Annotated in this window: 47 protein-coding genes, 1 tRNA gene and 1 other RNA gene (1 of these 49 cut by a window edge); 35 read left to right on the forward strand and 14 right to left on the reverse strand. The window is 32.5% G+C overall.

Annotated features, from left to right (window positions below; all coding sequences use genetic code 11):
- The 6 genes from OIU80_RS14280 to OIU80_RS14310 form a co-directional block, all read right to left on the reverse strand.
- Nucleotides 1–713 carry the 5' portion of a LytR/AlgR family response regulator transcription factor gene (locus OIU80_RS14280; RefSeq protein ID WP_264287668.1) on the reverse strand. Its footprint begins 55 nt before the window's first position, so 713 of the gene's 768 nt are visible here — the first part of the coding sequence; the start codon lies at nt 711–713; its stop codon lies beyond the left edge, outside the window.
- 97 nt (nt 714–810) lie between these two features.
- Nucleotides 811–1,170: a 2TM domain-containing protein gene (locus tag OIU80_RS14285; protein ID WP_264287669.1), complete on the reverse strand. Its 360-nt coding sequence runs from the start codon at nt 1,168–1,170 to the stop codon at nt 811–813.
- 18 nt (nt 1,171–1,188) lie between these two features.
- Complete coding sequence (locus OIU80_RS20885; protein ID WP_319004970.1) at nt 1,189–1,824, reverse strand: 2TM domain-containing protein; 636 nt, start codon at nt 1,822–1,824, stop codon at nt 1,189–1,191.
- Nucleotides 1,825–1,826: 2 nt separating this feature from the next.
- Complete coding sequence (locus tag OIU80_RS14300; protein WP_264287670.1) at nt 1,827–3,158, reverse strand: 2TM domain-containing protein; 1,332 nt, start codon at nt 3,156–3,158, stop codon at nt 1,827–1,829.
- A 35-nt stretch (nt 3,159–3,193) separates the two neighbouring features.
- On the reverse strand, nt 3,194–3,814 hold the full coding sequence (locus OIU80_RS14305; protein WP_264287671.1) for a hypothetical protein: 621 nt from the start codon (nt 3,812–3,814) through the stop codon (nt 3,194–3,196).
- Nucleotides 3,815–4,548: 734 nt separating this feature from the next.
- On the reverse strand, nt 4,549–6,756 hold the full coding sequence (locus OIU80_RS14310; RefSeq protein WP_264287672.1) for a TonB-dependent receptor: 2,208 nt from the start codon (nt 6,754–6,756) through the stop codon (nt 4,549–4,551).
- Between the two features lie 140 nt (nt 6,757–6,896).
- On the opposite strand from OIU80_RS14310, the gene OIU80_RS14315 reads away from it, so the two are divergent.
- The 13 genes from OIU80_RS14315 (at nt 6,897) to OIU80_RS14375 (ending at nt 19,921) form a co-directional block, all read left to right on the forward strand.
- Nucleotides 6,897–7,358, forward strand: coding sequence for a DinB family protein (locus tag OIU80_RS14315; RefSeq protein ID WP_264287673.1), 462 nt, complete (start codon nt 6,897–6,899; stop codon nt 7,356–7,358).
- A gap of 16 nt (nt 7,359–7,374) precedes the next feature.
- Complete coding sequence (locus OIU80_RS14320) at nt 7,375–7,833, forward strand: YciI family protein (protein WP_264287674.1); 459 nt, start codon at nt 7,375–7,377, stop codon at nt 7,831–7,833.
- Nucleotides 7,834–7,841: 8 nt separating this feature from the next.
- Complete coding sequence (locus OIU80_RS14325; protein ID WP_264287675.1) at nt 7,842–8,417, forward strand: sugar O-acetyltransferase; 576 nt, start codon at nt 7,842–7,844, stop codon at nt 8,415–8,417.
- The gene (gene gloA2 / locus OIU80_RS14330; protein WP_264287676.1) at nt 8,417–8,806 is read left to right on the forward strand and encodes an SMU1112c/YaeR family gloxylase I-like metalloprotein; all 390 of its coding nucleotides are present in this window, start codon (nt 8,417–8,419) and stop codon (nt 8,804–8,806) included. The genes OIU80_RS14325 and gloA2 overlap by 1 nt, the downstream gene beginning before the upstream one ends.
- Before the next feature lie 117 nt (nt 8,807–8,923).
- The gene (locus OIU80_RS14335; RefSeq protein WP_264287677.1) at nt 8,924–10,201 is read left to right on the forward strand and encodes a chloride channel protein; all 1,278 of its coding nucleotides are present in this window, start codon (nt 8,924–8,926) and stop codon (nt 10,199–10,201) included.
- Between the two features lie 8 nt (nt 10,202–10,209).
- Complete coding sequence (locus tag OIU80_RS14340) at nt 10,210–10,827, forward strand: HPP family protein (protein ID WP_264287678.1); 618 nt, start codon at nt 10,210–10,212, stop codon at nt 10,825–10,827.
- Between the two features lie 75 nt (nt 10,828–10,902).
- On the forward strand, nt 10,903–11,355 hold the full coding sequence (locus tag OIU80_RS14345; protein ID WP_264287679.1) for a LexA family protein: 453 nt from the start codon (nt 10,903–10,905) through the stop codon (nt 11,353–11,355).
- A 117-nt stretch (nt 11,356–11,472) separates the two neighbouring features.
- Nucleotides 11,473–12,732: a Y-family DNA polymerase gene (locus OIU80_RS14350; RefSeq protein WP_264287680.1), complete on the forward strand. Its 1,260-nt coding sequence runs from the start codon at nt 11,473–11,475 to the stop codon at nt 12,730–12,732.
- 185 nt (nt 12,733–12,917) lie between these two features.
- Entirely contained in the window at nt 12,918–13,286 is a 369-nt protein-coding gene (locus OIU80_RS14355) for a hypothetical protein (RefSeq protein WP_264287681.1), read from the forward strand.
- 122 nt (nt 13,287–13,408) lie between these two features.
- Nucleotides 13,409–14,269, forward strand: coding sequence for a DUF3347 domain-containing protein (locus tag OIU80_RS14360; RefSeq protein ID WP_264287682.1), 861 nt, complete (start codon nt 13,409–13,411; stop codon nt 14,267–14,269).
- Nucleotides 14,269–14,829, forward strand: a complete 561-nt coding sequence (locus OIU80_RS14365; RefSeq protein WP_264287683.1) for an AraC family transcriptional regulator — start codon at nt 14,269–14,271, stop codon at nt 14,827–14,829. Before OIU80_RS14360 ends, OIU80_RS14365 begins: the two co-directional genes overlap by 1 nt.
- An 88-nt stretch (nt 14,830–14,917) precedes the next feature.
- Nucleotides 14,918–17,656, forward strand: a complete 2,739-nt coding sequence (locus OIU80_RS14370; protein WP_264287684.1) for a heavy metal translocating P-type ATPase — start codon at nt 14,918–14,920, stop codon at nt 17,654–17,656.
- Nucleotides 17,657–17,665: 9 nt separating this feature from the next.
- A complete protein-coding gene (locus tag OIU80_RS14375; protein WP_264287685.1) occupies nt 17,666–19,921 on the forward strand; it encodes a multicopper oxidase domain-containing protein in 2,256 nt (751 codons plus the stop codon).
- Nucleotides 19,922–20,115: 194 nt separating this feature from the next.
- On the opposite strand, the gene OIU80_RS14380 is transcribed toward OIU80_RS14375, so the two are convergent.
- Nucleotides 20,116–21,165, reverse strand: a complete 1,050-nt coding sequence (locus OIU80_RS14380; RefSeq protein ID WP_264287686.1) for an AMP-binding protein — start codon at nt 21,163–21,165, stop codon at nt 20,116–20,118.
- A gap of 32 nt (nt 21,166–21,197) precedes the next feature.
- Nucleotides 21,198–22,121: a CPBP family intramembrane glutamic endopeptidase gene (locus OIU80_RS14385; RefSeq protein WP_264287687.1), complete on the reverse strand. Its 924-nt coding sequence runs from the start codon at nt 22,119–22,121 to the stop codon at nt 21,198–21,200.
- 109 nt (nt 22,122–22,230) lie between these two features.
- Between OIU80_RS14385 and arsC the strand changes: the two genes are divergently transcribed.
- Nucleotides 22,231–22,581, forward strand: coding sequence for an arsenate reductase (glutaredoxin) (arsC, locus tag OIU80_RS14390; protein ID WP_264287688.1), 351 nt, complete (start codon nt 22,231–22,233; stop codon nt 22,579–22,581).
- Nucleotides 22,582–22,670: 89 nt separating this feature from the next.
- Nucleotides 22,671–25,118, forward strand: a complete 2,448-nt coding sequence (locus OIU80_RS14395; protein ID WP_264287689.1) for an outer membrane beta-barrel family protein — start codon at nt 22,671–22,673, stop codon at nt 25,116–25,118.
- A gap of 69 nt (nt 25,119–25,187) precedes the next feature.
- Here OIU80_RS14395 and OIU80_RS14400 read toward each other — a convergent pair whose 3' ends face one another.
- Nucleotides 25,188–25,352, reverse strand: a complete 165-nt coding sequence (locus OIU80_RS14400) for a hypothetical protein (RefSeq protein WP_035621077.1) — start codon at nt 25,350–25,352, stop codon at nt 25,188–25,190.
- Between the two features lie 281 nt (nt 25,353–25,633).
- Between OIU80_RS14400 and fumC the strand changes: the two genes are divergently transcribed.
- Nucleotides 25,634–27,031, forward strand: coding sequence for a class II fumarate hydratase (gene fumC, locus OIU80_RS14405; protein WP_264287690.1), 1,398 nt, complete (start codon nt 25,634–25,636; stop codon nt 27,029–27,031).
- 176 nt (nt 27,032–27,207) lie between these two features.
- Here the strand turns inward: fumC and OIU80_RS14410 are convergent, their stop codons facing one another.
- A complete protein-coding gene (locus tag OIU80_RS14410; protein ID WP_264287691.1) occupies nt 27,208–28,410 on the reverse strand; it encodes an NAD(P)-dependent oxidoreductase in 1,203 nt (400 codons plus the stop codon).
- Between the two features lie 245 nt (nt 28,411–28,655).
- Here OIU80_RS14410 and OIU80_RS14415 point away from each other — a divergent pair, with 245 nt between their 5' ends.
- On the forward strand, nt 28,656–29,852 hold the full coding sequence (locus tag OIU80_RS14415) for a serine hydrolase domain-containing protein (protein ID WP_264287692.1): 1,197 nt from the start codon (nt 28,656–28,658) through the stop codon (nt 29,850–29,852).
- A gap of 115 nt (nt 29,853–29,967) precedes the next feature.
- Nucleotides 29,968–30,365, forward strand: a transfer-messenger RNA (tmRNA) gene (gene ssrA / locus OIU80_RS14420).
- 100 nt (nt 30,366–30,465) lie between these two features.
- Here ssrA and OIU80_RS14425 read toward each other — a convergent pair.
- The 4 genes from OIU80_RS14425 to OIU80_RS14440 form a co-directional block, all read right to left on the reverse strand.
- Nucleotides 30,466–31,569, reverse strand: a complete 1,104-nt coding sequence (locus tag OIU80_RS14425) for a DUF5700 domain-containing putative Zn-dependent protease (RefSeq protein ID WP_264287693.1) — start codon at nt 31,567–31,569, stop codon at nt 30,466–30,468.
- A 606-nt stretch (nt 31,570–32,175) separates the two neighbouring features.
- Nucleotides 32,176–32,367: a cold-shock protein gene (locus OIU80_RS14430; protein ID WP_195735747.1), complete on the reverse strand. Its 192-nt coding sequence runs from the start codon at nt 32,365–32,367 to the stop codon at nt 32,176–32,178.
- A gap of 379 nt (nt 32,368–32,746) precedes the next feature.
- Nucleotides 32,747–33,079: a YegP family protein gene (locus OIU80_RS14435; protein WP_264287694.1), complete on the reverse strand. Its 333-nt coding sequence runs from the start codon at nt 33,077–33,079 to the stop codon at nt 32,747–32,749.
- 181 nt (nt 33,080–33,260) lie between these two features.
- Complete coding sequence (locus OIU80_RS14440; protein WP_264287695.1) at nt 33,261–33,821, reverse strand: porin family protein; 561 nt, start codon at nt 33,819–33,821, stop codon at nt 33,261–33,263.
- Nucleotides 33,822–34,133: 312 nt separating this feature from the next.
- On the opposite strand from OIU80_RS14440, the gene OIU80_RS14445 reads away from it, so the two are divergent.
- The 17 genes from OIU80_RS14445 (at nt 34,134) to OIU80_RS14525 (ending at nt 49,813) form a co-directional block, all read left to right on the forward strand.
- Nucleotides 34,134–34,538, forward strand: a complete 405-nt coding sequence (locus tag OIU80_RS14445; RefSeq protein WP_264287696.1) for a GNAT family N-acetyltransferase — start codon at nt 34,134–34,136, stop codon at nt 34,536–34,538.
- A 183-nt stretch (nt 34,539–34,721) separates the two neighbouring features.
- Complete coding sequence (locus tag OIU80_RS14450; RefSeq protein ID WP_264287697.1) at nt 34,722–36,296, forward strand: glycoside hydrolase family 10 protein; 1,575 nt, start codon at nt 34,722–34,724, stop codon at nt 36,294–36,296.
- Complete coding sequence (locus OIU80_RS14455; protein WP_264287698.1) at nt 36,280–37,815, forward strand: MFS transporter; 1,536 nt, start codon at nt 36,280–36,282, stop codon at nt 37,813–37,815. Before OIU80_RS14450 ends, OIU80_RS14455 begins: the two co-directional genes overlap by 17 nt.
- Before the next feature lie 23 nt (nt 37,816–37,838).
- Nucleotides 37,839–38,180 (forward strand): hypothetical protein, encoded by a 342-nt coding sequence (locus OIU80_RS14460; RefSeq protein WP_264287699.1) that lies wholly within the window; start codon nt 37,839–37,841, stop codon nt 38,178–38,180.
- 26 nt (nt 38,181–38,206) lie between these two features.
- Nucleotides 38,207–38,656 carry a GNAT family N-acetyltransferase gene (locus tag OIU80_RS14465; RefSeq protein ID WP_264287700.1) on the forward strand — a complete coding sequence of 150 codons (450 nt, stop codon included), beginning with the start codon at nt 38,207–38,209 and terminating at the stop codon, nt 38,654–38,656.
- 3 nt (nt 38,657–38,659) lie between these two features.
- Complete coding sequence (locus OIU80_RS14470; protein ID WP_264287701.1) at nt 38,660–40,273, forward strand: glycoside hydrolase family 3 protein; 1,614 nt, start codon at nt 38,660–38,662, stop codon at nt 40,271–40,273.
- 135 nt (nt 40,274–40,408) lie between these two features.
- Nucleotides 40,409–41,047 carry a peroxiredoxin gene (locus OIU80_RS14475; protein WP_264204532.1) on the forward strand — a complete coding sequence of 213 codons (639 nt, stop codon included), beginning with the start codon at nt 40,409–40,411 and terminating at the stop codon, nt 41,045–41,047.
- Between the two features lie 217 nt (nt 41,048–41,264).
- A complete protein-coding gene (locus OIU80_RS14480) occupies nt 41,265–41,573 on the forward strand; it encodes a thioredoxin family protein (protein ID WP_264287702.1) in 309 nt (102 codons plus the stop codon).
- Nucleotides 41,574–41,677: 104 nt separating this feature from the next.
- On the forward strand, nt 41,678–41,935 hold the full coding sequence (locus OIU80_RS14485; protein ID WP_035621165.1) for a DUF6952 family protein: 258 nt from the start codon (nt 41,678–41,680) through the stop codon (nt 41,933–41,935).
- A 589-nt stretch (nt 41,936–42,524) separates the two neighbouring features.
- Entirely contained in the window at nt 42,525–43,022 is a 498-nt protein-coding gene (tpx, locus tag OIU80_RS14490; protein WP_264287703.1) for a thiol peroxidase, read from the forward strand.
- 9 nt (nt 43,023–43,031) lie between these two features.
- On the forward strand, nt 43,032–43,412 hold the full coding sequence (locus OIU80_RS14495; RefSeq protein WP_264287704.1) for a diacylglycerol kinase: 381 nt from the start codon (nt 43,032–43,034) through the stop codon (nt 43,410–43,412).
- A gap of 22 nt (nt 43,413–43,434) precedes the next feature.
- Nucleotides 43,435–45,882 (forward strand): DNA translocase FtsK, encoded by a 2,448-nt coding sequence (locus OIU80_RS14500; RefSeq protein WP_264287705.1) that lies wholly within the window; start codon nt 43,435–43,437, stop codon nt 45,880–45,882.
- A 3-nt stretch (nt 45,883–45,885) separates the two neighbouring features.
- Nucleotides 45,886–46,575, forward strand: a complete 690-nt coding sequence (locus OIU80_RS14505) for a LolA family protein (protein WP_264287706.1) — start codon at nt 45,886–45,888, stop codon at nt 46,573–46,575.
- 7 nt (nt 46,576–46,582) lie between these two features.
- Nucleotides 46,583–48,034: an LptF/LptG family permease gene (locus tag OIU80_RS14510; RefSeq protein ID WP_264287707.1), complete on the forward strand. Its 1,452-nt coding sequence runs from the start codon at nt 46,583–46,585 to the stop codon at nt 48,032–48,034.
- 2 nt (nt 48,035–48,036) lie between these two features.
- Nucleotides 48,037–49,170 carry a 3,4-dihydroxy-2-butanone-4-phosphate synthase gene (gene ribB, locus OIU80_RS14515; protein WP_264287708.1) on the forward strand — a complete coding sequence of 378 codons (1,134 nt, stop codon included), beginning with the start codon at nt 48,037–48,039 and terminating at the stop codon, nt 49,168–49,170.
- A gap of 5 nt (nt 49,171–49,175) precedes the next feature.
- Nucleotides 49,176–49,574 (forward strand): acyl-CoA thioesterase, encoded by a 399-nt coding sequence (locus OIU80_RS14520; RefSeq protein ID WP_264287709.1) that lies wholly within the window; start codon nt 49,176–49,178, stop codon nt 49,572–49,574.
- A gap of 151 nt (nt 49,575–49,725) precedes the next feature.
- Nucleotides 49,726–49,813 (forward strand) — tRNA-Ser (locus OIU80_RS14525).
- The last annotated feature ends 127 nt before the right edge of the window (nt 49,814–49,940 follow it).

Raw genomic sequence — 49,940 nt, forward strand, 5'->3', positions numbered from 1 at the left:
TCCTCTTTATAAGTTGGTAAGATTATTTTTAAGCGAGAATTACTGTATAATACAATTTCTTTAATAGCAGGAAGTGGAACGATAAATTTGCGGCTTACACGATAGAAATCTTTTGGATCAAGTTCTTGTTCTAAAATTTCTAAAGTAGAATCGATTAAATAATTTCGATTATCTGTAGTATGTAAATAAGTGCCTTTGTTCTCACTATAAAAACATTCTATTTGATCAGTTCCAATAACTTTTAAATGTTGCCCAACTTTAATTGTGAATCTTTTTTTGTACACTTTCTCAAAAGGATTTGAAAGCATTTTTTTAATTTGCTCAAAATTGATTTCAAGGTTTTGTGTAGCGTTTTCTGTTTTTGGTAAACGAGATTTAAATTTAGTAACTGCTACATCTAGATCATCCTCGTCTATTGGTTTTAATAAATAATCGATGCTGTTGAGCTTAAATGCTTTTAATGCATACTCATCATAAGCAGTTGTAAAAATTACAGCGCTTTTAATATCTATTTTTTCAAAAATTTCAAACGATAATCCATCAGATAATTGAATATCAAGAAATATTAAATCTGGATGTTCATTTTGAGAAAACCAATCAATTGCTTCTGCAACAGAGTGAAGCATTACGACAACAGGAACGTTTATTTTATCGAGTTTGCGTTGTAATAACCGAGCGGCTGGTTTTTCGTCTTCTATAATTATTGTTCTCATTTTTGGTTTGGCAAAAGTTTTGGTTGGTTAAAAGTAGCAGTTAAAATTTAATCGGAAATGATTTTTAATATTTTTATTTAGTTGAGAATGTAATAAATTATTCCCATTTTTGATTGGCTTCTTTTTTCATGTATTCTTTTATTTTTCTTTCTTCCCAATTCAAACTAAAAAAAATATCTTTTCCAAATACTGATAATCCGTGTATTGCTAAACCAATTCCCCAAAACAAAGTTGTTGAGAAGTTTTCCCATCTCCAGAATTCTTCATTTCCGAAGATTACTTGGTTAGTATCAGGAATAAGAATAAATATGTTTACTATAATATATATCATTAAGTGAGAGTAGAAACCTTTTATTCTTCGTACTCTTTTATAGGCTAGGTTATACCGTTCGTCATTGGTTGTGTTTTCACTATAACTAGTATAATTTTCAAACATCTGTCTTCTAAATCGTCCCATTTTGATTTAATTTAAAAATTATTGCCATTTTTCGTTTCTGGATTTTTCCTTATCCATTAATTCTTTTATCTTTTTTTCCTGCCAGCCTTTTGCAAAAACAGGAAAAGCATCAAATACTTTCAATCCATGAATAACTACTCCCAATCCCCACCAGATTAAAGACCAGAAAAACCATAAATGTTCTGGAGAATAAATTATGTTGATGATGAACAAAAAGATATTGACTACTATAAATGAGATGAAATTGCCGTAAAATCCTTTAATATTTTCTACTTTCTTTTTTGCATCAAAATAACGATCATTATATTTATTATCGTATGTTTCTGTTGTTTCCGTTTTTTTTAAACCTTGTTTTTTCTCTAGAATCTTGTTTAGTTTTTGTTCTTCCCATTTTCTTCCAAACATTCTATATGACAGGAATAAATCAACAGTCATTGATAAAAAAATAATTGTCCATATTGTCATCACAAAACCATTGAAGTATTTTAAAGGGAAAAAATCAAATTTTATTCCTACGTATTCTTTTAGTATATAAAATATAACACCAATAGAGTAAATGAATAAATGCTCATAGAATCCTTTTATTTTAGTTACTTTTTTATGTGCCAGTTCCCGTAACTCACTTTTGTCTAGTTTATTTTGATTGGTTTCCATAGCTATTTCCAGTTTTGTTTACTCTCTTCTTTTCTTAGAATTTCCTGAATTTTTCTTTCCTCCCAATTTGAGCTATATCCAAATACTTTAAAAGCATGCATTGCTAGTCCGAATCCCCATCCTAGCGCTGAGAACCAAAACCATTGGAACCCAGGAGAAAATTTTAAGTTGATAAAAATTAAAAATGGTATTACACAACAATAAGAAATTAAATTTCCATAAAAACCTTTAAGTTCTTCAACTCTTTTTTTAGCTCTATAATAAGCATCATTTTCATTATAATCATTTGTTTCCATGACAGTAATCTGTTTTGTTAAAATAGGTATTTTGACAGTAAAGGTTGTTGCATTTTGCTCAATCAACACTTTTCGGTTGGTAATAATACCGTAACGATTTACTATATTTTGCAATCCTACACCTTGACGGTCTTGCAAAACTTCTTTTTTTTGAAAATCATTTTGAATGACTAAATAATCCTTTTCGATAAATATTCGAATATGTAATGGTTTTTGCTCACTTACTACATTATGTTTTACAGTGTTTTCTAGTAAAAGCTGTAATGATAAGGGAACTACTTTTGCATCTGGATTAATGCCTTCAGTTGGTAATTCGTAGAACAAACTATTTTCGAAACGCATTTTTAGTAAATTCATATACGTTTTTGCAAAGGTTAATTCATCTTCTACCGATACAAGTTCTTTGTCTTTTTGTTCTAAAACGTAACGATAAATTTTCGATAGTGAGGTGGTAAAACGTTGTGCATTATCTGGATTTTCCTCTATTAATGAACTTAGTACATTTAAACTATTAAAAAGGAAATGTGGATCAATTTGATTCTTTAAGCTTTCGAATTTTGCAGAAGCAGTTCCTGCGATAATTTTTTGTTCTTTAACCCGATTCTCATTATATACTTTATAAAAATGCAATGCATGAAAAGCTAATAATACAATAAATGTTATAATTGAAGATTCTATATAATTTGTAGGGTTTTCATTTGCTAAAAAAGCAGTAATAGATTTTCCTTCTAAAACAACTTTAAGAAAAACACGAAGTATAAATATGGTGATTAAAGAGAAGAAAAATGAACTTGTAAAACCAATGATGATGCGTTTTAATGAATATGGATTGGTTTTAAAAACTTTGTCTAAAAAAGCAAATAACGAAGCATTAACAGCATATAAAGTAACGCTATACAGCATACAGCATAAAAAATAAATATATAACTCAGGAGAAAAAACTTCGGTTCCAGATGAAATAAATTCAAGTAAAAGGGACACTAAAAAAATTACTGTCCCGATGAATAAAGCTTTAATTATATGCGGTTTTAAATGCATTATGTTTCTTTTTTAAAGAGTGATTTTAATAAAATTTATTTACAAGTTTTTTGAACCTCAAGCGCTCTTTCTAAGCCCCATTTTGGTGAAAACGGAGTTTCAGGTTTAAAAGTAGTAAAAAGACCTATAGCTTTATCAACTTGTGCGCACAAAGGTTTGGTGTCAACTCCAGTCCATTTTGCACCTCCCAATTGAAAATCGGCTTTGCCAAAAACAACTCTAGGGTTTTCAGGAGCCAATGCTTCGGCTTTATCATACATTTCCATAGTCTTTGCCGAATATTTCATCCCGTTAGTCATAGGATCTGCTACAACCCAAGCAGTATAAATTAAAGCTTGCATTACATAAAGCTCAGCATTATTTGAGTCTTTTGCTAGTTCAATATTCAATGCATTTTGTGCTTTAGTAAGTAACAAATCTATTTGTGTTTTGTCTTGAGTTTTAAATGCTGTTGTTGTATTTACTAAGGCTACATAATAATTTGGTAACCAGCTTGTTTTTTCGGCACCAGCAATTCTTTCGAATAAATCAGATGCTTCGGTGTTTTTTCCTTCTTTCCAAAGAGAGAATGCTTTACCCATTCCTTGTTCAAATTGTGTTTGAGCAGATAAAAGACTGCAAATGAATAATGTGATCGCTGTAATTAATTTTGTCATGATTTCTTGTTTTAAGGATTAGTTATTTTCTGATGATTGAAACACTTGTTAGTTTATAGTTTAAAAGTATTATAGATTTTATTCTCTTTAAATTTAATAGTACTGAGTTGTTGAATTTTAGGGATGAGTTGTTTCTTTTTTAAGGTTCAAAGGTTTTTTAAAAGAGGTTCAAAGGGACAAAGGTTTTGAGGTTTTTTATATTTCGTAAAACTTGGTAACTCAGTACCTTCTCTACATAATATTGGGAAAACCTTTGTCCCTTTGCTACTTAAAACCTCAGCACCTTCTTTTCTGATGGTTGAAACACTTGTTAGTTTATAGTTCAAAAGTATTATAGATTTTATTCTCTTTAAATTTAATAGTACTGAGTTGTTTTTTTAAGGCTCAAAGGTTTTTTTAAAAGAGGTTCAAAGGTTCAAAGGTTCTGAGGTTTTTTATATTTCGTGAAACTTGGTAACTCAGTACCTTCTCTACATAATATTGGGAAAACCTTTGTCCCTTTGTGACTTAGAACCTCAGCACCTTTTCTACACAATATTAGAAAAACCTTTGAACCTTTGTGGCTTAGAACTTCAGTACCTTCTCTCAGTACAATACTAGGAAAACCTCAGCACCTCTTCTACACAATATTAGAAAAACCTTTGTCCCTTTGCAACTCAGAACCTCAGTACCTTCTCTACATAATATTGGGAAAACCTTTGTCCCTTTGCTACTTAGAACCTCAGCACCTTCCCCTAAAGATTCTTCAACTGATTTTCATTTTTATTTTGGCTAATAGTCCAGAAGAAGCCAATAAAGAAAAAACGATCAGCAGTAGGTGTAATGGCTTGTCGGTTGTACACTCCGGTTGCATCGGGAGATTTGGCATAATCATAACCAAATACATTTTGAGTGCCTAAAATATTCGAAACAGAGAAGTATAAAATCTTTTGAGTGGTTAATAAATAAGCCCAGCTAAGACTTAAACTATTATATGATTTTGTTTTTCCGTTCATGAATTTTGTTTCATTTGGATTGTTGTATGGTCTTCCTGTACTGAAACTATTTGTTAGTCCAATTTGAGATTTCCAATCTGTGATGAAATATTTGGTTACAATAGACAAGTTTTGGTCGGCAACAAAATCTGGGGTTACACTTGTTGGGAAATTTTTATAATCTCTTTTAGTATCGATATAAGAGTAGGAAATCCAATATTCCAGATTTTTATATAATTTGCTATCTCTCCAAAATATATCCAATCCTTTGGCATAACCAGTACCATTATTGCTAAAAACGGAGTTGTATTGAATGTTTTGTGTGTTGTATTTTACTAGATTACTATAATCTTTGTAATAGGCTTCGGCTCTAAAAGTGCGTCCTGTTTTATTGTATTGAAAATTTAAGATATAATGTGCTGCTTTTTCGCTTTCAAATTGATGGTATTTTGAATATTTGATATAATCAACAACAGGAGTTTGTGTGAAGTCACCATAAGCAAGTGAAAACTGACTGTTTTTTGCTATTTTGTATCCCAATGAAATTCTTGGAGCTAATGCTGTTTCATCAAGTAAACTATTATTAGAAGCTCTAAGACCAACTTTTGCCGCTAGTTTGCTAGAAAAAGAAACCTCTGTTTCGGCATAAATGGCTGCAATGTTTGAGTCGTAACCATTAGTAATTGTTGGAGCTAAATTATCCTGAAAATCTTCACTGAATTTAGTAATAAAATAATCGGCACCAAATGATAGTTTCACACTGTTTGAAAGGCTCTTTTTTAATTTTAATTTAAGATGCGCAGCATTTTCATCATCGTTTAAATGATCAATATCAATATCCTTTTTATTGTTGCTATATCCATAACTCAATCCCGAAGTAATTTGCCAGTTGCTACCAAATGTTCCATTATAAACTGTGTTTAAGTAAAAGTTGTTATTTACTAAATTGACTCTTATTTTATCTTCAAAATTTATATTTTTCTGGTTAAGGTCGATTTTTTCGGTATCAAAAGCAGCATATAGTTTTAAGATTCCATTGTTAAAATGATAGCGATACACACTTTCTCCAGATATAGATTGATAGGGTTGATTCCAATCGACATCTTGCTTTACAACTGCTTGATAAGGTGCCAGATTAATGTAGCTTACATTTACGCTCAAAGAACTTTTATCCCATTTTTTTGTGTGTCCAATTCCTAATCCTACAGTCATCATAGCGATGTCTGTTTTATTTTGGTCAGGATCATCCTGAGTATTCAATAATAACACACTTGATAAAGCTTCACCATATTCTGCTGAATAACCTCCTGTAGAAAAAGCAATCCCGCTAAATAGAAAAGGAGAGAAACGACCACGGGTAGGTAAGTTCTGAACCGTTGCACCATAAGGCTGAGAAACTCTAATGCCATCAACAAATGTTTGCGTTTCGTTGGCTTCTCCACCACGAACAAATAAACGTCCATCTTCTCCCACACTTTGAGTTCCAGGCAAGGTTTGTAAAGCTGCAATAATATTTCCGGCAGATCCAGCAGTAGTAACAATATCCAAAGGCTTTAAGACCGAAACCCTTGCTTTATCGCCAGATTCCATAGTCCCGGCAGTAATAATAACTGCATCTAATGAATTTATACTTTCCTTTAACTTTATAGTTTGATTTTTAAAATTGGCAGGGTCTATAGATGTGGTTGACGTTTCGTAAATTAAAAAACTTACTATTAATATTTGATTTCCTGAAGTTTCGGTTGTAAAGGAGAATTCTCCATTTTCTGAACTTGTAGCCCCATCGTAAGTGCCATCAATATATATGTTTGCTCCAGCGATTGGCTTTCCTTTTGTATCAACTACTTTTCCTGAAAGTGTGTTTTGAGAAAAAATAGCCGAACTTATTAATAAAAATAAGATAGTAAAAACGGATTTGGTTTTTAGTCCTATTTCTTTTTTTTCTAATTCTAGAAACTTGGTTTTCATGGTTTTTGATTTTGATGAGACAAATATATTTTGTTAATTTTAACATTAAAATAGTATGTGACCCAATTGTAGAATTTTGAGGATGAGTTGTAAATTACTTATTTGTATCTTAGCTTCTGCATTTCAAAAAACGATTTATTATGTCAGAAAATAAAAGAATTTCGAACCTATATCAGTCAATTTATAATGGAAATCCTTGGCTAGAAGTCACTTTAGCAAATACTTTAAAAGATGTAAATGCAGAACAGGCTTACAGGAAAATAAATCCTAATTTAAACACGATTTGGGAAATTGTCAATCATCTTATTCAATGGAGAAGAAACATTTTAAAACGTGTTCAGGGAGAAGTAATAACAACTCCTGACCATAATTACTTTGTGCCAATTTTAGATCCATCCGAAGCTGCTTGGGAGCAATCACTTCAAAGTCTGGAAAAATCACAAGAATTATGGAATTCATTTTTAGAGGAGTTCGATGATGCCGATTTAAATAAAATATATGTCAATAATAATCATACCTATTATGAACATATTCATGGAATCATTCAGCATGACGTTTATCACTTAGGTCAAATCGTTATTCTTAAAAAAATGCTTAATTAAGCTATAAAACAACTATATGAAAAAATCAATAGTATTGCTCGTATTTTTATTTATGAATGTTATCGTATTTTCGCAGGAAACTGATGTTAAGTTTGATGAAAATTTAGCAAAATCGCTAAATGCAGACGATTACGGAATGAAGAAATACGTTTTCTGTCTTCTGAAATCGGGAACAAATACAACGGCTACAAAAGAAGAAACCAAAAAATTATTTGAAAGACATATGGCTAATATTGGCAAATTAGCCAAAGAAGGCAAATTAGTTGTTGCTGGGCCTTTTATGAAGAACGATAAAAATTATAGAGGAATTTATGTTTTTAATGTAGCAACTATTGATGAGGCAAAAGTACTTGTAGCAACAGATCCGGCAATAAGTGCCAATTTGCTTGAAGCCGAATTAATACCTTGGTACGCAAGTGCAGCTTTGCAGGAAACATTAAAAATTCATGAAAAAATCGCCAAGAAAAAAATGTAATACTATTTATGAAAACTGAAAAAGAAAAAATGATTGCTGGAGATTACTATTTAGCAGGTGATCCAATTTTAGTAAAAGAACGTAGAAAAGCTAAAAATTTATTGCATCGTTTAAATGTAACCGAATACCGCGTAACTAAAAAAGCCAAACTAATCTTAGAAGAATTAATCCCCAATACAGGAAAGAGTTTTTATATAGAACCGCCATTTCATTGTGATTACGGATATAATATAACTTGTGGTGATAATGTTTATTTTAATGTAAACTGCGTTGTTTTAGATTGTGCTCCAGTAAATATTGGGTCGAATGTGTTTTTTGCTCCTAATGTTCAAATTTATACGGCTACACATCCGCTTGACGCTGAATTAAGAAAAACACTCGAAAATGCGTTGCCAATTTCTATAGGAGATGATTGTTGGATTGGAGGAAACTCAGTAATATGTCCAGGAGTAACTATTGGTAAAGGTTGCGTAATAGGAGCAGGGTCGGTTGTAACAAAAGACATTCCTGATAATTCGCTTGCAGTTGGAAATCCAGCTAAAGTGATTAGAAAATTAAATCAAGAACCAGAAAATAATAACTAATGCTTTCATTAAATAAAGTTCATCATATTGCTATTATTTGCAGTGATTACGACAAGTCTAAATTATTTTACACAGAGATTTTAGGTTTAACTATAATTAGAGAAATTTACCGCGAAGAGCGTCAGTCATACAAACTTGATTTGGCTTTAAACGGAGAGTATATTGTCGAGTTGTTTTCGTTTCCAAATCCACCAGCACGAACTTCCAGACCAGAAGCAGCTGGTATGCGTCATTTGGCTTTTGAGGTGTCAAATTTAGATGAGGTAGTGTCATTTCTGATGTCAAAAAAAATCGATTGTGAAGCAATTCGAGTGGATGAATTTACAGGCAAACAATTTACTTTTATAGCAGATCCAGATGATTTACCAATAGAATTTTACGAAAGGTAATTTTCTTACTTTACTGTTAAAAAAATGCAATATTGCTATAATTTAAAATGATTATGGTTCTATTTCTCTAAATTTGCAAACCACTTATAAAAAGTGAGTTTAAACTTCAACCTTCTGATGAACAAAACGGCGAAAATCAAAAAGAATCATCAATTTATTAAACTTCGAAAATTAGTTATTGTCTCTGTTTTAATTGGTTTTCTCTCGGCATTTTTAGGGATTTCTCTCAAGAAAATAACAGAGTATTACGAAGAAATATTTTTTCATCAAGCTACAGTAAATCCAATTTTTTATGTTGTTTTCCCCGTTTTTGGGCTTTCGATAATTTATTTTCTGCGTCAGTATTTATTCAAGAAAAAAGAAAATAAAGGAATCAAAGAAGTTTTTGAAAGTACACAATCGAAGTCTAAAAATTTACCTAATTATAAAATTCCATCGCACTTTATTAATGGTTTATTAACGGTTATTTTTGGAGGATCAACAGGAATCGAAGTTTCTACAGTTGTAGCAACAGCAACTATTGGTTCAGTAGCACAACAAAAAGAAAATGTTTTTCGTCAGTACAAAACCGAATTAATTTGCGCAGGAGTTGCAGCGGGAGTTACAGCATTATTTAGTAGTCCGATTGCGGGAATTTTATTTGCAATCGAAGTAATTTCAAGAAAAGTAACACGTGCATTTATAATTTCAAATTTAATTGCAGTTTCTATAGCTTTCGGATTAATTACGATTTTAAATGAAGGACCATTATTTGCAGTAACAATTACAACTTGGCATTTAAAAGCGATTCCGTATTTTATACTTTTAGGTATTTTGGCAGGAATCAACTCGGTTTATTTAACCCGTTGCGTATTGTTTTTTAAAGGTCAGTTCTCAAAGATAGAAACACATTATTATAAAATCATTTTGGGTTCGATAGTATTGAGCGTTTCTCTATTTGTATTTCCGCAACTTTATGGAGAAGGATATCATGCTATAAATGGAATTTTTAGCAATTCGGCTATTCCGTTAACGCTTACATTAACTTTTACATTTATCGGAATTTTACTTTTAAAACCTATTGTAACCTCTATAACATTAGCTTCTGGTGGCGATGGCGGTGTTTTTGCACCAAGTCTTTTTATAGGAGCTTTTTTAGGATTACTGTTAGCATCAGTTTTAAATACCTTTTTTAATGCACAGGTAATTCCATTAAATTTTATGGTAATTGGTATGGCAGCCGTTTTAAGTGCTAGTATTCATGCGCCATTTACAGCAATTTTTCTGGTTTGTGGACTAACGAATGATTATACATTATTTTTACCAATATTAGTCGTTTGCTTGATTTCTAAGTACACGGCAAAAATGATTTATCCACATACTGTTTATACATTTTTACCAAGCATATCAAAATAAAATAATTTATGGGGGGTGTTACCAAAATAAAAAGAGGCTACCGCAAAACAAGATACATACTTTATAAAGAAACTTTAGTCAATTCCAAAGAGATATTTTGGTCTTTCTTAGGTTCGTTTGTGGGGATCGGAATAATCGCTTATACACAAACCCAACATTTTACAGGATCCGATTTAGTGTACTTAATTGGTTCGTTTGGAGCTTCGAGTGTTTTGGTTTATGGAGAAGTTCGAAGTCCGTTTTCACAACCCCGTAACCTTGTAGGAGGTCATGTTATTTCAGCATTTATAGGTGTTACAGTGCAACTATTAGCACCAGATATTGTCTGGATTACAGCACCATTAGCGGTATCACTTTCTATTGTTTGTATGCAAGTAACCAAAACATTGCATCCGCCAGGAGGAGCAACGGCACTTATTGCAGTTACAGGTTCTAGCCAGCTAAAAGACTTAGGATATTGGTACGTTATATCGCCAGTATTAACAGGAGTCTTAATATTGCTTATAGTAGCTTTGGTATTTAATAATCTTACCTCATACCGTAAATACCCAAGTCATAATAAATACCATAATACGTATCATAAATTCAGAAGAAGATTAAGCAAGAAAATATCTCCAAATAATTAAAGAACGTACCCGTTGATAACTATTTAGTGTTAAATAGTAACAGCGAAAATATAACTTCCGTAATTTTGTAAAACTATGAAATTACGAAGTTTAAATAACGACGATACACCCCTAGAATTTTACATTCCGGATTACTCATCAAAATTAGAAATTCCTTTTTTTGATGTAGGAATTAGCGCGGGATTTCCATCTCCTGCCGATGATTTTATCGAGTTAACAATAGATCTCAACAAAGAATTTATTAAAAATAAAGACACTACTTTTTTTGCCAAAGTAAAAGGGCATTCTATGAAAGATGTTGGAATAAATGATGGCGATTTGTTGATTATAGATAAAAGTCTGGAACCTCAAAATAACAAAATTGCAGTTTGTCAAGTCGATGGTAAATTTACAGTGAAACGTATTAAAATAGAAAAAGATACTGTTTGGCTTATTGCCGAAAACGAAGATTATGAACCTATAAAAGTTACATCAGAAAATGAACTTTTAATTTGGGGGATTGTGGTTCATTCGATAAAATCTTTTTAATTAGAGCTAAAAAAAAGAAATCTCAGCAATCTAGGAATCGTAGAGGTGCACCGCAGTGCGTCTCAACACAAGGAAAAACACAAGTTTATAGATAAACATAATCTCAAATAATATAAGATGTTTGCTTTAGTCGATTGTAATAATTTTTATGCCTCTTGCCAAAGGGTATTTGAGCCACATTTGATAGGAAAACCTGTTGTTATCCTTTCTAATAATGATGGTTGTGTTATTGCGCGTTCTGATGAAGCTAAATTGGCAGGAGTTCCGATGGGAGCACCAGCATTTAAATTTGAAGCACTGTTTAAAGAAAAGAATATTTATGTGTATTCTTCTAATTATGCTCTGTACGGAGATATGAGTAATCGGGTAATGAATATGCTTAGAACCTATACTCCCGATATCGAATTATATAGTATTGATGAAGCTTTCTTGAAATTTACAGGTTTTGAATTATTTGATTTGAATGAATTAGGACTCGACATACGAAAAAAGATTACAAAAGGTACTGGAATTCCTGTGAGTATTGGATTTGCTCCAACGAAAGCTTTGGCAAAAGTGGCCAATAAAATCGCCAGAAAATTTTCTGAACGAACTCAAAATGTTTACACGATAGATACGGACGAGAAAAGAATCAAAGCCTTAAAGTGGACAAAAATTGAAGATGTTTGGGGAATAGGTAGAAAGCATGCCAAACGTCTGAAACAAAAAAATATCTTGACAGCATATCAATTTACGCAATTATCAGATGCTTGGGTACGCAAAGAAATGGCAGTGGTTGGACTTCGACTAAAACATGATTTAGAAGGAAAACCAACACTTGATTTAGAAGGGCCTCGAAGTAAAAAAATGATTGCAACCACCCGTTCATTCGAAACTAAATATGCAACTTACGATGAAATTTCAGAACGAGTAAGCACTTTTACAGCTTCGTGTGCTGAGAAATTGAGAAGACAGAACTGTCATTGTAATATGGTAACTGTTTTTATCCAGACGAATTATTTGGCAAACGATCAATCACAATATTCCCGTAGTATTACTATAAATACAGATTTTCCAACGAACTCAACAATCGAGTTAAATCAAGCAGCTCAAAAAGGATTAAAGGAGATTTATAAAGCTGGATATTCATATAAAAGAGCAGGAGTTGTTGTTATGGGCTTAACGCCAAATGATGAAACGCAACTTAATTTGTTTAATACTTCCAATCCAAAGCATCAGCCATTGATGAGTGTTATCGATAAAATGAATTTGAGTTATGGAGATAACAAAATTAAATTTGGAGTACAATCATTAGGGCGACAATGGAAAATGAAACAGGATAGATTATCTCCAAAATTCTCTACAAAGCTTAAAGATGTTATCACGATTGAAGTGTGATTTTTGTTAGTTACTAATTGCACTAATCTTTACTAATTGTTTTGTGTTTATCTTGTATTGTCTAAAAAAATGGAACGCGGATGACGCGGATTCGCGTTCCATTCATTTAAGTTCCATTTTCACAGCAACCACATAATTTTACCATTAAAAAAAATATGTTGTATCTTTGAATTTCAAAATTTTAGATGATTTCAAAAACGCACATATTCTTCTTTGTTTTCTTGTTAGGTCTCTTTTTGATACCAATGCAGGCGGGAGCGTGTAGTATGAAATCTGAAAAAAAGAAACATGCAACCGAAAAATCACAAACAAAATCAACTGATGATTGTTGTGGTTCAAATTCAAATAAAAAGGGTAAAGATGGTTGTGGTGATAAATGCAATCATTCCAATTGCCGTTGTGTTACAGTTATTTCAATGCTTACTTCCGAAAAATGGAATGAAATCACATTAAAATGTTTTAATTTTTCGAATAAAGAAGAATCTTTTTATCTTCATACAGCCAATTTATCTTCAGGCTTTTATACGATTTGGTCTCCACCAAAGATAAGCTAAAAGTTTTCTGTGATAGCCATAAGTGCGTCTACTAGAAAATGTTAACTTTAGATATTCAAAAAAAATCAATATTAAATAACGTATAAGAGTTTACGAATTCTGGATACATAAATCATATAAAAATGAAATCAATAAAAACTTTATTGGTAGCAGTCGTTGCATTGCTATCATTCACAGCATGTGATGCAAAAATAAAAAATGCAAAAACCGAAACAGTAAAAATATTTGGTAACTGCGAGATGTGTAAAAAAACAATTGAGAAAGCAGGAAATTTAAAAAACATTGCCGAAGTAGATTGGAGTGAAAACACTAAAATGGCAACGCTTACTTATGATGCAGTCAAAACAAATAAAGAGGAGATCTTAAAGCGTATCGCGCTAGCAGGATATGACAGCAATGAATTTTTAGCGCCAAATGATGCTTATGCAAAACTACCTGAATGTTGCCAATATGAGCGAAATAACAAAAAAACGGCAATGGTTCCTGCTGAGAAAATGAATCATGAGATGCATTCAAACCACAATATGACTTCTTCGGATGTTGATCTAAAAGAGAATGCTTTAAACCCAGTTTTTGAGGTTTATTTCGGAATCAAAGATGCATTGGTTAAAACCGATGGGGCTACAGCTTCGGCAAAAGCCAAAACATTAGTAACTGCTATTAATGGAGTGAAAATGGAAAGTTTACCAACGGATGTTCATATGGTTTGGATGAAAGTTTTAAAAAGCTTAAAAGATGATGCAGAACATATTGCTGGTAGTAAAGATGCAACACACCAAAGAGACTATTTTGGGACATTATCTAAAAACGTATATGCATTATTAAAAGTTTCAAAAGAAGAAACACCAACATATTATCAGTTTTGCCCAATGGCAAATAATGGCAAAGGAGCCAACTGGTTGAGTAAAGAAAGCGCAATAAAAAATCCATATTATGGATCGAAAATGCTGAGCTGTGGTAGTACTGTAGAAACTATCAAATAATGAAGTTATACATTAAAAACATGGTTTGCAGCCGCTGCAAAATGGTCGTGAAATCAGAGTTGGAAAAACTCGGACTTCATCCTGTTGCAGTTGAACTAGGAGAAGTAGAAATTCAAGAAGCAACAATTGATTCTTTAAAAGAAGATTTGGTAGAAGTCTTGAATTCTTTGGGTTTTGAACTTATAGATGATAAAAAAAGCAAAATTATCGAGAAAGCAAAAACCTTGATTATCGAGTTGGTTCATTATAAAAACAATGACCTCAGTACCAATTTATCTCATTATTTATCGACAAATTTACAACACGACTACAATTCGTTAAGTAATCTTTTTACGGAAGTAGAAGGGACAACTATTGAAAAATATTTTATCTCCCAGAAAATAGAAAAGGTAAAAGAACTGCTTATATACGACGAGTTAAGCTTAAGCGAAATTGCATTTCAGCTCCAATATAGTAGTGTGGCACATTTGAGTAATCAATTTAAAAAAGTAACAGGGTTTTCTCCAAGTTATTATAAACAGTTGAAAGACAAGAAGCGAAAACAAATAGAGGATTTGTAAATCTTATAAATCATAACCAAAATTGTACAAGCCTATAGAGGCATTATTTTAGAACTTTGTTAAAATAATTTTTTAAAAATATATAGCAATGACTCATACTTATACAATCACGGGAATGACTTGCGATGGATGTCGTACTAAAGTAGAAAAAACATTAAATAGCCTTGAAGGAATTCAGGCAAGTGTTACTTTGGATCCTCCATTAGCAACGATTACGATGGAAAAACATATTCCGACGGAGCAACTGCAAGCAGCATTAACTGCGGTTGGAAAGTACACTATTGAAATGGCTATGAATCATGGACACGAAAAACCAACAGAGAAATCATGTTGTAGTACCGATGGACATAATCATGAAGATAAAAAAGAAACGGAACTGCATAATCATACAGGAGGTAAATATTATTGCCCGATGCATTGTGAGGGCGATAAAATGTATGATAAAGCAGGAGATTGTCCTGTATGTGGGATGCATTTGGTACAAGAGCCAATAGCTGCAGCAGTTCAGGTTCCATCGCACGAAAAACCAGTGGAAAAATCTTGCTGTAGTACAGATGGACATAAACATGATCATAAAAAAGTAGCCGTGCCACATAATCATGCAGGAGGTAAATACTATTGTCCGATGCATTGTGAGGGTGATAAAATGTATGATAAAGCAGGAGATTGCCCTGTATGCGGAATGGACTTAATACAAGAACCAGCAGCTATCCAAGTACAGCAATATACTTGCCCGATGCACTCAGAAGTTATAACCAATGGACCAGGTTCATGCCCAATTTGTGGAATGGATCTAGTGCCAATGGAACCAACCGATACAGAAGAGAACAAGGTGTATAAAGAGTTATTGCGAAAAATGAAAATTGCAATACTCTTTACGGTTCCTATCTTCTTTATTGCGATGATAGAAATGGTACATGATAATCCCTTACTAAAAATAATGGATGTTGGGAAATGGAATTGGGTGCAATTGCTTTTTTCGCTTCCGGTAATTTTTTATGCAGGTTGGATGTTTTTTGTTCGCGGATGGAAATCTATCGTAACTTGGAATTTAAATATGTTTACCCTCATCGCGATTGGTACAGGGATGGCATTTTTGTTTAGTATAGTAGGAATGTTTTTCCCAGATATATTTCCAGAAGAATTTAAATCAGGACACGGAACAATTCACCTTTATTTTGAAGCAGCAACAGTAATTATTACATTGGTTTTATTAGGGCAATTGCTAGAAGCAAGAGCACATAGTCAGACTAGCGGAGCAATAAAAGAATTACTAAAATTAGCTCCAACAGAAGCCACGCTGGTAATTGACGGGGTAGATAAAGTAATTGCTATTCATGATATTAAAAAAGGAGATTTATTACGAGTAAAACCCGGAGATAAAATTCCTGTAGATGGAAAAATTACCGATGGCGAAAGTACGATAGACGAGTCTATGATTACTGGGGAGCCAATTCCTGTAGATAAAAAAGTAGGCGATGTAGTGTCTTCAGGAACTATAAACGGAAATAAATCATTTGTTATGATTGCCGAGAAAGTAGGTTCGGAAACCTTGCTTTCGCAAATTATACAAATGGTAAATAATGCAAGTCGCTCCAGAGCACCAATCCAGAAATTAGCCGATAGTATTGCTAAATATTTTGTACCAATTGTTGTTGTTATTTCGATATTTACTTTCTTCATTTGGGCAAAATTTGGACCAGAGCCAGCAATGGTTTACGGATTTATTAATGCGATTGCAGTATTAATAATTGCTTGTCCGTGTGCATTAGGTTTGGCCACGCCAATGTCGGTAATGGTAGGAGTTGGAAAAGGCGCACAATCCGGGATTCTGATAAAAAATGCAGAAGCTTTAGAGAACATGAATAAAGTAAATGTTCTGATTACTGATAAAACGGGAACAATTACTGAAGGCAAACCTTCGGTGGAGAAAATTGTTGCACTACAATACTCAGAGGACGAATTGTTACAATATATAGCATCTTTAAATCAATATAGCGAACACCCTTTGGCAGAAGCCGTAGTGAAATTTGCAAAAGCTAAAAATGTTTCTTTGATAAAAGTCGATGATTTTGAGAACATCGCTGGGAAAGGAGTTATTGGAACTGCTATTGATAAAAAAGTTGCATTAGGGAATAAAAAATTAATGGACCAAGTAGGAGCAATTGTTTCTGGAGCAATTGAAGAAAAAATTATTACCGAACAAAAACTAGGGAAAACAGTTTCGTACATCGCAGTAAATAAAAATGTAGTAGGATTTGTAACGATAACCGATGCTATAAAAGCGACGAGTGCAGCAGCTATAAAAGAATTAATGCGTCAAGGAGTTGAAGTAATAATGCTTACGGGAGATAATATAAATACAGCAAAAGCGGTTGCCGACGAATTGCATTTAACCTCTTTTCAAGCAGGTTGTTTACCAGAAGACAAATTAAAAGTAATTGAGAAATTACAAGCCGAAGGAAAAATTGTTGCTATGGCGGGCGATGGAATAAACGATGCGCCAGCTCTGGCACAATCGGATATCGGGATTGCAATGGGAACAGGAACAGATGTTGCGATAGAAAGCGCCAAGATAACTTTGGTAAAAGGAGATTTGCAAGGCATCGTAAAAGCAAAAAATCTGAGTCACGCAGTAATGAGCAACATCAAACAAAATTTATTCTTTGCTTTTATATATAATGTCTTAGGCGTGCCTGTTGCTGCGGGAGTTTTATATCCGTTCTTCGGAATATTGCTTTCTCCTATGATTGCTGCTTTGGCAATGAGTTTTAGTTCTGTATCCGTTATTGTGAATGCATTGCGATTAAGAAGTTTAAAACTTTAAAACTAAAAGATGAAAATTTATCCGATACTTATACTATTGCTTTTTGCGATAAGCACAACCGCACAAAAAATTGTGAGGTATGATTTATATGTAAAAGATACGTTGGTAAATTTTACAGGAAAACCCAAAAGAGCTATTGCTGTTAATGGACAAATCCCGATGCCAACACTCACTTTTACTGAAGGAGATATTGCAGAAATCCATGTGCATAATCAGTTAAAAGAAGGTACATCTTTGCATTGGCACGGAATCTTTTTGCCTAATCAGGAAGATGGCGTTCCTTTCCTTACACAAATGCCAATAAAACCAGGAGAAACACATGTGTATAAATTTCCAGTTATCCAAAACGGAACACATTGGTATCATAGCCATAGCGGAATGCAAGAGCAAATCGGAATGTATGGCTCTTTGATAATGAAGAAGAAAACGGATGACCCTGAGTTTAGAAAAGGAATTGATGATTTGCCTACAATTCCTGTTATGCTAAGCGAATGGACAGATTATAATCCGGATAATGTGCATAGAATGTTGCATAATGCTTCGGATTGGTTTGCGATTAAAAAAGGAACAACCCAAAGTTATACCGAAGCCATAAAAGCAGGTCATTTTAAAACCAAAGTCAACAACGAATGGAAACGTATGATGGCAATGGATGTAAGTGATGTGTATTATGATGCATTTTTAATTAACGGAAAAAAAGAAAATGAATTTTCCCAACTATTTAAGGCGGGAGATAAAGTACGGTTGAGAATTTCTAACGGAGGAGCTTCGTCTTATTTCTGGTTAACTTACGCAGGAGGAAAAATTACGGTTGTAGCCAATGATGGAAATGACGTAGTTCCTGTTGAGGTAGACCGACTTATTATTGGCGTATCCGAAACCTATGACGTTGTGGTAACAATTCCTGCTGATGATACTGCATTTGAGTTTTTGGCAACACCAGAAGATCGAACCAAATCGACTTCGATTTATTTAGGAAAAGGAATAAAACAATTGACAAGTCCTTTGCCAAAACTCGATTATTTCGAAGGAATGAAAATGATGAACGGCATGATGAATATGGACGGAACCATGAACGAAATGGGAATGGGGATGAGTTTACAAAAGATGGACATGAATGCCGTAATGTATCCCGAGATAACAGGAAGTGGATCTAAAGAAATGAAACATACTCCCGAAGAACCAATGAAAATGGTCGATGGAGAAAAAATGGATCATTCAAATCATAAGACGGAAGCTAGTTCTACAGATATTGTAACACTAAATTACAGCATGCTTAAATCTCCAACGGTAACAACATTGCCGAAAGATGCACCAGTTAGAGAATTACGCTTTGAGTTAACAGGAAACATGAATCGGTATTTGTGGAGTATGGATAATAAAGTATTATCGGAGTCGGATAAGATTTTGATTAAAAAAGGAGAAACGTTACGAATCGTATTGTACAATAATTCGATGATGCGCCACCCGATGCATTTACACGGGCATGACTTTAGAGTATTAAACGGACAAGGTGAATATTCGCCATTAAAAAATGTATTGGATATTATGCCAATGGAAACTGATACAATAGAGTTTAGTGCAAATGCCGATGGAGATTGGTTTTTTCATTGCCACATTTTATATCATATGATGGCAGGGATGAATCGTGTTTTTAGTTATGAAAATTCAGCACCAAATCCGTTACTGCCAGATAAAGAATGGGCATATAGACAATTGCAAAAAGAAAGTAATATGAGCCACGTTATGGCAGAGAATGATTTTGCAACCAATGGGAATGATGGTAGAGCGATGGTGCAAAATGCACGTTGGAGTTTTGGTACCGAGTGGAGGTTAGGATATAACAATATGCATGGATATGAAACCGAAACACATATAGGGCGATATATTGGCAAGAATCAATGGTTCATGCCCTTTATAGGATTTGATTGGCGTTATAGAAAATTTGGACATGATGAGGTCGAGAAGAATGTTTTCGGACAAAAGAATACGAAAGACAACCGATCAGTACTGAGTATTGGTGCCGATTATACATTACCTTGGTTGGTTATCGCTCAAGCCGAAGTTTTTACAGATGGAAAATTCAGGATGCAATTATCCCGAGAAGACATTCCGATTTCGCCAAGAATACGAATGGCTTTTATGGTAAATACAGATAAAGAATATATGGGAGGTTTAAAATATATTTTGACTAAGAACTCCGGAATTTCTACACATTATGATAGTGATATGGGTTGGGGATTCGGATTGACGCTTAATTATTAACCTCAGCTAGATATTTTAACCTTGTAGGTATTTGTTTTGTGTAAAAGTGAAATGTAAAAAGTTAAAAGCTAATCTGTATTGTAAAAGAAAACCATATAAGTCATGTAAGTCCATTTAAGTTTTTAAAACTTATATTTTCTTGTATAACTTATATGGTTAAACTAAAATTTGATTTTTATTAATTGATTCTTGGATTACAAATTATACAGATAACTTTTCTTGCGAATGATTTTTCCGTTTTCGGTTTCTTTAAATTTAGGAACAAAAATAACCTCTTTCGGTTTTTGATATTTATCCAGATTGTCAAAGATTACGTTATCAATAGGATGTTTTTCACCTTCGATAACCAAAACTAATTTTTCACCAAGAGCAGTATCAGGAACACCAATTACAAAATAGCGGGCATTTATTTTCCCAGAAAGTTTTTCTTCAATCTGTTCAGGAATTAATTTTATTCCGCCACTATTAATCACGTTATCAATTCTTCCTAAAAAAACAAACTGATGGTCGTTTACCAACTCTACAATATCATTGGTAACAATTGTTTCGCTAGAAATTGTTGGTGCATTTATGACGAGACAATTTCTATCATCTTGTGATATCTGTACATGAGGTAAAACCGTAAACGCTTTTTCGCCAACTTGCTTAGCGGCAATATGCGTAATAGTTTCGGTCATACCGTAAGTTTCGTACACTTTTGTTTTTAATTTGGATACACTTTTTATAAGCGTAGCATCCATTGCAGCACCACCTACAATAAGTTTTTTTACATTTTTAAGCTCAGGTAATGAGTTTTGAACCTGTAAAGGAACCATCGCTACAAAATCATATTTGGTAGTGTTGTTTGTGAGAGGATGAAGGCTGGGCGCAACAAAATCAACATCCAATCCTAGAATTAGACTCCTTACAATCATCATTTTTCCAGCAATATATTGGGTAGGTAAACAATGTAATGCTTTATTTCCAGGATGTAAATCAAAGAAATCACCCGTTGCAAGAGCCGACTCAATCATGGCTTGCTTTTGTAGCTGAATTACCTTTGGAGCTCCAGTAGTACCTGAAGTTGTTATCTCGATATAGGATTTATTATCAAACCAATCCAGAATAAATTCCCCAATAGCTCTTTCGTAAGCTTCTCCTTCTTTTACGAAGCTATAGGCTATTTTAGACAAGTCTTCCCCATTAAAATGATCTCCATTTAATTTGAAGAAATTGTGGACGTTTTTATATGTTATTTTTGACATTTGAGTTTGGTTATAGTTTAATTGTTTCGGACTTAGTTTTTAATAACGATTTCACCAGTTAATTTTTCTTTCCAATTTGTCCAGTTGTATTTTTTGCTAAAAATAAGCAGCATGATAGGATAAATGATGAGTACAGGTAAAATAACATCAATGCTAGCTGAGGGATCAGAAATGTCTTTAAAAATAGCATGTGTTTGGAATACTGACCAATCGGAGGTAACCAATAGCGCCCCCACTAAATTATTAGCAGCATGAAAACCAAGTGCCAGTTCTATGCCTTCATCCATTAAAGTAATAATTCCTAAAAATAATCCTGTACCGATATAATATACCATAATGATATATCCCATCTTAGAAACTTCAGGATTAAAAATATGCATTACTCCAAATACAATAGAAGTCATTAGTAACGGAAACCATTTATTTTTAGCCAAATTTGCAAATCCCTGCATTAAATAACCACGAAAAACATATTCTTCGGTGGTGGTTTGAATAGGAATTAAAAGAGTAGCAATTATAAATAAAATGGCAAACGGAATAGGTTTAAAATTAATGACAAAATCTTCGGGGTTTAGATAATAAAATAAAACAGTTATTACAGCTGTAAAAGCTCCCCAAAGTGCAAATGAAAACAAGATGCGGTTCCAATCTACTTTTGGTCTGGATGTAGTAACCGATAAAACAGTCTGATGATGTATATAACGTACTACAAAGTAAATTCCTGCCAAAGCAAATACAAACGAAATCAAGATAAGGAACAAGGTTACGTTAGATTCAAACATTTCCATTATACCAGTTTCACTAGTTGGATATGGAGTTTTATTAACAATAGTTTGATATAGTATGGCAAGCGTAAGCGGAATTTGCCCAACAAATGATGCTGTTATTATAAAAACAGAACCTAGTAAATATTTCCAAAATTTGTTTTCGTTTTTAATTCCTTGTTCTAGAAACATGTATTTAAATTTAAAATAGTACTTCGATTTATTGCATAAATCTTATTTTTGCTTGCACTAATTTACCTTTTTTTATTTCAAATAGCTTAACTTCTTTAAAAAAATAAAAATGATACAAATATATCACAACCCACGTTGCGGAAAATCAAGAAATTGTCTGGCTTTTATCGAAAACACAAAACAAGACTTTGAGATAATCCCTTATCTTACCGATACTCCTTCATTTGATGCATTGACAGAATTGCTTCAAAAATTAAATTTAAAACCAATAGAATTAGTTAGAACTAAAGAAAAAATCTGGACAGATAATTTCAAAAATAAAACAATGACTGATGCCGAAATTATACAGGCAATGGTTGATAATCCTATTTTAATTGAAAGACCAATTGTTGTTAAAGATGGAAAAGCTATTATAGGAAGAGATTTAGAACAGGTAAGACCTTTTTTAGAAACATTATAAAGAAGGTTGTTAACAATTTTTTGTGATTTTTCGTTTTAAACCTACAGTTACATTTGCAGTCTAAATGCCAAATAGAAACTCCCAAAAAAATGAAAAAAAATCAATTAATCATCATGCTTGTATCCCTTTTTACAAGTATGCTCAGTTTTGCCCAGCAACCTGAATCACAAAGACCAAAAGTAAAAGTTACTGGTGAAATTGTCGAAAAAACAACAAATCAACCACTTGAGTATGCTACAATTACTTTGATAAATACCAAAAATCCCAAAGCACTTGCAGGAGGAATTACCAATAATAAAGGAGAATTTAGTGTAGACGCTGCACCAGGTGTTTATGATATTAAAATTGAGTTTATTTCATTTAAGGTAATCGAAATCAAACAAAAAGAAATTACAGAGAACATCAATTTAGGTGAATTTGCTTTATCAGAAGATGCAAATCAGCTTAACGAAGTTGTAGTTCGTGCAGAAAAATCTACAGTCGAAATTAAACTGGACAAAAAAGTATATAACGTAGGTCAGGATATGATTGTAAAGGGCGGAACGGTGAGTGATGTTCTAGACAATGTACCTTCAGTTTCTGTTGATACAGAAGGGAATGTAAGTTTAAGAGGAAGTGATAATATTCGAATTTTAATTGACGGAAGACCATCAAATGCTATAAATGTTGCCGAAGCATTACGACAAATCCCAGCCGACGCAATAGATAAAGTTGAGGTAATAACAAATCCATCAGCACGTTATGATGCCGAAGGAGGTTCGGGATTAATAAATATTATTCTTAAAAAAGGAAAAAATCAAGGACTTAACGGAACTTTTATCGCATCAACAGGAATTCCAGAAACGTATGGAGTAAGTGCAAATGCAAATTATAAAACCGAAAAACTAAACTATTTCACTACAGCTGGATATAACTACAGAACAAATGAAGGAGGAGGTTTAACTAATTCACAATATTTTAATCCTGACGGGACTCCTAAAAGTTTTTTAGATGAAACTAGAGATACTGAACGAATTAGAAAAAATTTTAACGGAAGAGCAGGAGTAGAATGGGTAATTAATCCAACAACATTCTGGACAAATGCTATAAATTACCAGAAGAATTCAGGAGACGACATAGATTTAATCAATTATAATGAATTTGATGCTAATCGTAATTTTACAAAAGCAACATACCGTTTGAATGATGGTGTTGCAGCTAGTGAAAATGTAGAGTACACATCAAATTTGATAAAAAACTTCAATGATAAAGGGCATAAACTTACTGTAGATGCATCGATTTCACGAAATACCGATGATAATAATAGTATAATTACAGGAACTCAGGGAAAGAATAATACATTAAACAATCAGGTTCAAAAGCAAGTACTATTGCAAGCAGACTATGTGCTCCCAATAAGTGAAGGAAGTAGGTTTGAAGCTGGTTATAAAGGAAGTTTCGGAGATCTAAATAATGAATATTTTGTTTTAGATGGGGTAGGTGATAGAATAAATAGTTTATCAAATACTTTAGAATATAAAGAAAACATAAATGCATTTTACACACAATTTGGGGCTAAAATTAAGAACACTAAATTTTCATACCTTTTAGGATTGCGTTGGGAAGATACTGATATTCAGGTTAATTTATTAGATACAAAAGAATTCAATACTAAAAAATACAATAACTTGTTTCCAAGTGCATTTGTTAGTTATGAAATATCAGATCAAAGTAACTTTACAGCTAGTTACAGCAAGCGTTTATCAAGACCAAGAGGACGTTTTATGAACCCAGCGTCAAATTACTCAAGTAATATCAATATTTTTCAAGGGAATCCCGATTTAGATCCGTCACTAACAGATAAATATGATATCGGATATATTAAGCGTTGGGATAAAGTTACTTTTAATACTTCAGCTTATTTTGAAGATACAAAAGATGTGTTTTCTTTTGTGCGATCTCCAACAGGTAGATTTGAAAACGGAATCCCAGTTATTTTGAGTAAACCTATTAACTTAGGAAAAGAGCAAAAATTTGGTTTCGAATTTACGCTTAATTATACACCATTTAAATGGTGGAGAATAAACAGTAACTTTAATCTTTACAACGTACAAACTACGGGTGAGCACAGTTATATAGATGAAAATGATGTTGTTGTTACACAAAATCTTGATAACAAAGCAAATTCTTGGTATGCGAGAATCAATTCAAAATTAACTTTACCATATAAAATCGATTGGCAGTTAACAGGAATGTACAATGGAGAACAAAAAACGGCTCAAGGTAAAAGCTTAGCTATGTTTGGTATGAATACAGCTTTTAGCAAAGACATTCTTAAAGACAAAGCAACAGTAGCATTTAATATAAGTGACATTTTTAACTCAAGAATAATGAAGTCATATACTTATTTTGAGAATCAAACTTCATATGGAGAAATGCAATTTCGCAAGCGACAGTTTAATCTTTCATTTACTTACAGATTCAATAAACCTAAAAATGAAAGAGAAAAAGGATCTAGGGGTGATAATAACGATGGAGGAGGAGAATATCCTGGATAAGGAATATAATAAATAAAAAAAAGGACTCGTGAAAACGGGTCCTTTTTTTATGTAGTAATCAAATTAATTTTAAATTGATTGCTCTTTCTTTGCTTTTCTTTCTTTATACATTTCCCATAAAGCTCCGCCAATCCAATATTGAACGAAACCTACAAGAAAAAACATTAACCAAAACCCTATAGTTAGAATGGTTAAGAAAAGTAAAAAGCCTAAATACTGTGAAAATTCAAACATGTTTTCCGGAATTTTTGAATGTAGGCACAAATGTATGCCTAATATTTTTTCTTACCAATAAAAAACTAAATCAATTTTTATAAAATAGTAATTATCCGTATTTTTGAGGTCAATTTAAAATGAATATGCCTAGAATATGTTTCTGGAGCTATTTCCAGCTGTCCGCTATATCTTTTTTGGTCTAAAAAGCCCCAAAAAAAGGATGCCGCTTCCATCTGGGCTAGAGAGTAGCATGATTAAATATTAGATTTTTATATAATAACACACATAAATACACTAAAATGAAATTTAGAATAGAAAAAGACACCATGGGAGAGGTGCAAGTTCCAGCAGAAAAATATTGGGGTGCACAAACAGAACGTTCTCGTAATAATTTTAAAATTGGAGCATCAGCATCAATGCCGAAAGAAATCGTAGAAGGATTTGCTTACTTAAAAAAAGCAGCTGCTTTTGCAAATCATGATTTGGGTGTTTTACCTGTTGAAAAAAGAGACGCAATTGCTGCAGTATGTGACGAAATATTAGCAGGTAAACTAGATGATCAATTTCCATTGGTAATCTGGCAGACAGGTTCAGGTACACAAAGTAATATGAACGTAAATGAAGTAATTGCTAATCGTGCACAAGTTCTTAAAGGATTTGAAATCGGAGAAGGAGAGCAGTTTATAAAAGCGAATGATGATGTAAACAAATCTCAATCATCAAATGATACTTTTCCAACAGGAATGCACATTGCTGCTTACAAAGCAGTAGTAGAAATCACAATTCCAGGAGTTGAAAAATTAAGAGATACACTTCATGCAAAAGCTGTAGAATATAAAAATGTTGTAAAGATTGGGCGTACGCACCTTATGGATGCAACACCGCTTACTTTGGGGCAAGAACTTTCAGGATATGCAGCTCAATTAACTTATGGCTTAAAAGCAGTTAAAAACACCTTAGCACACTTATCAGAAGTAGCTTTAGGAGGAACAGCAGTAGGAACAGGATTAAACACACCAGCAGGATATGATGTAAAAGTTGCTGAGTATATTGCAAAATTCACAGGACATCCATTTGTAACAGCCGAGAATAAATTTGAAGCACTTGCAGCTCACGATGCAATTGTTGAATCTCACGGTGCATTAAAACAATTGGCAGTTTCATTAAATAAAATTGCAAATGACGTTCGTATGTTAGCTTCAGGGCCACGTTCTGGAATTGGAGAAATTATTATTCCAGAAAACGAACCAGGTTCATCTATTATGCCAGGGAAAGTAAATCCAACACAATGTGAAGCATTAACAATGGTTTGTGCTCAGGTTATGGGGAATGATGTTGCGATTTCAGTAGGAGGAATGCAAGGGCATTACGAATTAAATGTTTTTAAACCAGTAATGGCAGCAAACTTCTTACAATCGGCACGTTTATTAGGAGATGCTTGCGTTTCATTCGATGAGCATTGTGCACAAGGAATTGAGCCAAACTACAAACGTATTAAAGAATTAGTAGATAATTCATTAATGCTTGTTACAGCATTAAATACCAAAATTGGATATTACAAATCGGCAGAAATAGCTCAAACAGCACATAAAAACGGAACAACTCTAAAAGAAGAAGCAGTTCGTTTAGGATATGTAACACCAGAAGATTTTGATGCTTGGGTAAAACCAGAAGATATGGTTGGAAGCCTTAAATAATTATAAAATGTTAATTATGAATTGTTAATTTGTAGCAATTCGTAATAAATAAAAACCCTGCAATGAAAATTGCAGGGTTTTCTTTTTTTGTCACTCTGAGCGGAGTCGAAGAGCGGAATATTATTCTCTTCGAGCGGAGTCAAAGGATAATTATCAATTATCAAAACAATTAATAATTATTTCCCGTCTACATAATCTTGTAAATAACTAAAACGTGGCGTTAGCTTACCGTTTTCTGTTATTTTGGCTCTGTGTAGAATTCCATCTTTATCACCGTTAAAAAAGGCAGGAATTACGTGCTCCATAAAAAGTTCTCCAAAGCCTTCGCTGGCGTCTTTTGGGATTTCGCAAGGCAAATTATCTACAGCCATTACTACAATTGCAGCAGGATGAAAAACATCTACTTCTTTGTTCTCTCCGGGAAAATAACCATACAAAGGTTCTTCGATTGTTGATGAACGAAGAGTGCAGGCAATAGGCCCGTTTACATCGCATGAAATATCGGCAACGACTTTTATTTTGCAATCTTTAGATTGAAGCATTTCTCTAGTCAAAATCACTGGCGCTGCATTTGCATGAAAATGTCCAGTAAAATAAACATCAGTTACTTTGGTGAATTTTTCAAAATCAGAAACGTATTCCTGAGGATGTTCGTAAAAATCGGTATAATCTAAAAGTTGACCATCTTTACGTTTGTTATAATCCAAAACATCAAGTTGAACATAAACAGCCTGACTGTAATTTTTTGTTAGGTAATTATCAATTGTTACCTCTTTTATTTTAATAGCATCAAGGATTTCTTTAGCTCCCGTACCAACTTTACCAGTACCAGTAATTACAAACTTTAATGGAGGAAGAGTAATACGTTTTAAATGAGTAATTAGCGCCTCTTTGCCAGATAAGGTTTCAGCTTTAGGTAACTTGAACAATTCAAATTTAATTCCGAAAGCACGAATACCGTTGTATACACCAACGATACCAGCGTATTTACCAAATCCAATTAATCTCTGATTATGAGAGTTCACAATGGTTTCGTGATCGTATAATTCAATATTTTTTGCTAAAATAGCTTGTAATAATTTTCGATTATAGGGCTGTTTCTTTATAGTGTGTGAAAAGAAAAAATAAGCCTTGTCTGAAATTAAATTTTCGATAGGAACTTCTTTTACTCCAAATAATACATCACAATCCGAAACATCGTTGGTAACAGTTATTCCCAAGCTTTTGTACTGAATGTCAGTAAAAATTCGAATGTCTGAACTTTCTACAGCTACAGTAGCTTCGTGATAAAGTTGCTTAAGTCGAGCCAGTTCATTAGGAGCAAATACAACCCTTCTGTCTGGTGGGTTTTTTCTTTCTTTTATAATTCCAAATTTCATTTATTGCTGTTTAAACGTTGTATAAATATAACTTTATCGGTTCAATTTGTTTGAAATATAACAAATATAGTTAAAATTTTGTTGTTTTTTTTAAAAAATATTGAGGCTGATTTTATTATAGCCTGATGTTCAATAGGCTAGTGAAAATTAAGCTTAAAACTGTGTTAAAATCTAAAAATTCATCTAAAAAGGCAAATAAACAAAAGTATTCAATTCTATATATTTGTTTCCCTAGAATCCAACTCATGAATTTCATTAAAAAAGCAAATATACCACAAATCCTTTTCCTTATTTTAGTTTTAAGCTCTTGTGGAAAAGATAAAAATACGAATGCAGCTCTTGCCGAAAATTTAGAAGATACTCTCCCTAAAATGAAGCCATTGCTTCATGAAAAAAAACTACCTGCAAATTATGTAGCAGCCATTAAAGGTAAAGTTGATTATTTTTATAATAAAAATTGGCCAAATAATACCATGAATGGAGGTTTTTTGGTAGCAAGAAATGGCGAGATTATCTATGAAAAGTATGAAGGTTACGCCAATAAAAATCAAAAAACGGAGATAGATATGAATACGCCGTTGCATATTGCTTCGGTTAGTAAAGTACTTACAGCAACTGCAGTTTTAAAGTTGGTAAATGCAGGGAAAATTGATTTAGATCAAAAAGTAAATACCATTTTAAAGACATTTCCTTATCCAGATATTACAGTAAGGATGTTGTTAAACCATAGAAGCGGTATGCGTAATTATGCCTATTTTACAGACAAGGATAAAACTATTTGGGATAGACATAATCAATTAACCAATCAGGATATTTTGAATATCATGGCTACGAAAGATATTGGCTTAGAGTATAAAACCGATACCCGTTTTACCTATTGTAATACTAATTATGCGATGTTAGCTCTAATTATTGAGAAAATAACAGGACTTAGCTATAAAGATGCAATGACTCAAATGATTTTTAAGCCTTTGGGAATGACGCATACTTATGTTTTTGATATTGATAAAGACAGAAAAACAGCCGTTCCATCATATAAAGGAAATAATGTTGAAATTGGAATAGATTATCTAGATGCTGTTTATGGGGATAAGAATATTTATTCAACTCCTCGTGATTTATTAAAATTTGATAGAGCCAGAAATGCTCCTGATTTTTTAAAACCAGAGTTGCTAAAACAAGTTTATGATGGATATAGTAATGAGCGCAAGGGCGAAAAAAACTATGGGCTGGGTATTCGAATGATTAATTGGTATTCAGGACAACATTTTTATTTTCATAACGGATGGTGGCACGGAAATACTTCATCTTATATAACGCTTCAAAAAGAAAATGTTACTATCATAGCGTTGTCTAATAAGTTTACTCGCAAAACATATGCAGTTCGTAAATTGGCACCAATTTTTGGAGATTATCCTTTTGTTTTTAAAGATCTCGACTAATATTTAGGTTGCAGATTGAGGTGCTAAAATTAAATCGAATATTTTTTGAAAATTAATTTCGATTGATAACTCAAAAAGCGTAATTTTGCAATCTCAATTTTTATTGAAAAGAAATGGGGTCGACTGGTTTTGACAGCAAGTCGAATTGAACAGTAAGCACGTCGAGCATTGAGACCTTGCTCGTAAATATAAGATCTCAACACTTTTACACGGCGAAAATAACTACGCTTTAGCTGCATAATCCGAATTATAGTACGATTAAGCCACGTTCCTATCAGATAGGAAAGCTGGATTCTCCTTGAAAGCCTTGGTTTGTGGCGGTCAATACAGGGGAACCGTAAAAATAAACCTAGATTTCCATGAGCTTCGGGTGGATTTCGAAATTAAGAAGATAAGTATTGTGTGGCTGTTCCTGGCCAAGCACAATATCGAAAATTTAATCAGGAAATAAGCGTGTAGAAAGCTCTTTAATTGCTTGTTTGGACCCGAGTTCGATTCTCGGCGACTCCACAAAAAAGGGAAGATATTTAAATATATCTTCCCTTTTTTTATTGAGTATAAAGCTATAAGGTGTTTTTTTAGAAATTAATCAGATTAAGGTATTAAAGAATAATTAATTTGATTTTGTGGACCAATATTTTTTCTCCATTATCTTAATATATTTTATAGCATCATCAGTAAAAACAGGAGGGTTTTTAGCATCTTTATTAGCCGCTTTATTATAAAGGTAGATAAATTTAAAAGGGTTTTGAATATTTTCAAGTAACTGATTTCTATACCCATTTCTTACGATAATGTCAGCCATGAAATATCCTGGTTTATGTCCACTTGTCCATTGTACAAGATTTCTATAATCTTTTTCGGTTTTAAAAAGTTTTCCGTTGGACTTTTGCATTGCCACTATATTTTTGTCGGCTTGTGTTACAATGCTGTCGGCTTGTGGGATTAAAAAATCTGTAAGACCTAAGCCAAAAGGCAAAGTATTTTGATTAGCTAGATTAGTAGGTTTATCAATCATATCTGCAGTTCCTTCGTTTAAAACAACGTTCAAGAAATACATAAGACCCTGATCTTGCTCTTCTACTTTAAAATGAAAAGGTTTTCTTAAAACATGATGCATTTCATGACCCAATAAGGCACCTGTTTGAATTATATCAGCATTATATAAATTCCATAAAGTAGCAATTACGGTTCCGCTTCCTGCAATAGCATCATTTTCTATACCGAGTAAGTAAATATTAACTGTGTCGTCTTTTTTTTGAAGGTATTTTGGAAGCCAGCTAAAACTGTTTTTATAAATTAGAGGTAAGTAATCAGGTGAAACTAACTTTTGCTGAAAATCTTTTAGCTCTTTTTCGTGTATTTTGTATACGTACACCTTGTAAGTGAGCCAGTATGTTGAAGGATCTTTCTCAATAGCAAGAACTCTTTTCTTTAAGATTTCTGCATTTTGTGGCATATAGACTACTTGAATACTTCTTCTTAATCTTTCTAGATAAGCTTTGTCAAAACCTTGATTCTTTATGTAAATTTGATTGGGTTCTAAATTTAGAAATTTATCCCAAGTTTTCAGAGAGAGAGAATCTCCTTTTTTTAAAGGCTCGATCATTTCCCAATAGGCATCTAATGCAGTCATGTGAAAAGATTGAGCATTGCTTTTAGTTACAATAGTTACTAAAATAAGTAGTAAAAAATAATTAAGGGAAAGTCTTTTCATTGTGAAATGGGATTAATCGTTTTATTTGTTCTTAGAGGAGTAAAAAGTACGTCTGTATTGAAATTTTTGTAAACGGATATGTTTTTATTATCATATATGTAATTAGATCTCAAATATGGTTTGCTTGTGTATCGAGCTGTTTAATCGATGACAATAATCCTTTAAAAGGTTGGTGTACATACTAATCAAAACTAAAGAAAAAGTTGTGATGTTCTTTGTTTGTGCATATGTTAATCTTTTATTGTTTTAAAGGATTGAGCCTGTATATTTTTGATAAATTATGGATTAGATAATGAAATGTGTATTTAATTTGTTTAAAAATTAGAATTGATAAGAATCCAAAAATACAATAAAAAGATGTTTGGCAGCAGAATGCTATTAGTTATTTTATGGAGGTATTATTCCTTATTTAGTAAATACTAATGATATTATCAACTCTATAAAAAAAAATCCTGTAAACATTGTTTACAGGATTTTTTTGTTTTGCTAATCGTCGTGAGTGATTTGTAGGGTTTTATTATTGAGAGTGTATCGAATAGTATTCTTTATCTTCATATTAAACCAATAGGCAATCGTAATTAATGCAATTTTTAATGTTAACCAGTATTAAACTACTGAAACTTCAACTGCATTTTTGCCTTTTTTTCCGTCAACTATTTCAAATTGAACAGAGTCATTTTCACTAATTTGCTCTTTTAAGCCTGATGCATGAACAAAAATGTCTTGTCCTGTACCTTCTTCTGTAATGAATCCAAATCCTTTTGCTTCATTGTAAAATTTTACTACTCCTGTTTTCATAATTTATATTAAATTTATTAGTAAATGTAATCGAAAAATAATTTTAACTGACTGATTGTTAGTTTTTATTTTAAAAAATAAATTTATATCTTTTAACGTTTTGTTAAGGATTCGTAAAAAAGGTCTTTGACTCAGTTGATTGTGATTTAAAATTTGATTCTAAATCAATTCTGAGTTTTGTTTCGTAACTCTTAATGGAAAAGGAAGGTTAAGCCAATATTATAACAGTATTTTTTTATCTTTTTTTTTAGAAAGAAAAAGATATGATAGTGAGAGACTTGATAGAAGTGAAGCGTAATGACGAAGTAAAATGCTCTTAAAAATAAAACCACTCGATAAGAGTGGTTTTGGTTTTAGGAAATATATTTTAGACTATTTATTAAACAGTTTGGTCATCTGTGGTTGCGGTAGGTGCATTGGTTTTTACCGATTCGATTCCGTTATCTCTTGCAGACACACTTTCGTACATTTCGCTAGTTCCAATAATTTGACCATTGGTTGCTTTTAAATTAAAATAAGGTTTTCCATTAGTTGATGTTTTTCTATCAAATTTTGAATCATCTTGCGAATTGGTTTTTACTGATTCGATTCCGTTTAAGCAACCTGCTTTTGCTGAATACCCTTCACTTGCAAGGATTGTTTGTCCGTTATTGGCTTTTAAGTTAAATTGAAACTCTCCGTTAGTTCTTTTTGTGATGACAAATTTTCCCATTCTAGTATTGATTAAGGTTAAAAATAGTTTTTAATAGTTGTTTTATTTTATAAAAATACAAAAGAAAATAGCTTGAAGATAATGGGAAACAGTAAATTATTTAATTTTTAAAATAAAATGATAAAAAAAAACGAGAACTTAATTTTTAATTAGGTTCTCGTTGTATGTAATGAAATTGTTTTTAGAATTTGAATCCTAAGCTAATATTAGAAACTGCAGTTTTTGCTTTTAAATTAGATGCATCAATATCTGTAACTCCTGCTAAGTATCTATAGTCTAGTGTGAATTTCCATAAATCGACACCAACTCCGCCAAGAAGGCTATTGTTGTTTTTTACAACGTCGATATAGTTTAAGTTGTTGCTCCTGTCTATATTTGAGTAATTTTTCCAGTTGTATCCACCAAATATTCTAACATTTCCAAGTTTGCCTAAAGGAACAATTTTGTAACCTACAATTAATGTAGCTTCAGTTCCAGATAATTTATAATCTGTATTAGCGATTCCTAATTCAGATACAGTAAATTTAGATTGTGCGTATCCAAATTCAGCTTGTCCATAAAGCATCAATAAATTTACTCTTGCAAATCCACCAAAGCCTATCGAGGTGCCAGAGCTATCAGAGTTGTAGTCATCTGTTGAAATTGAAGTTATATTAGAAGAAATTATGGGACCGAATTGTAGCAATTGTGCAAATGAATTTACACTGATACATAATAGTGTGATTAAAAAAAGCTTTTTCATACTTGTTGATTATTAGGGGATATATTAATTAGCTATTAAAATTAATTATTATATACCGAAATCGAAAGATATCTGTTGCTTATTTTTTTTAGCAATTTTAGTAGTATCACTAGTATTTATTTGAAATATAATAGGATATAATTTTTTTTGAGAGTCAAAAAAAGAAAACTAAATTGTAGGCCCAGTTTTTAACATAGGTTAATTCTGTAAAAAAAAACATGTAAAAGAGTTTGTAAGTTAAACATGTATTGGTGTAAGATAGATAAATAATTAATTCTAAATTTGGATTCTCAGTCCATCAAAAAAGTAATTATGATAATCAATGAAATTCCAGCTTCAGAAACATGGGCAATTCGGCATAAAGTGATGTGGCCAGACATGCCTTTTGAATTTGTACAATTAAAAGAAGATTATTTAGGTATCCATTTTGGATTATATAATGAATCAAAACTTGTCGCTATTGTTTCATGTTTTGAAGATAATGAGGAAATGCAGTTTAGGAAATTAGCAACATTAACCGAAGAACAGGGAAAAGGTAATGCAACAATACTATTAGAATATATTATACAACAAGCTAGAAATAAGGGTGTAAAGCGAATTTGGTGTAATGCAAGAGTAAACAAAAAGTCTTTTTATGAGAAATTTGAAATGATAGATACACAGGTCACTTTTTTTAAATCGGGACAAGAATTTACTATAATGGAACTTCGTTTTTAAATCAAATTTGATTACTAATAAAAAGTATTATATCTAATTCATATATAGGTGTTTGATAAGTATGGAATGTTATTTGTGAGTATTAAAGTTTAAATTTCTGTGCGTTATAAATTTTATCAATAAATTATCTTTTATACTTCACTAAAAAAACTATTTTTGGATTCTGTATAAATTAAGATTGAAATGCATAAAAATCAGCACATAATACTATTTTTTTTATTTTTTATTTTTTTAGGATGGAGTGGTAGTGCTCAGGAAAAATCGCGGTATCCTAAAAACGAGTTTAGAGGGGTTTGGATTGCTACCGTTGTTAATATTGACTGGCCAAAAAGCAAAGTCGATAATACTGAAAAACAAAAAGCTGATTATATTGAAATTTTAGAAACATATAAAAAATTAAACTTTAATGCTGTAATTGTGCAGATACGAAGTGTTGGCGACGCTATTTACCCTACTAAGCTAGCTCCTTGGTCACGTTATTTGACAGGAAAAGAAGGGCAAGAACCAAAACCATATTATGATGTTTTGGCATGGATGATTGAACAAGCGCATATGAGAGGATTTGAGTTTCATGCTTGGATGAATCCTTATAGAGCTACATTTGACTTAAAAAAAGATAGTTTATACTCAAACCATGACGTAATAAAACATCCAGAATGGATGATTGAATACGGAGGAAAATTATATTACGATCCTGCTTTGCCCGAAGTGCAGGAGCATTTAACAACTATTGTAGAAGAAGTTGTTGAGAATTACGATATCGATGCCATTCATTTTGATGATTATTTTTACCCTTATACCATACCAGGAAAACAATTTAACGACACAGCCTCTTATAAAAAATATGGTAGCGGACTTAGTTTGTCTGATTGGCGTAGAGCGAACGTAAGTAATTTTGTTCAAACTATTTCTACTACAATAAAAAGCTGTAAACCTTGGGTACAATTTGGCATTAGCCCATTTGGAGTTTGGCGTAATAAATCGAAAGATCCAAAAGGTTCAGATACACAATCGACGTCTAATTATGATGATTTATATGCAGATCCTATTTTATGGATGGATCAAAAGTGGATTGATTACATTATACCTCAACTGTACTGGAGTATGAATAATCCAAGAGCTAATTATTCTAAATTGGTAAAATGGTGGTCAGAAAATTCTAATAATACAGCTATTTATATTGGGCACAGTCCGTATAAGATTAGAGCTGATAGTGATAAAAGTTGGAATTTGGCAACCGAAATCCCAAATCAGGTCGATTATGCCAGAAGTTTTAAGAATGTAACCGGAAGTGCTTATTTTAGTGCTAAACTACTCATTAACAAAAATCAGGATGTAGTACGTCTTTTGGCAGAGAATCAATATAAATATCCAGCGCTTCCATTAGCCGTTCCAAATCTTAAAAAGGTTGTGGTTGATGTGCCTACAGTAAGCGAGTTTGTAAAAGATAGTATTAATTATTCTTTCAAGGTTAAATATCCGTTGAATACTAAAGTACGTTACGTAGTTGTTTATGGAGCCGAAAGTGAAGGGAAAATAGATATCAATGATCCTTCTCAAATTATTGATAAATTGACGGTTCACGAAATAGACGGTTCTATTTATTTTGTTCTTTCAGAAAAAACAATGAAGAAGTATAAGGCATGTGCAATCACTTTTATTGATTATTATGCAAACGAAAGTACTCCAACTATTATAGATTTAAAAAAAGGTTTTAAAGTAAATGTAGCTGAAATAACAGATGAAAACAGAAAATAAGCCTTGGTTTTGGATTCCATTATTGAATTTCGCCTCAGGATTTCCTTACATAGTAATTATCTCGGTTTCGGTACTAATGTACAAAAATCTAGGAATCACTAATGAAGACATTGGTCTCTATACTAGCTTATTATATCTGCCTTGGGTTATCAAACCTTTATGGAGTCCTTTTATTGACTTGCACGGCACGAAACGAAAGTGGTTTTTGGCGATGCAATTCGTTATTTCAATTGCTTTTTTAATAGTAGGACTTACGATTCCGCTGAATAATTTTTTCATATTAACGTTAGCTATATTTTGGGTTGCAGCTTTTGCCTCAGCCTCTAATGATATCGCTAGCGATGGCTTTTATTTGTTGGTTTTGCCAAAAGAGCAACAATCTTTTTTCTTGGGAATTAGAAGTACGTTTTACAGAATTTCAATGCTTGCTGGAAATGGATTAATCGTGCTTTTAGCAGGTTATCTGGAACATAAATTTGGAGATAATCGTAAAGCATGGTCATATACCATGATTTTTGTGGGATTGCTAATGGCTCTTATTACAGCATATAATTATTTTTCTACACCTAAAACAGAAAATACTACTCCAGGAACAGCCAAAGAAATTGCAGACCAAAGTTTTGCTTCAGTTTTTGCAAGTTTCTTCAGAAAGAAACAAATTGTTTTAGTACTTGCTTTTATCTTGTTATTCAGATTAGGGGAATCGCAATTAATGAAAATGCTGACACCATTTTTAGTAGATCCGATTAAATATGAATTAGTTGAATCAGGTTCAGATGAAAGTCAGATAAAAGCTTTAGAGGTTTATAATTCAAAAGTTACCAACGGAGAAAAACTATCAGATTCAGAGTTACAATTGCTGTATTCTAAATTGCCAATATCGGCAGAAATGGCAAACACTAAAAAACCGTTGCCTGAGATAGAAAATAAAGACCCAAAAGAATATAAGAATTTAAACAAAGCCAGAATCAACTTTGTAGATCAGCTGGTTACAAATAAAGGAACTCAAAAAGTTGTTCTAAAAGGAGGTATGGGACTTGATACAGAAGATATTGGGTTGATTTATGGAACTTTTGGATTGATTGCTTTGATGCTAGGAGGTGTATTAGGCGGAATTGCAATATCAAGACATGGTCTTACTAAATGGATGCTTCCGATGATTTTAACAATGCACTTGCCAATAATTGGATTTATCTTGCTGTCCTATTTTCATCCTTCGTCAGTTTATTATATCTATGCAGTGGTAATTGTAGAGCAGTTCGGTTATGGTTTTGGTTTTGCAGCCTTTATGATGTACTTAATTTATGTTGCAGAAGGAGAATCAAAAACGTCACATTATGCTATTGCTACAGGATTTATGGCTTTAGGAATGATGCTGCCAGGAATGGTAAGTGGTTATATTCAGGAATATTTAGGATATGGAAATTTCTTTATTTGGGTATTTTTGGCCACAATACCAGGAGTAATTCTTTCGAGATTTTTAATTTTTCCAAAAGATTTCGGTAAGAAGATAGAATAAGATTTAATTAGAATATAACGCCCATGGAAATCAATGAAAACATCCAGGTTGAACGAAACCTGAAAGCAATTGAATTTGAAAAAGCAGGAGAAATTGAGAAAGCAATTGCGTTATACGAAGAAAATAGTAATGAAGGATTTAAAGGAAATCATTCTTACGATAGATTAGCTACTATTTATAAAAATCAAAATGATATCGATAATGAAATTCGAATATTAGAAAAAGCAATTCTAATTTACGAAGTAATTACACAAGAAGATAGAATTGAAGGCATGCCAAAGTTATTTCGATTTAAAAACCGACTTGAAAAAGCCTTATACACAAAAAGTCAACTGGCCAAGAAAAAGAAGAGTAAACTTAAGTAAAAATAAATTTTTATAATATTTACATCATGATTACATTAAGAAGAACTAACTCAGAAGATGTTGACTTTATAAATTTGGTTGTTTTATTAAATCAGGATTTAAAAATTAGAGATGGAGAAGATCACGATTTTTACAATCAGTTTAATAATATAGATACAATAAAACACGCGATAGTATTTTATGAAGGTGAAGTAGCTATTGGCTGTGGAGCTTTTAGAGAAAAAGAAAAAGATACTGCCGAAATCAAGCGTATGTTTGTGCATCCTGATTATCGTAAAAGAGGAATAGCATCTGCTGTTTTAAAGGAGTTAGAAATATGGGCAGCCGAAGTAGATTATAAATATACCATTCTAGAAACAGGCGTAAATCAACCAGAGGCAATTGCTTTATATCAAAAACAAGAGTATGCTATAATCCCAAATTACCCACCTTATGATGTTATGGATAATAGTGTATGCATGAAAAAAACTTTATAACCAATGAATAAAATACCACAAACAATACAACAAAAAGTAGGGCAGTTTTTCTTTCCTGCAGTTTTTATAAATGATACCGAAGAAAATATTCAGGAAACAGAACGTTTAATTCGAGAATATAATATTGGCGGACTTACTTTTTTTCATAGCCGTGCCAGTGCAGCAACAAATTATGAAGGCAATAAAAAAATTGTTTTCAATGATGATAGTTATAAACAGCTAAAAGACCGCATTGAACGATTTCAAAAATGTGCAACAACGCCACTTTTAATAAGTATCGATGCCGAATGGGGCTTGGCAATGCGTGTTGAAAAAACACCACAGTATCCTTATGCAATTACTCTTGGGGCTTTACCAGAGAGTGAATCACATTTGGTTTATGAAGTAGGAAAACAAATTGGCTTAGATTTAAAATCGGTTGGAATTCATTATAATCTAGCACCATTGGCAGATGTAAATAATAATCCCGATAATCCAGTTATTGGTTACCGTTCATTTGGAGAAAACAAAGAAAAAGTGGCACATTTTGCTTTAGAATATTTAAGAGGAATGTCGGATGTTGGAGTTTTGGGATGTCTGAAACATTTTCCGGGGCACGGTAATACCAATGTCGATTCGCATTTAGGATTACCTGTTTTAAAAGAAACTCTACAAGAATTATTAGAAAACGAATTATACCCGTTTATAAAAGGAATCGAAGATAATGTCGATTCGATTATGATTGGGCACTTAGCAGTTCCAGCTTTAAATTCAGGAAAAGATACCTCAGCAACTTTATCAAAACCAATTATCGAAACCTTATTACGAGAACAATTAGGTTATGATGGTTTAGTTATCTCGGATGCATTAAATATGCATAGCGTATCTAAATTATATGATGTAAAAGGGCAATTAGAGTGGGAGGCATTTAATGCAGGAAACGATGTATTGTGTTTTGCCGAAAATGTACCAGAAGGAATTCAGGCGATTCTAGAAAATGCTTCACAAGAACGTATAGAAGAGAGCTTTAATAGAATATGGAAATGTAAAGAAAAAGCAAGAATTCTTAATCAAGCAGAAATAGGATCAGGAGTTTTGGACTTTGAAAGAACAGCACTATTAAATGATAAAATTGCACAAAATAGTATCACAAAAATAATTGATAACTCAAATTCTGAGACTGTTTTTGCGGCACATAAAAACAAGACTCTTGCAAAATTAAGTTTGTATAAAACGGAGGATAATGATTTCTTCAAAATGTTAAACACACAATTATCAAGTCCGGAGTTTGCAATTAAAGCTGGAGATACTACTGTTGTAACTTCAGTCGAAAAAGATTTAAAAGCCTTTGATACAATCATCATTTCTTTGTTTGTACCAAAAGCAAAGCCACTTAATAATTTCGATATCGAAGAGTCCGTTTTAGAACTACTAGGCAAATTATTAAAATCAAAAAAATGTATTCTTTACGTTTTTGGTAATCCATATGCTTTACCAATTATTCCAAATGCGAAACACGCTTTAGGGCTTGTTGAAGTATATCAGGATTTTGTAGAGTTTCAAAAAAATGCAGCAATTCAAATTATTGAAAATAAAAATTGTGTTGGAAAATTGCCTGTAAATATTGAGCTTCAGTAATTTATGAAAACATATCGTTGCGTTATAGTTAAACCTTATTAATAGATAAGTATTTATAATCACATCCTATTGCTTCTAGGTGGGTTTATGTACTATTTTTGCATCAAATAAATAATTAACTTAAAAACGAAAGATATGTCTTTAGTAGGAAAGAAATTCCCAAGTATTGCAATTGATGCCATCTCAGAAATGGGAGACAATTTGAAAATCAATGTTTTTGAAGAAGCAGTAAACAATAACAAAAAAGTACTTTTGTTTTGGTACCCAAAAGATTTTACTTTTGTATGTCCAACAGAATTACACGCTTTTCAAGCTGCATTACCAGAATTTGAAAAAAGAAATACAATCGTAATTGGAGCTTCATGTGATACAAACGAAGTACACTTTGCTTGGTTAAATACTCCAAAAAACAATGGTGGAATCGAAGGGGTAACTTACCCAATCTTGGCTGATACAAACCGTAACTTATCTAACATTTTAGGAATTTTAGATATTGATTCTACAGAGTACAGTGAAGAAACAGATTCAGTTATCATCGAAGGTTCAAATGTAACTTACAGAGCTACTTACCTTATTGATGAAACAGGAAAAATTTTCCACGAAAGTGTAAACGATATGCCATTAGGTCGTAACGTAAACGAATACTTACGTATGGTTGATGCTTACACGCATATCCAAGAAAAAGGAGAAGTTTGTCCTGCAAACTGGGAAGCTGGAAAAGAAGCAATGAGCGCAGATAGATTAAGTACAGCTGAGTATTTAAGCGCAAACTAATTAAAATAAAGGTACAAAGGTTCAAAGATACAGAGTAACAAAGTCTTTAAGACTTTCCTCTTTTGAACCTTTGCTACTTTAAATCTTAAAAAAAATAAAAAGTTACAAAGAGTCATAAGTATAGTTCAACAAAACTTTTTTGTTGTGACTATCTACGAAGTTTATAAAACTTTGTCCCTTTGAACCTTTGTTACTTTGAACCTTAAAAAATAGAATTATGTTAATCGAATTAAATGAAGATACTTTAGCGGATTTAGTTGCTAAAAATGAGAAAGTTGTCGTGCAATATTCGGCTTCTTGGTGTGGAAATTGTCGTATAATGAAGCCAAAATTCAAAAAATTAGCGACAGAAAAAGAAGGATTAACTTTTGTTTTAGTTGATGCTGAAAATTCTCCAGAATCAAGAAAATTAGCAAATGTTACTAATTTACCAACATTTGCCACTTTTGTAAATGGTAAACTGGTTAACGAGACACAAACTAATAAACAAGAAGTTTTAATCGAGTTAGTAAACGAAATTGCTTAAATAGATTATTAGATTTACTTATAGTTTTAGATTGCATAAATGCTGTTTGAAAATCCAAGAAAGTCTAAAAATCTAAAATGTCTAAATATCTAAGAAGTCTAAAAATGAAATTACCAGTAATAAAACAATTAACGCAGTTTATAGAAGAAAATGATCAGGATTACATCATTGAAACTATTGAGGTTTTGGAAGCAATGACTGAAATTCCATCTTTAAAAGATGAAGAATTAGATGTAATTGGTGAATTAATTTCTAATATGTACGGTGCATTAGAAGTACATAAAATGGTAGTTCAGGGAACTGATAAAAAGGAAGCTTTGAATACGTTTATGAAACGTGTTTTGGGGTCAATCGATAAATAGTTGATTTAGCAAAAATAGTTAAAAAAACAATTGTTATCTAAAAACGCATTCTTTACGGGGTGCGTTTTTTTATTGGATATAACCAAGTTTTGGGCGAGCCAGCATTAAGAAAAGGGGCAAATCACACAAATCTATATACGCCCCTTTCCTTAATGCTGTCGGGCTGTTTGCGCTACTTAGGTAGCCAGCGACCATCCCTCTCGCGGAGAGAATAGAAGAAAGAGAATAGAAGAAAGAGAATAGAAGAAAGAGAATAGAGGAAAGAGAATAGAAGAAAGAGAATAGAAGAAAGAGAATAGAAGAAAGTGAAGAGAAGTAGAGTATAAGCTAGATCTAGAATAGAGCATATACGATTAAATAAAATTAGTAATGATATCACAACTGTGGAGATGCACCGCAGTGCATCTCCACAATCAAAATCACACAAAGTTTTAGCCCAAGCTTTGTCAAAGTTCAAAACTTTGACAAAGCTATCTTCTAGCAATGGCAAAGACAAATTCACATTACGAAACAATCCTAAACGCTTAATAAATTCTTTTAGATTCAAATTTTAATCATTACTTTTGAACCTCATAAAAAAACAAACATCATGGCATCAATAACATTAGGAGGAAATCCAATTCATACTTCAGGCGAATTACCAAAAGTTGGTTCACAACTAGCTGATTTTAAATTAGTACAGAACGACCTTTCGGTTGCTTCATTGAGTGATTTTGCAGGAAAAAAATTAGTTTTAAATATATTTCCAAGTATCGATACAGGAACTTGCGCAACTTCAGTTAGGAAATTTAACGAAAATGCAAGTAACCTTGAGAATACTACAGTATTATGTATTTCAAGAGATTTACCTTTTGCTCAAAAACGTTTTTGTGGTGCTGAAGGATTAGAAAATGTAGTTAATTTATCAGATTTTCAAGCAGGAGCTTTTGGTAAAGCAAACGGATTAGAAATTGTAGACGGACCATTAACAGGATTACACTCAAGAGTAATTATAGTTGTTGATGAAAACGGTAAAGTTACCCATACAGAGCAAGTTGCAGAAATTGCAAACGAGCCTAATTACGAAGCTGCACTAGCTGCACTATAAATCGTAAGGATGGAGTTTCAAAAAGATAATACTTTTTTAAAAGGAAGATTAAAAAGCGTTACTTATGCTTACAAAGGTGCTTTAAAGCTAATAAGCACCGAGCATAGCGTTATGGTACAATTTTCGTTAGGAATTATAATGACTATTGCAGGTTTTTATTTCCATATAACAAGTACCGAATGGCTTTTTCAAATTTTAGCAATAGGATTAGTATTAAGTGTGGAAGGATTAAATACGGCTGTAGAAAAAGTAGCCGATTTTATTCATCCAAATTATCATGAAAGAATCGGTTTTATCAAAGATATTGCTGCGGGCGCAGTATTTTTTGCTGCAATGACCGCAATAGCAATCGGATTGACAATATATATACCATATATAAAAAATATATAAGCGATTAGCACCTAAAATAAGAATGGCAAAAACAACAAAAAAAGAAACAGTAGACAATAAAAATAAATCAAAATCTGGGGCTATTACGTCTTGGAAAATGACCAAACAGCATAATATTGTTTTGGGATGCCTTTTGGTATTATTTTCAGTTGCATTATTGGTTGCTTTTATTTCCTTTTATATCTACGGACAAACGGATCAGAGTGCATTGTCAGCAGTTGGAGATCGAAGCGAGCCTGTGCAGAATTGGCTTGGAAAATTTGGAGCTTCTCTAGCAGATTTATTGATTTATCAAGGATTTGGTTTAGCAGCATTTATATTTGTTCGTCTGTTTTTCTTAACAGGAATGTTTTTGATATTGGAGCTTTCAATAAAAAAACTCAAGAATATTTGGTTTTGGGATCTGTTTGTAATTATTATTATATCGGTATTGTTTGGTTTTTTTGCTACATCGGCTCCAGAATTAGGAGGAACGATAGGCTATGAGCTAAACTTGTTTTTACAAGATTATATAGGTAAGACAGGAACTTTATTGAGCTTGCTTTTTGGGTTGATAATCTATTTAATTTTTAAAATCAAAATATCACCCGATAAGATTCAGTCGTTTTTTGATAATACCAAAAGAGAGATTCGCTCCGATTTAAATTCGGTACCGTCTTTAAAAACAGAGAAAGGTGCTTATAACTTAGAAGAATTTGCAATTGAAGAAAATGATGAATTAGATGAGATTCATTTAAAAACACCGGATTCTCAATTTGAAATTAACAAAGAGGCCTTAAAACCAACTATTGCTCATTCATCCGAAATTAATTTGGATCCGGCTTTAAAGCCAATAAAAATGGATATTGCTCCTGCATCAAAGGAAGCAGTTCCACATACAGAGTCTTTTGTGATAGAGCAAGCTCCAGAAGAAGATATAATCGAAGAAAATTTGGCATCACGATTAGTTGCCGATTTTGGATTGTTTGATCCTACTTTAGATTTGTCTAATTATAAGTTTCCAACAATCGACTTATTAAAAGAATATTCAACTGGTGGAATTACAATCAACCAGGAAGAATTAGAAGAAAATAAAAATAAAATTGTAGATACGCTTCGAAATTATAAAATCGAAATCGCACAGATTAAAGCTACAGTAGGTCCATCAGTAACATTGTATGAGATTGTACCAGAAGCAGGAATTCGTATTTCGAAAATTAAAAGTTTAGAAGATGATATTGCTTTGTCGTTGTCGGCATTAGGAATTCGTATTATTGCGCCAATTCCAGGAAAAGGAACTATTGGTATTGAGGTTCCTAATAAGAATCCGACAATGGTTTCGATGAAAAGTGTTATTGGTTCGGCTAAATTTCAAGAAGCCGAAATGGAATTGCCAATTGCTTTGGGGAAAACAATTTCTAATGAAACATTTGTTGTTGATTTAGCAAAAATGCCTCACTTATTGATGGCAGGAGCTACTGGGCAAGGAAAATCGGTAGGATTAAATGCAGTTTTAACTTCATTATTGTACAAGAAACATCCAGCCGAAGTAAAATTCGTTTTGGTGGATCCTAAAAAAGTGGAGTTAACATTATTTAATAAAATAGAAAGACATTATTTGGCTAAGCTTCCAGATATTGACGATGCTATTATTACCGATAATGCAAAAGTTGTGAATACGCTGAATTCACTTTGTGTTGAAATGGATAACCGTTATTCTTTATTAAAAGATGCAATGGTTCGAAATATTAAAGAATACAATGATAAATTTAAAGGAAGAAAATTAAATCCAGAAGCAGGACACCGATTTTTACCTTATATTATTTTGGTAGTCGATGAGTTTGCCGATTTAATTATGACTGCTGGAAAAGAAGTAGAAGTTCCTATTGCACGTTTGGCACAATTGGCACGTGCTATTGGAATACATTTGATAATTGCAACTCAAAGACCTTCGGTAAACGTAATTACAGGTTTGATAAAAGCAAATTTCCCTGCGAGAATAGCCTTTAGGGTTACTTCAAAAATAGATTCGCGTACAATTTTGGATACACAAGGAGCAGACCAATTAATAGGGCGTGGAGATTTATTATACTCTAATGGAAATGATGTGGTTCGTGTACAATGTGCGTTTATTGATACACCAGAAGTTGAAAAAATCACTGATTTTATAGGTTCACAAAAAGCATATGCAACAGCTTATTTACTTCCAGAGGTTCTTGGGGAAGAAAGTGGCATTAATCTTGATATGGATATTTCCGAAAGAGATACTTTATTTAGAGAGGCAGCTGAGATAATTGTAAATGCTCAACAAGGTTCGGCTTCATTATTACAAAGAAAATTAAAGCTAGGTTATAATCGTGCAGGTCGATTGATAGATCAATTAGAAGCTGCAGGAATTGTTGGTCCTTTTGAAGGTAGTAAAGCTAGAAGTGTGAATATTTTAGATTTAAGTTCTCTTGATCAATTTTTTAACAATGAACAAAATAATTAAATCATGAAATCAACGATTCAAAACTTCAAAAATAATAATGCAAACAGCCTGACGAAAAAGGTTTTTCAAATTGTTTTTTTATTCCTTGTTACTTTTTCTATTCAGGCTCAAGATAAAAAAGCCAAAGAACTATTGGATCAAGTAACTGCAAAAGTAAAAAGTTACGATAATATTGTAATTGATTTTAAGTATACCCTGAATAATGCCAAAGAAAATATTAATCAGGACAGTAAAGGAAATGTAACGATAAAAGGAAATCAGTTTGTATTGAATTTTATGGGTGTTACCAAAATATTCGACGGACAAAAAACATACACAATTGTTCCTGAAGATGAGGAAATTACAATTTCTAAAGTCAACGAAAAAGATGATAATGCGATTACGCCTTCAAAAATGTTGACATTCTTTAATTCTGGTTACAAGTATGCAATGGATATTGTTCAGAACGTAAAAGGAAGAAAAATTCAATATATTAAATTAAACCCTACAAGTGCTAAAGATCAACGTAAAGAGATTCTTTTAGGGATCGATGTACAGACAAAGCATATTTATAACTTAATTGAAATGGGTAAGAACGGAACAAAAACTACATTAACCGTTAATTCTTTTAAAACCAATCAGCCATTATCAAAAAATCAGTTTACCTTTGTGCAAAGTAAATATCCAAATTACTATATCAATAAACTAGACTAATTACGGGTTGAAAATTTTAGACAAATACTTATTAAAGACTTTCCTTCTTACATTTACTACTGTATTTGTAATTCTATTTTTTATATTCATTCTTCAAACTGTTTGGTTGTTTATAGCCGAGCTGGCAGGTAAAGATTTGGATTTAATTCTAATCGTTAAATTCTTGTTGTTTTCGATGCCGAGGATTGTTCCGTTGGTGTTGCCATTATCGGTTTTGCTAGCTTCAATTATGACGTTTGGAAATCTAGCTGAAAACTATGAATTTGCTGCAATGAAAGCTTCAGGGATTTCGCTACAGCGTGCCATGAGAGGTTTAATTGTGTTTATATGCTTTTTAAGTATAGTTGCCTTCTTTTTTGCAAATAATGTTATCCCATACGCCGAATATAAGTTTATTAACTTTAGAAAAAGTATCGCGCAAGCTAAGCCTGCAATGGCTATAGCTGAAGGACAATTTAGCGATGTTGGTTTTTATAATATTAAAGTAAATAAAAAATCAGGTGCAAACGGTAATAATCTTACCGGAGTAACTATTCATGAAAAAGCAAATAATAGCGGTGAAAACAAAACGGTTATTAAATCTAAAACAGGTGAATTAATAAGTAATGATAAATCTAGTATTCTTCAGCTAGTACTTAATGATGGTTATTATTATCAAGATGTAACACCTAAGAAATACGAAGATAGAAGTAAAATGCCTTTTATAAAAGGAGCGTTTAAAAAACAAATTATCAACATCGATTTATCTGAATTAAATAAAGTAGAGGATAATCAAGATGTTGGTAATACAAATGGAATGCTTAATGCTAGTGAATTACGCTATACTTTAGATTCATTAACTAAAAACTTAGACAACGAAATAATTTCCTTTTCGGAAAATATTAATCAAAAGGTGGGTATTGCCAAAGGACTTCCAATTATTAAGTTGGATAAAAACAAAAAACCGCTACCTAATGATCTTTTATCACTTTACACCAATGATAAAAAAGTAGAAATACTTAAAGTAGCAAGTAGTAACCTAACGAGTACAATGTATTCTATAGATACTACTAAAAATGAATTAAAAGAAAAACAACGAAATATTAACCGACATCTTACAGCACTTTATGAGAAATTTGTAATTGCTTTTGCTTGCTTTTTAATGTTTTTTATTGGTGCGCCACTTGGAGCAATTATCCGTAAAGGAGGACTTGGTTTACCAATAGTTTTTGCAGTTTTGATATTTATTACTTTTCACTTTATCAATACTTTCGGAAAAAGAATTTCACAAGAAGACGGATTGAGTCCTTTTATGGGAGCATGGATGTCAACTTTTATACTTACGCCACTGGCTGTTTTATTAACGTATCGTGCTACAAACGATATTGGGTTAATAAGCATGGATGCTGTTTTGGCGCCATTAAATAAGTTATTTAAAAAATTCTCTGAGAGGTTTATTTCTTCTCAAAACAAAACCTAACTATGTCAACAAATAAAATACAACTTAACACTATTGAAGAGGCAATTGAAGCTATTCGTCAAGGACAGGTAATTATTGTAGTAGATGATGAAGATCGTGAAAATGAAGGTGACTTTCTTGCTGCTGCTGAAAAAGTAACTCCAGAAATGATTAATTTCATGGCAACACATGGGCGTGGATTAATTTGCGCGCCATTAACTGAAAGCCGTTGTAAAGAGTTGGATTTGAAGCCAATGGTTACTAATAATACAGATCATATGGAAACTGCTTTTACAGTTTCGGTAGATTTAAAAGGAAATGGAGTAACTACAGGGATTTCTGCAGCTGATAGGTCACAAACTGTATTGGCATTGACAGATCCTAATACTAAACCACATGAATTAGCAAGACCAGGGCATATTTTTCCTTTAGTTGCTAAACAGGGTGGAGTTTTAAGAAGAACAGGGCATACTGAAGCAGCTATAGATTTTGCAAGATTAGCTGGATTTAAACCAGCGGGAGTAATTTGTGAGATTTTAAATGAAGACGGAACAATGTCTCGTTTGCCTGAGCTTGTAGAGGTAGCTAAAAAATTTAATTTGAAGTTGGTTTCTATCGAAGACTTAGTTGCTTATAGAATGCAACACGATAGTTTGATTGTAAAAAAAGAAGATTTTGATATAGAGACTCGTTTCGGAACGTTCCGTTTAAGAGCTTATGAGCAAACTACCAACAAGCAAATCCATATTGCATTGACTAAAGGTAATTGGAGCTTAGGAGAATCAATCCTTACAAGAATTAATTCTTCACAAGTAAATAATGATTTGTTGGGTACCTTGACTAATAATCCAGAACAACAATTAGACGATATGTTCAAGGTTATTAATGAGAATGGAAAAGGGGCAGTGTTGTTTATTAATCAGGATATGCAAGCTGTAAACTTATTGAGTCGTATTACAGAGCTTAAAATGTTACAGTCTCAAGGAGTGATGAAAGCACCAAAAATAATCATTGATAGTAAAGATTATGGTATTGGAGCGCAGATTTTACATGATATTGATATTTCTAAAATTCGATTAGTATCAAATACAGAACAAACAAAACGTGTTGGTATGATAGGTTACGGACTTGAAATAACAGAATATGTAAGTTACTAAGTAATATGGAAACATTTGAAGAAAGAGTTATAAAATCTGAAACACGTATTTTTAAAGCAGTTTTTCCGAGTACAACGAATCATTATGATACTTTATTTGGAGGAACAGCGCTTCATCTTATGGATGAAGTTGCGTTTATATGCGCTACCAGATTTAGCCGAAAGAAAGTAGTGACGATATCTACAGGGCAAATTGATTTTAAAAAAGCAATTCCTGCAGGAACTTTAATCGAATTAGTAGCTAAAGTTATTAGTGTTGGAAGAACAAGTTGTAAAATTCATGTTGATATTTTCATGGAGCAAATGTATTCAGAACTTCGCGAAACAGTAGTTTCAGGGACTTTTTCGTTTGTTGCGGTTGACGAAAATAAAAAACCAGTGGCAATTTTGGATAATCCAGAATAATAAAGCGGAATAAGTTTCTTTCGTAAATGCTGATAATTAGGCATTTGAAAAGCGAGTGGAAAAATATATAAAAAAAGCGCTGAAAAAGTTTTTATAATCGAAAAAGCATCCTATATTTGCACTCGCAATCAGATAACGAAAGCGACATACTGGAGAAATGGCAGAGCGGTCGAATGCGGCAGTCTTGAAAACTGTTGACTGTAACAGGTCCGGGGGTTCGAATCCCTCTTTCTCCGCCAGTAGAGGTTTCAAATGAAACTTTAAAAATCAAAAGCCTTTAAACACTAGTGTTTAAAGGCTTTTTCGTTTTGACACACTTTTCAAAAAGCACATGTTTTATCAAAGAATGGTGGCACAATTAGTAAC

Origin of the sequence: Flavobacterium frigoritolerans (assembly GCF_025847275.1) — a bacterium.
Taxonomy (GTDB): domain Bacteria; phylum Bacteroidota; class Bacteroidia; order Flavobacteriales; family Flavobacteriaceae; genus Flavobacterium; species Flavobacterium frigoritolerans.

Bases quoted from the DNA above. Each gene is read 5' to 3' on its own strand.
- OIU80_RS14285 (WP_264287669.1), bottom strand. From the start codon at position 1,170: ATGGGACGATTTAGAAGACAGATGTTTGAAAATTATACTAGTTATAGT.
- OIU80_RS20885 (WP_319004970.1), bottom strand. From the start codon at position 1,824: ATGGAAACCAATCAAAATAAACTAGACAAAAGTGAGTTACGGGAACTG.
- OIU80_RS14300 (WP_264287670.1), bottom strand. From the start codon at position 3,158: ATGCATTTAAAACCGCATATAATTAAAGCTTTATTCATCGGGACAGTA.
- OIU80_RS14305 (WP_264287671.1), bottom strand. From the start codon at position 3,814: ATGACAAAATTAATTACAGCGATCACATTATTCATTTGCAGTCTTTTA.
- OIU80_RS14310 (WP_264287672.1), bottom strand. From the start codon at position 6,756: ATGAAAACCAAGTTTCTAGAATTAGAAAAAAAAGAAATAGGACTAAAA.
- OIU80_RS14315 (WP_264287673.1), top strand. From the start codon at position 6,897: ATGTCAGAAAATAAAAGAATTTCGAACCTATATCAGTCAATTTATAAT.
- OIU80_RS14320 (WP_264287674.1), top strand. From the start codon at position 7,375: ATGAAAAAATCAATAGTATTGCTCGTATTTTTATTTATGAATGTTATC.
- OIU80_RS14325 (WP_264287675.1), top strand. From the start codon at position 7,842: ATGAAAACTGAAAAAGAAAAAATGATTGCTGGAGATTACTATTTAGCA.
- gloA2 (WP_264287676.1), top strand. From the start codon at position 8,417: ATGCTTTCATTAAATAAAGTTCATCATATTGCTATTATTTGCAGTGAT.
- OIU80_RS14335 (WP_264287677.1), top strand. From the start codon at position 8,924: ATGAACAAAACGGCGAAAATCAAAAAGAATCATCAATTTATTAAACTT.
- OIU80_RS14340 (WP_264287678.1), top strand. From the start codon at position 10,210: ATGGGGGGTGTTACCAAAATAAAAAGAGGCTACCGCAAAACAAGATAC.
- OIU80_RS14345 (WP_264287679.1), top strand. From the start codon at position 10,903: ATGAAATTACGAAGTTTAAATAACGACGATACACCCCTAGAATTTTAC.
- OIU80_RS14350 (WP_264287680.1), top strand. From the start codon at position 11,473: ATGTTTGCTTTAGTCGATTGTAATAATTTTTATGCCTCTTGCCAAAGG.
- OIU80_RS14355 (WP_264287681.1), top strand. From the start codon at position 12,918: ATGATTTCAAAAACGCACATATTCTTCTTTGTTTTCTTGTTAGGTCTC.
- OIU80_RS14360 (WP_264287682.1), top strand. From the start codon at position 13,409: ATGAAATCAATAAAAACTTTATTGGTAGCAGTCGTTGCATTGCTATCA.
- OIU80_RS14365 (WP_264287683.1), top strand. From the start codon at position 14,269: ATGAAGTTATACATTAAAAACATGGTTTGCAGCCGCTGCAAAATGGTC.
- OIU80_RS14370 (WP_264287684.1), top strand. From the start codon at position 14,918: ATGACTCATACTTATACAATCACGGGAATGACTTGCGATGGATGTCGT.
- OIU80_RS14375 (WP_264287685.1), top strand. From the start codon at position 17,666: ATGAAAATTTATCCGATACTTATACTATTGCTTTTTGCGATAAGCACA.
- OIU80_RS14380 (WP_264287686.1), bottom strand. From the start codon at position 21,165: ATGTCAAAAATAACATATAAAAACGTCCACAATTTCTTCAAATTAAAT.
- OIU80_RS14385 (WP_264287687.1), bottom strand. From the start codon at position 22,121: ATGTTTCTAGAACAAGGAATTAAAAACGAAAACAAATTTTGGAAATAT.
- arsC (WP_264287688.1), top strand. From the start codon at position 22,231: ATGATACAAATATATCACAACCCACGTTGCGGAAAATCAAGAAATTGT.
- OIU80_RS14395 (WP_264287689.1), top strand. From the start codon at position 22,671: ATGAAAAAAAATCAATTAATCATCATGCTTGTATCCCTTTTTACAAGT.
- OIU80_RS14400 (WP_035621077.1), bottom strand. From the start codon at position 25,352: ATGTTTGAATTTTCACAGTATTTAGGCTTTTTACTTTTCTTAACCATT.
- fumC (WP_264287690.1), top strand. From the start codon at position 25,634: ATGAAATTTAGAATAGAAAAAGACACCATGGGAGAGGTGCAAGTTCCA.
- OIU80_RS14410 (WP_264287691.1), bottom strand. From the start codon at position 28,410: ATGAAATTTGGAATTATAAAAGAAAGAAAAAACCCACCAGACAGAAGG.
- OIU80_RS14415 (WP_264287692.1), top strand. From the start codon at position 28,656: ATGAATTTCATTAAAAAAGCAAATATACCACAAATCCTTTTCCTTATT.
- OIU80_RS14425 (WP_264287693.1), bottom strand. From the start codon at position 31,569: ATGAAAAGACTTTCCCTTAATTATTTTTTACTACTTATTTTAGTAACT.
- OIU80_RS14430 (WP_195735747.1), bottom strand. From the start codon at position 32,367: ATGAAAACAGGAGTAGTAAAATTTTACAATGAAGCAAAAGGATTTGGA.
- OIU80_RS14435 (WP_264287694.1), bottom strand. From the start codon at position 33,079: ATGGGAAAATTTGTCATCACAAAAAGAACTAACGGAGAGTTTCAATTT.
- OIU80_RS14440 (WP_264287695.1), bottom strand. From the start codon at position 33,821: ATGAAAAAGCTTTTTTTAATCACACTATTATGTATCAGTGTAAATTCA.
- OIU80_RS14445 (WP_264287696.1), top strand. From the start codon at position 34,134: ATGATAATCAATGAAATTCCAGCTTCAGAAACATGGGCAATTCGGCAT.
- OIU80_RS14450 (WP_264287697.1), top strand. From the start codon at position 34,722: ATGCATAAAAATCAGCACATAATACTATTTTTTTTATTTTTTATTTTT.
- OIU80_RS14455 (WP_264287698.1), top strand. From the start codon at position 36,280: ATGAAAACAGAAAATAAGCCTTGGTTTTGGATTCCATTATTGAATTTC.
- OIU80_RS14460 (WP_264287699.1), top strand. From the start codon at position 37,839: ATGGAAATCAATGAAAACATCCAGGTTGAACGAAACCTGAAAGCAATT.
- OIU80_RS14465 (WP_264287700.1), top strand. From the start codon at position 38,207: ATGATTACATTAAGAAGAACTAACTCAGAAGATGTTGACTTTATAAAT.
- OIU80_RS14470 (WP_264287701.1), top strand. From the start codon at position 38,660: ATGAATAAAATACCACAAACAATACAACAAAAAGTAGGGCAGTTTTTC.
- OIU80_RS14475 (WP_264204532.1), top strand. From the start codon at position 40,409: ATGTCTTTAGTAGGAAAGAAATTCCCAAGTATTGCAATTGATGCCATC.
- OIU80_RS14480 (WP_264287702.1), top strand. From the start codon at position 41,265: ATGTTAATCGAATTAAATGAAGATACTTTAGCGGATTTAGTTGCTAAA.
- OIU80_RS14485 (WP_035621165.1), top strand. From the start codon at position 41,678: ATGAAATTACCAGTAATAAAACAATTAACGCAGTTTATAGAAGAAAAT.
- tpx (WP_264287703.1), top strand. From the start codon at position 42,525: ATGGCATCAATAACATTAGGAGGAAATCCAATTCATACTTCAGGCGAA.
- OIU80_RS14495 (WP_264287704.1), top strand. From the start codon at position 43,032: ATGGAGTTTCAAAAAGATAATACTTTTTTAAAAGGAAGATTAAAAAGC.
- OIU80_RS14500 (WP_264287705.1), top strand. From the start codon at position 43,435: ATGGCAAAAACAACAAAAAAAGAAACAGTAGACAATAAAAATAAATCA.
- OIU80_RS14505 (WP_264287706.1), top strand. From the start codon at position 45,886: ATGAAATCAACGATTCAAAACTTCAAAAATAATAATGCAAACAGCCTG.
- ribB (WP_264287708.1), top strand. From the start codon at position 48,037: ATGTCAACAAATAAAATACAACTTAACACTATTGAAGAGGCAATTGAA.
- OIU80_RS14520 (WP_264287709.1), top strand. From the start codon at position 49,176: ATGGAAACATTTGAAGAAAGAGTTATAAAATCTGAAACACGTATTTTT.